Source organism: Lysinibacillus sp. HST-98, assembly GCF_016757845.1.
Classification (GTDB): Bacteria; Bacillota; Bacilli; order Bacillales_A; family Planococcaceae; genus Lysinibacillus; species Lysinibacillus capsici.
The window spans coordinates 57,672-114,272 of the sequence record NZ_JAENHX010000001.1 but is presented as its reverse complement, the minus strand read 5'-3'; the positions used below and the strand labels follow the sequence as shown (position 1 = coordinate 114,272).

The 56,601-nt window shown below is 35.7% G+C and carries 70 protein-coding genes, 3 pseudogenes and 1 other annotated feature (2 of these 74 running past the window's edge); of the genes and pseudogenes, 53 read left to right on the top strand and 20 right to left on the bottom strand.

Annotation, left to right across the window (positions count from 1 at the left end):
- Positions 1-502, bottom strand: the beginning of a protein-coding gene (locus JIN86_RS00615; protein WP_202341010.1) for a serine hydrolase domain-containing protein. The gene continues 506 nt to the left of window position 1, outside the view; the window shows 502 of its 1,008 coding nt (coding positions 1-502); it begins with the start codon at positions 500-502; its stop codon lies off the left edge, out of view.
- A 139-nt stretch (positions 503-641) separates the two neighbouring features.
- On the opposite strand from JIN86_RS00615, the gene JIN86_RS00610 reads away from it, so the two are divergent.
- Positions 642-1,163: an AAA family ATPase gene (locus JIN86_RS00610; RefSeq protein WP_202341009.1), complete on the top strand. Its 522-nt coding sequence runs from the start codon at positions 642-644 to the stop codon at positions 1,161-1,163.
- 31 nt (positions 1,164-1,194) lie between these two features.
- Here JIN86_RS00610 and ku read toward each other — a convergent pair whose 3' ends face one another.
- The gene (ku, locus tag JIN86_RS00605) at positions 1,195-2,016 is read right to left on the bottom strand and encodes a non-homologous end joining protein Ku (RefSeq protein ID WP_004225181.1); all 822 of its coding nucleotides are present in this window, start codon (positions 2,014-2,016) and stop codon (positions 1,195-1,197) included.
- A gap of 106 nt (positions 2,017-2,122) precedes the next feature.
- Between ku and JIN86_RS00600 the strand changes: the two genes are divergently transcribed.
- On the top strand, positions 2,123-3,940 hold the full coding sequence (locus tag JIN86_RS00600; protein ID WP_202341008.1) for a DNA ligase D: 1,818 nt from the start codon (positions 2,123-2,125) through the stop codon (positions 3,938-3,940).
- A gap of 211 nt (positions 3,941-4,151) precedes the next feature.
- Here the strand turns inward: JIN86_RS00600 and JIN86_RS00595 are convergent, their stop codons facing one another.
- Positions 4,152-5,114: an MBL fold metallo-hydrolase gene (locus JIN86_RS00595; RefSeq protein WP_202341007.1), complete on the bottom strand. Its 963-nt coding sequence runs from the start codon at positions 5,112-5,114 to the stop codon at positions 4,152-4,154.
- A gap of 137 nt (positions 5,115-5,251) precedes the next feature.
- Between JIN86_RS00595 and JIN86_RS00590 the strand changes: the two genes are divergently transcribed.
- The 6 genes from JIN86_RS00590 (at position 5,252) to JIN86_RS00565 (ending at position 11,015) form a co-directional block, all read left to right on the top strand.
- Positions 5,252-6,727 carry a methyl-accepting chemotaxis protein gene (locus JIN86_RS00590; protein ID WP_202341006.1) on the top strand — a complete coding sequence of 492 codons (1,476 nt, stop codon included), beginning with the start codon at positions 5,252-5,254 and terminating at the stop codon, positions 6,725-6,727.
- 270 nt (positions 6,728-6,997) lie between these two features.
- Entirely contained in the window at positions 6,998-7,471 is a 474-nt protein-coding gene (locus JIN86_RS00585) for a GNAT family N-acetyltransferase (protein ID WP_004225188.1), read from the top strand.
- Positions 7,472-7,517: 46 nt separating this feature from the next.
- Positions 7,518-8,174, top strand: coding sequence for a hypothetical protein (locus tag JIN86_RS00580; RefSeq protein WP_202341005.1), 657 nt, complete (start codon positions 7,518-7,520; stop codon positions 8,172-8,174).
- 159 nt (positions 8,175-8,333) lie between these two features.
- Positions 8,334-9,089: an SDR family oxidoreductase gene (locus tag JIN86_RS00575; protein ID WP_202341004.1), complete on the top strand. Its 756-nt coding sequence runs from the start codon at positions 8,334-8,336 to the stop codon at positions 9,087-9,089.
- A gap of 343 nt (positions 9,090-9,432) precedes the next feature.
- Positions 9,433-10,308, top strand: a complete 876-nt coding sequence (locus JIN86_RS00570; protein WP_301281713.1) for a cation diffusion facilitator family transporter — start codon at positions 9,433-9,435, stop codon at positions 10,306-10,308.
- A gap of 506 nt (positions 10,309-10,814) precedes the next feature.
- Entirely contained in the window at positions 10,815-11,015 is a 201-nt protein-coding gene (locus JIN86_RS00565; protein WP_004225195.1) for a cold-shock protein, read from the top strand.
- Between the two features lie 225 nt (positions 11,016-11,240).
- On the opposite strand, the gene JIN86_RS00560 is transcribed toward JIN86_RS00565, so the two are convergent.
- The 4 genes from JIN86_RS00560 to JIN86_RS00545 form a co-directional block, all read right to left on the bottom strand.
- Positions 11,241-11,639 (bottom strand): hypothetical protein, encoded by a 399-nt coding sequence (locus tag JIN86_RS00560; RefSeq protein WP_004225196.1) that lies wholly within the window; start codon positions 11,637-11,639, stop codon positions 11,241-11,243.
- A 212-nt stretch (positions 11,640-11,851) separates the two neighbouring features.
- Positions 11,852-11,968, bottom strand: coding sequence for a YjcZ family sporulation protein (locus tag JIN86_RS00555; protein ID WP_004225198.1), 117 nt, complete (start codon positions 11,966-11,968; stop codon positions 11,852-11,854).
- Between the two features lie 314 nt (positions 11,969-12,282).
- On the bottom strand, positions 12,283-12,405 hold the full coding sequence (locus JIN86_RS00550; RefSeq protein ID WP_370568618.1) for a hypothetical protein: 123 nt from the start codon (positions 12,403-12,405) through the stop codon (positions 12,283-12,285).
- Between the two features lie 145 nt (positions 12,406-12,550).
- Positions 12,551-13,060 carry a DUF3231 family protein gene (locus JIN86_RS00545; RefSeq protein ID WP_004225199.1) on the bottom strand — a complete coding sequence of 170 codons (510 nt, stop codon included), beginning with the start codon at positions 13,058-13,060 and terminating at the stop codon, positions 12,551-12,553.
- Positions 13,061-13,330: 270 nt separating this feature from the next.
- On the opposite strand from JIN86_RS00545, the gene JIN86_RS00540 reads away from it, so the two are divergent.
- From JIN86_RS00540 to JIN86_RS00495, 10 genes are all read left to right on the top strand, one after another.
- Positions 13,331-13,468 (top strand): hypothetical protein, encoded by a 138-nt coding sequence (locus tag JIN86_RS00540; protein WP_202341002.1) that lies wholly within the window; start codon positions 13,331-13,333, stop codon positions 13,466-13,468.
- A 102-nt stretch (positions 13,469-13,570) separates the two neighbouring features.
- Positions 13,571-14,416 (top strand): MBL fold metallo-hydrolase, encoded by an 846-nt coding sequence (locus JIN86_RS00535; protein ID WP_036218683.1) that lies wholly within the window; start codon positions 13,571-13,573, stop codon positions 14,414-14,416.
- Positions 14,417-14,758: 342 nt separating this feature from the next.
- The gene (locus JIN86_RS00530) at positions 14,759-15,064 is read left to right on the top strand and encodes a YfzA family protein (RefSeq protein ID WP_202341001.1); all 306 of its coding nucleotides are present in this window, start codon (positions 14,759-14,761) and stop codon (positions 15,062-15,064) included.
- Positions 15,065-15,079: 15 nt separating this feature from the next.
- Positions 15,080-15,451 (top strand): GntR family transcriptional regulator, encoded by a 372-nt coding sequence (locus JIN86_RS00525; RefSeq protein WP_202341000.1) that lies wholly within the window; start codon positions 15,080-15,082, stop codon positions 15,449-15,451.
- A gap of 5 nt (positions 15,452-15,456) precedes the next feature.
- Positions 15,457-16,323, top strand: a complete 867-nt coding sequence (locus JIN86_RS00520; protein WP_004225204.1) for an ABC transporter ATP-binding protein — start codon at positions 15,457-15,459, stop codon at positions 16,321-16,323.
- Positions 16,316-16,921 (top strand): ABC-2 transporter permease, encoded by a 606-nt coding sequence (locus JIN86_RS00515; RefSeq protein WP_202340999.1) that lies wholly within the window; start codon positions 16,316-16,318, stop codon positions 16,919-16,921. Before JIN86_RS00520 ends, JIN86_RS00515 begins: the two co-directional genes overlap by 8 nt.
- 121 nt (positions 16,922-17,042) lie before the next feature.
- On the top strand, positions 17,043-17,180 hold the full coding sequence (locus JIN86_RS23905; protein ID WP_370568617.1) for a hypothetical protein: 138 nt from the start codon (positions 17,043-17,045) through the stop codon (positions 17,178-17,180).
- A gap of 320 nt (positions 17,181-17,500) precedes the next feature.
- Positions 17,501-17,875, top strand: a complete 375-nt coding sequence (locus JIN86_RS00505; protein WP_202340998.1) for a DUF6713 family protein — start codon at positions 17,501-17,503, stop codon at positions 17,873-17,875.
- A 95-nt stretch (positions 17,876-17,970) separates the two neighbouring features.
- Positions 17,971-18,339 carry a hypothetical protein gene (locus JIN86_RS00500; RefSeq protein ID WP_004225208.1) on the top strand — a complete coding sequence of 123 codons (369 nt, stop codon included), beginning with the start codon at positions 17,971-17,973 and terminating at the stop codon, positions 18,337-18,339.
- A gap of 456 nt (positions 18,340-18,795) precedes the next feature.
- Positions 18,796-19,275 (top strand): GNAT family N-acetyltransferase, encoded by a 480-nt coding sequence (locus JIN86_RS00495; protein ID WP_202340997.1) that lies wholly within the window; start codon positions 18,796-18,798, stop codon positions 19,273-19,275.
- Positions 19,276-19,406: 131 nt separating this feature from the next.
- Here JIN86_RS00495 and JIN86_RS00490 read toward each other — a convergent pair whose 3' ends face one another.
- Positions 19,407-20,348 carry a DMT family transporter gene (locus tag JIN86_RS00490; protein ID WP_202340996.1) on the bottom strand — a complete coding sequence of 314 codons (942 nt, stop codon included), beginning with the start codon at positions 20,346-20,348 and terminating at the stop codon, positions 19,407-19,409.
- A gap of 273 nt (positions 20,349-20,621) precedes the next feature.
- On the opposite strand from JIN86_RS00490, the gene JIN86_RS00485 reads away from it, so the two are divergent.
- Entirely contained in the window at positions 20,622-21,182 is a 561-nt protein-coding gene (locus tag JIN86_RS00485; protein WP_202340995.1) for a hypothetical protein, read from the top strand.
- A 307-nt stretch (positions 21,183-21,489) separates the two neighbouring features.
- On the opposite strand, the gene JIN86_RS23390 is transcribed toward JIN86_RS00485, so the two are convergent.
- On the bottom strand, positions 21,490-21,654 hold the full coding sequence (locus JIN86_RS23390; RefSeq protein ID WP_066037314.1) for a DUF2197 domain-containing protein: 165 nt from the start codon (positions 21,652-21,654) through the stop codon (positions 21,490-21,492).
- Between the two features lie 845 nt (positions 21,655-22,499).
- Here JIN86_RS23390 and JIN86_RS00480 point away from each other — a divergent pair.
- Positions 22,500-22,889: a VOC family protein gene (locus JIN86_RS00480; RefSeq protein WP_009370423.1), complete on the top strand. Its 390-nt coding sequence runs from the start codon at positions 22,500-22,502 to the stop codon at positions 22,887-22,889.
- Positions 22,890-23,612: 723 nt separating this feature from the next.
- Complete coding sequence (locus tag JIN86_RS00475; protein WP_004225220.1) at positions 23,613-23,933, top strand: DUF1827 family protein; 321 nt, start codon at positions 23,613-23,615, stop codon at positions 23,931-23,933.
- Between the two features lie 215 nt (positions 23,934-24,148).
- Here the strand turns inward: JIN86_RS00475 and JIN86_RS00470 are convergent, their stop codons facing one another.
- Entirely contained in the window at positions 24,149-24,346 is a 198-nt protein-coding gene (locus tag JIN86_RS00470; protein WP_202340994.1) for a hypothetical protein, read from the bottom strand.
- A 193-nt stretch (positions 24,347-24,539) separates the two neighbouring features.
- On the opposite strand from JIN86_RS00470, the gene JIN86_RS00465 reads away from it, so the two are divergent.
- Positions 24,540-24,788: a hypothetical protein gene (locus JIN86_RS00465; RefSeq protein ID WP_004225224.1), complete on the top strand. Its 249-nt coding sequence runs from the start codon at positions 24,540-24,542 to the stop codon at positions 24,786-24,788.
- Between the two features lie 441 nt (positions 24,789-25,229).
- Positions 25,230-25,523, top strand: a pseudogene (locus tag JIN86_RS00460) (phosphatase PAP2 family protein); the annotation flags it as partial.
- A 244-nt stretch (positions 25,524-25,767) separates the two neighbouring features.
- Here JIN86_RS00460 and JIN86_RS00455 read toward each other — a convergent pair.
- The 3 genes from JIN86_RS00455 to JIN86_RS00445 all read right to left on the bottom strand — a co-directional run bounded on the left by JIN86_RS00455 (position 25,768) and on the right by JIN86_RS00445 (position 27,068).
- Positions 25,768-26,190, bottom strand: coding sequence for a ferritin-like domain-containing protein (locus JIN86_RS00455; protein ID WP_004225231.1), 423 nt, complete (start codon positions 26,188-26,190; stop codon positions 25,768-25,770).
- A gap of 50 nt (positions 26,191-26,240) precedes the next feature.
- Positions 26,241-26,504 (bottom strand): DUF5320 domain-containing protein, encoded by a 264-nt coding sequence (locus JIN86_RS00450; protein ID WP_202340992.1) that lies wholly within the window; start codon positions 26,502-26,504, stop codon positions 26,241-26,243.
- 222 nt (positions 26,505-26,726) lie between these two features.
- Complete coding sequence (locus JIN86_RS00445; RefSeq protein WP_004225235.1) at positions 26,727-27,068, bottom strand: hypothetical protein; 342 nt, start codon at positions 27,066-27,068, stop codon at positions 26,727-26,729.
- A 1,336-nt stretch (positions 27,069-28,404) separates the two neighbouring features.
- Here JIN86_RS00445 and JIN86_RS00440 point away from each other — a divergent pair.
- The 6 genes from JIN86_RS00440 (at position 28,405) to JIN86_RS23370 (ending at position 30,457) form a co-directional block, all read left to right on the top strand.
- Positions 28,405-28,959: a hypothetical protein gene (locus JIN86_RS00440; RefSeq protein WP_202340991.1), complete on the top strand. Its 555-nt coding sequence runs from the start codon at positions 28,405-28,407 to the stop codon at positions 28,957-28,959.
- Between the two features lie 222 nt (positions 28,960-29,181).
- A complete protein-coding gene (locus JIN86_RS00435; protein ID WP_004225240.1) occupies positions 29,182-29,448 on the top strand; it encodes a hypothetical protein in 267 nt (88 codons plus the stop codon).
- Between the two features lie 152 nt (positions 29,449-29,600).
- The gene (locus JIN86_RS00430) at positions 29,601-29,852 is read left to right on the top strand and encodes a phage terminase small subunit-related protein (protein WP_202340990.1); all 252 of its coding nucleotides are present in this window, start codon (positions 29,601-29,603) and stop codon (positions 29,850-29,852) included.
- Positions 29,765-30,136 carry a terminase small subunit gene (locus JIN86_RS23900; protein ID WP_202341397.1) on the top strand — a complete coding sequence of 124 codons (372 nt, stop codon included), beginning with the start codon at positions 29,765-29,767 and terminating at the stop codon, positions 30,134-30,136. Before JIN86_RS00430 ends, JIN86_RS23900 begins: the two co-directional genes overlap by 88 nt.
- Entirely contained in the window at positions 30,105-30,245 is a 141-nt protein-coding gene (locus JIN86_RS23375; protein ID WP_237497085.1) for a hypothetical protein, read from the top strand. Before JIN86_RS23900 ends, JIN86_RS23375 begins: the two co-directional genes overlap by 32 nt.
- A 2-nt stretch (positions 30,246-30,247) precedes the next feature.
- Positions 30,248-30,457, top strand: coding sequence for a terminase large subunit domain-containing protein (locus JIN86_RS23370; RefSeq protein ID WP_370568616.1), 210 nt, complete (start codon positions 30,248-30,250; stop codon positions 30,455-30,457).
- Between the two features lie 42 nt (positions 30,458-30,499).
- On the opposite strand, the gene JIN86_RS00415 is transcribed toward JIN86_RS23370, so the two are convergent.
- Together JIN86_RS00415 and JIN86_RS00410 are read right to left on the bottom strand one after the other, a co-directional pair.
- A complete protein-coding gene (locus tag JIN86_RS00415; protein WP_202340989.1) occupies positions 30,500-31,030 on the bottom strand; it encodes a hypothetical protein in 531 nt (176 codons plus the stop codon).
- Between the two features lie 178 nt (positions 31,031-31,208).
- Positions 31,209-31,469 (bottom strand): hypothetical protein, encoded by a 261-nt coding sequence (locus tag JIN86_RS00410; RefSeq protein WP_202340988.1) that lies wholly within the window; start codon positions 31,467-31,469, stop codon positions 31,209-31,211.
- Positions 31,470-31,615: 146 nt separating this feature from the next.
- On the opposite strand from JIN86_RS00410, the gene JIN86_RS00405 reads away from it, so the two are divergent.
- The 3 genes from JIN86_RS00405 (at position 31,616) to JIN86_RS00395 (ending at position 33,260) form a co-directional block, all read left to right on the top strand.
- Positions 31,616-31,801 (top strand): hypothetical protein, encoded by a 186-nt coding sequence (locus JIN86_RS00405; protein ID WP_004225257.1) that lies wholly within the window; start codon positions 31,616-31,618, stop codon positions 31,799-31,801.
- A 257-nt stretch (positions 31,802-32,058) separates the two neighbouring features.
- Positions 32,059-32,880: a DUF2785 domain-containing protein gene (locus JIN86_RS00400; protein ID WP_202340987.1), complete on the top strand. Its 822-nt coding sequence runs from the start codon at positions 32,059-32,061 to the stop codon at positions 32,878-32,880.
- A gap of 98 nt (positions 32,881-32,978) precedes the next feature.
- Complete coding sequence (locus tag JIN86_RS00395; protein WP_009370430.1) at positions 32,979-33,260, top strand: hypothetical protein; 282 nt, start codon at positions 32,979-32,981, stop codon at positions 33,258-33,260.
- 325 nt (positions 33,261-33,585) lie between these two features.
- Here the strand turns inward: JIN86_RS00395 and JIN86_RS23695 are convergent, their stop codons facing one another.
- Both JIN86_RS23695 and JIN86_RS00390 read right to left on the bottom strand, forming a co-directional pair.
- Positions 33,586-33,708, bottom strand: a complete 123-nt coding sequence (locus JIN86_RS23695; protein ID WP_004230338.1) for a hypothetical protein — start codon at positions 33,706-33,708, stop codon at positions 33,586-33,588.
- Between the two features lie 115 nt (positions 33,709-33,823).
- On the bottom strand, positions 33,824-34,060 hold the full coding sequence (locus JIN86_RS00390) for a hypothetical protein (protein ID WP_009370431.1): 237 nt from the start codon (positions 34,058-34,060) through the stop codon (positions 33,824-33,826).
- A gap of 593 nt (positions 34,061-34,653) precedes the next feature.
- On the opposite strand from JIN86_RS00390, the gene JIN86_RS00385 reads away from it, so the two are divergent.
- From JIN86_RS00385 to JIN86_RS00360, 6 genes and pseudogenes are all read left to right on the top strand, one after another.
- Positions 34,654-35,088 (top strand): helix-turn-helix domain-containing protein, encoded by a 435-nt coding sequence (locus JIN86_RS00385; RefSeq protein ID WP_202340986.1) that lies wholly within the window; start codon positions 34,654-34,656, stop codon positions 35,086-35,088.
- A 228-nt stretch (positions 35,089-35,316) separates the two neighbouring features.
- The gene (locus tag JIN86_RS00380) at positions 35,317-35,838 is read left to right on the top strand and encodes a GNAT family N-acetyltransferase (protein WP_202340985.1); all 522 of its coding nucleotides are present in this window, start codon (positions 35,317-35,319) and stop codon (positions 35,836-35,838) included.
- 239 nt (positions 35,839-36,077) lie between these two features.
- On the top strand, positions 36,078-36,314 hold the full coding sequence (locus tag JIN86_RS00375) for a DUF3953 domain-containing protein (RefSeq protein ID WP_004230330.1): 237 nt from the start codon (positions 36,078-36,080) through the stop codon (positions 36,312-36,314).
- Between the two features lie 58 nt (positions 36,315-36,372).
- Positions 36,373-37,011: a phage terminase small subunit gene (terS, locus tag JIN86_RS00370; RefSeq protein ID WP_370568640.1), complete on the top strand. Its 639-nt coding sequence runs from the start codon at positions 36,373-36,375 to the stop codon at positions 37,009-37,011.
- A pseudogene (locus JIN86_RS00365) lies at positions 37,011-37,799 on the top strand (PBSX family phage terminase large subunit); the annotation flags it as partial. The gene terS (JIN86_RS00370) and the pseudogene JIN86_RS00365, both read left to right, overlap by 1 nt.
- Positions 37,800-38,070: 271 nt before the next feature.
- Positions 38,071-38,775 (top strand): YetF domain-containing protein, encoded by a 705-nt coding sequence (locus tag JIN86_RS00360; RefSeq protein ID WP_202340983.1) that lies wholly within the window; start codon positions 38,071-38,073, stop codon positions 38,773-38,775.
- Positions 38,776-38,975: 200 nt separating this feature from the next.
- On the opposite strand, the gene JIN86_RS00355 is transcribed toward JIN86_RS00360, so the two are convergent.
- Positions 38,976-39,215, bottom strand: coding sequence for a hypothetical protein (locus tag JIN86_RS00355; RefSeq protein ID WP_202340982.1), 240 nt, complete (start codon positions 39,213-39,215; stop codon positions 38,976-38,978).
- Between the two features lie 242 nt (positions 39,216-39,457).
- Between JIN86_RS00355 and JIN86_RS00350 the strand changes: the two genes are divergently transcribed.
- The 7 genes and pseudogenes from JIN86_RS00350 to JIN86_RS00320 all read left to right on the top strand — a co-directional run bounded on the left by JIN86_RS00350 (position 39,458) and on the right by JIN86_RS00320 (position 44,033).
- Entirely contained in the window at positions 39,458-39,784 is a 327-nt protein-coding gene (locus JIN86_RS00350) for a LuxR C-terminal-related transcriptional regulator (protein WP_237497084.1), read from the top strand.
- A gap of 168 nt (positions 39,785-39,952) precedes the next feature.
- Positions 39,953-40,840 carry a hypothetical protein gene (locus tag JIN86_RS00345; RefSeq protein ID WP_202340981.1) on the top strand — a complete coding sequence of 296 codons (888 nt, stop codon included), beginning with the start codon at positions 39,953-39,955 and terminating at the stop codon, positions 40,838-40,840.
- Between the two features lie 336 nt (positions 40,841-41,176).
- Complete coding sequence (locus tag JIN86_RS00340; RefSeq protein WP_202340980.1) at positions 41,177-41,500, top strand: hypothetical protein; 324 nt, start codon at positions 41,177-41,179, stop codon at positions 41,498-41,500.
- 51 nt (positions 41,501-41,551) lie between these two features.
- Complete coding sequence (gene terS, locus JIN86_RS00335) at positions 41,552-42,394, top strand: phage terminase small subunit (protein ID WP_202340979.1); 843 nt, start codon at positions 41,552-41,554, stop codon at positions 42,392-42,394.
- Positions 42,387-42,707: pseudogene (locus JIN86_RS00330) on the top strand (PBSX family phage terminase large subunit); the annotation flags it as partial. The gene terS (JIN86_RS00335) and the pseudogene JIN86_RS00330, both read left to right, overlap by 8 nt.
- Positions 42,708-43,065: 358 nt before the next feature.
- Entirely contained in the window at positions 43,066-43,332 is a 267-nt protein-coding gene (locus tag JIN86_RS00325; RefSeq protein WP_202340978.1) for a stress-induced YchH family protein, read from the top strand.
- Entirely contained in the window at positions 43,332-44,033 is a 702-nt protein-coding gene (locus JIN86_RS00320) for a peptidoglycan recognition protein family protein (RefSeq protein WP_202340977.1), read from the top strand. Before JIN86_RS00325 ends, JIN86_RS00320 begins: the two co-directional genes overlap by 1 nt.
- Positions 44,034-44,090: 57 nt before the next feature.
- On the opposite strand, the gene JIN86_RS00315 is transcribed toward JIN86_RS00320, so the two are convergent.
- Positions 44,091-45,251, bottom strand: coding sequence for a Ger(x)C family spore germination protein (locus JIN86_RS00315; protein ID WP_202340976.1), 1,161 nt, complete (start codon positions 45,249-45,251; stop codon positions 44,091-44,093).
- Between the two features lie 816 nt (positions 45,252-46,067).
- Between JIN86_RS00315 and acnA the strand changes: the two genes are divergently transcribed.
- Both acnA and JIN86_RS00305 read left to right on the top strand, forming a co-directional pair.
- Entirely contained in the window at positions 46,068-48,773 is a 2,706-nt protein-coding gene (acnA, locus tag JIN86_RS00310; protein WP_004227840.1) for an aconitate hydratase AcnA, read from the top strand.
- Positions 48,774-48,988: 215 nt separating this feature from the next.
- Positions 48,989-50,479: an S-layer homology domain-containing protein gene (locus JIN86_RS00305; RefSeq protein WP_009371738.1), complete on the top strand. Its 1,491-nt coding sequence runs from the start codon at positions 48,989-48,991 to the stop codon at positions 50,477-50,479.
- Positions 50,480-50,531: 52 nt separating this feature from the next.
- Here the strand turns inward: JIN86_RS00305 and JIN86_RS00300 are convergent, their stop codons facing one another.
- Positions 50,532-51,116 (bottom strand): DJ-1/PfpI family protein, encoded by a 585-nt coding sequence (locus tag JIN86_RS00300; protein ID WP_202340975.1) that lies wholly within the window; start codon positions 51,114-51,116, stop codon positions 50,532-50,534.
- Between the two features lie 141 nt (positions 51,117-51,257).
- On the opposite strand from JIN86_RS00300, the gene JIN86_RS00295 reads away from it, so the two are divergent.
- From JIN86_RS00295 to ileS, 6 genes are all read left to right on the top strand, one after another.
- Complete coding sequence (locus JIN86_RS00295) at positions 51,258-51,701, top strand: Lrp/AsnC family transcriptional regulator (protein WP_004227844.1); 444 nt, start codon at positions 51,258-51,260, stop codon at positions 51,699-51,701.
- Positions 51,702-51,762: 61 nt separating this feature from the next.
- Positions 51,763-52,281, top strand: a complete 519-nt coding sequence (locus JIN86_RS00290; protein ID WP_009371736.1) for a sigma-70 family RNA polymerase sigma factor — start codon at positions 51,763-51,765, stop codon at positions 52,279-52,281.
- Entirely contained in the window at positions 52,274-53,227 is a 954-nt protein-coding gene (locus JIN86_RS00285; RefSeq protein ID WP_202340974.1) for a DUF3221 domain-containing protein, read from the top strand. The genes JIN86_RS00290 and JIN86_RS00285 overlap by 8 nt, the downstream gene beginning before the upstream one ends.
- A 102-nt stretch (positions 53,228-53,329) precedes the next feature.
- Entirely contained in the window at positions 53,330-53,971 is a 642-nt protein-coding gene (locus tag JIN86_RS00280; protein WP_202340973.1) for a hypothetical protein, read from the top strand.
- 19 nt (positions 53,972-53,990) lie between these two features.
- Entirely contained in the window at positions 53,991-54,833 is an 843-nt protein-coding gene (locus tag JIN86_RS00275) for a DUF2785 domain-containing protein (RefSeq protein WP_202340972.1), read from the top strand.
- 59 nt (positions 54,834-54,892) lie between these two features.
- Positions 54,893-55,131 (top strand) — a binding site (T-box leader).
- Between the two features lie 61 nt (positions 55,132-55,192).
- On the top strand, positions 55,193-56,601 hold the 5' end (the start) of the coding sequence (ileS, locus tag JIN86_RS00270; RefSeq protein ID WP_202340971.1) for an isoleucine--tRNA ligase. It continues 1,684 nt past the right edge of the window; 1,409 of the gene's 3,093 nt are visible here — the first part of the coding sequence; its start codon is at positions 55,193-55,195; its stop codon lies beyond the right edge, outside the window.

Below are 56,601 nucleotides of genomic sequence, written 5' to 3'. Positions count from 1 at the left end.
CAATCAGCAATTGAACAATGCAAAAGCCAGCATCGGAATAGTGAAATTCTTGCTCAGCCTCAAAAGTACTATCGATTGGTATAGAACAATAAGGAGTTGTACCTTTTAATAAGTCGACCATCGAAGGCCTCTGCCATAGTGAATGTAAGGGAGAGAAGCTGCCTTTAGGGTCAATAATCCCGGCCTGATGACTTAACAAATGTCGTAATGTTACTTTTTTTTCCTGAGTGTAGCTATGTTCTGGCATCTTCCAAGATGTGAGCTTTTGATTAATATCCTCATCTAAATCTACGATACCTTGCTCGACCAGCTTCATCACTAAAATGCTTGTAACTAGTTTACTAATTGAACAGGCATTGAAGATGGTTTCGGTATTGATTCTGTTAGTTTTCCCGACTTCTAATAGACCAAAGCACTCTGCTTTCTGAAGCTCACCATCCTTTATATAGGCAATGCTGAGGCCAGCTATTTGTTGTTGCGACATTTGCTCATGTATTGTCATGAATAAAGATCTCCTAGTTTTCCTTCATCATACCATAATTGGGAATGAATGTTCTTGGAAAACTATCGTTATGTAAGCTGAAATCTATTGTATAATAAAGGAATTATTTCTACAAAGGTACATATAATGGAGGGGTTCTGTGACAAAAGCGTTTCCACAAAAAATACATAGCATTGGGTCCGTTGGCAGTGGGAAAACAACATTGGCGAGGAAGTTATCTAAAACCTTGCAGATTCCTTATTATGAGCTTGATAATGTGGCATGGATGCGAAAGGAATCAGGGGATATTTTAAGAACAGATGAAGAAAAAAAGGAGCACTTACAAACCATTCTCCAAACGAACAGTTGGATTATAGAGGGGATCCATCAGGAGGAATGGGTTGTTGATAGCTTCCAGCAAGCTGATTGCATTATCTTTCTCGATACGCCTTATAAAATTCGAGTCTTTCGTATAATAAAAAGATTTATAAAACAAAAAATGGGCTTCGAAAAAGCTCACTATCAACCTACTTTTTCGATCTTTTTTAAAATGTTTCGTTGGAATAAACGCTTTGAAAGGGTAGGAAAGCCTAAATTCTTTAAACAGCAACATGCTGTATTGGCTAAACTTTTAATGATTCAGCGCAAAAAGGATTTAGATTCCTATTTTCGACAATTCTAAAGCGTATCCCGATGTCAGGATACGCTTGTTCTTAAGCATTTTTCTTTGTACGTGTAGTCCGTTTTCTTGTAGCGGGCTTTTTTGTTTTTTCTAAAGAGGCCTGTAGAGCTGTCATTAAATCCGTGACATTTTCAGGAATTGGACGTTGTTTATCGCTTGTAGATATCGTATTTGTAGCTTTCTTTTCTTCAATTAGTTCTAATAAAGCATTGCGGTAATCATCTGTATATTTTTCAGGGTTGAATGTAGTTGTTAGTTGTTCCACTAACATGAGGGCTGTATCGAGCTCCTTTTGTACTACATCCTGTTCGCTTGGAATATTAGGGACATCGCCAATGCTCCTTACCTCATCTGGATAGTGAATTGTTTCCATCACAAGGGCATTTTGATAAACACGCACAATGGCAAGTTGCTCTTTAGAGCGGATAACGATTTTGGCAATGCCAATTTTCCCTGATTGTTCTAATGTTTTTCGTAACAATGAATAGGCTTTGGCTCCCGTCGAATCGGGTGATAAAAAATAGGTGCGTTCAAAATAGATTGGATCGATTTCAGTTAATTGCACAAAATCAATAATTTCCACAGCCTTATCTTCATTTTCCTTACGCAAGTTTTCTAAATCCTCTTGATCCAACACAACAAATTTATTTTTGGCATATTCATAAGCCTTCACGATATCCTCATCTGTTACCTCTTGGTTACAGCCCTCACAAACCTTTTTATAGCTAATCGGCGTATGGCAGTCTTTGTGAAGCTGACGTAATTTGACATCTTTATTTTCAGTAGCAGCATGTAGTTTCACAGGAATATTAACAAGTCCAAAGGAAATACTGCCTTTCCACACTGTATGCATTGTTGTCACCTCGTTTTTCTTACTATGATGTATTTTGAGGTTTTTTATGTATCTTAAAATGAAATCTTCAAACACTGAATATAAAAAGCAAAGTAGGTATAGCGGAATGAAACCAATGCTTTTATCGGAAACAAACGATGTTCCTAGTGGAGATGAATGGCTATTTGAAACAAAATATGATGGTTTTCGCTGCTTATTAGTTTGGGATGAGGAGCCGAAGCTCATTAGCAGAAATGGACGACTTTTAAATCATTTGTTTCCCGAAATTTTAGCTTTTTGTCAGCAAATCTATACATCCATCCAAACCTTTTTACCCCTAACCTTGGATGGGGAGTTAGTTTATTTACGCAATCATTATAAAAGTGATTTTGCCGTTGTTCAGAAGAGGGGAAGAATGCAAAATCAAGACGTGATTCAGGAACATGCTCATTCATGTCCTTTTCACTATCTAGCATTTGATGTTTTAACCCTTAAAGGAGAATCTCTCCAAAACCACTATTTAAAAACGCGTAAGGAGCAATTGGGCAAGCTTGCGACGAAGTTCAAATGGCCAAGCGTAAACTATGAGAATCCAACGCCTATCCAAGTCATACATGGTAGTGAGGAGCATGAGAGCTTATGGCAGTCCATCAAGCTTTACAATGGGGAAGGCATTGTCGCTAAGAAGAAAACAAGTAAATGGCTTGAAAATATACGATCAAATCACTGGTTAAAGATAAAAAATTGGCGTTATGTCACAGTCATTGTCACACAATATGACCATAGCAATAGTTATTTTCATGGTGCAGTTTTTGAGGACAATCAATTACGAGAAGTCGTTACGTTTAAGCATGGTATGACAGAGGAAGAGCATCGAATACTTGTCAAATTCTTTCAGACTAATGGACTGCGTAAAAAGGAGCTATGGGCACTTGAGCCTTCGATTTGTGTTGATATTGCCTGTATTGATTTTGATGGTAGTAAGCTTCGGGAACCTAGATTTCATGCCTTTCGATTAGAGATATCACCTGAGGACTGTCGTTGGTTGCACATGCAACGTCAACTGTATCCTATCCCTGATTCAGTTGCTATCACACATCCAGACAAGCCTGTATGGCCGAATACGGGTATTACAAAGGATCAATACTTGTTCTATTTGCAAAATATTTCGCCCTATTTAATGCCTTTTCTAAAGGATCGCCCTCTAACGCTAATACGCTATCCACATGGTGTTCCAGATGAAGGTTTTTATCAAAAAAGTAAACCAGAAAAAATGCCTAATTTTGTGGCAACAGCTTTGATGGATGATATTGATTATATCGTGTGTAATAACTTGGAAACGTTATTGTGGCTTGGAAATCAGCTGGCATTAGAGTTCCACATTCCATTTCAAACACATCATTCTCCGTACCCGACAGAAATCGTTTTCGACTTAGATCCTCCCTCAGTACAAGATTTTTCATTAGCCGTTTCAGGAGCACTTGATTTAAAGAACATTATTGATTATTTTCAGCTACAATCCTTTGTCAAAACATCAGGTGGAAAAGGTTTACAGCTATATATTCCTTTACCCGCCAATACATTTACTTATGAAGAGGTACGTATATTTACAGAATTTGTTTGTCGCTTTTTATGTGAGCAAAAGCCAAATTTATATACAATTGAGCGTTTAAAGAAGAATCGTCATGAAAAATTATATTTAGATTATGTGCAGCATGCAGAGGGCAAGACCATCATTGCTCCGTATTCTACTCGGGGCAATGAAATGGGTTTAGTAGCCACACCGCTTCTATGGGAGGAGGTCAATGAAAACCTAACACCAACACTTTTTACGATTCCCTTTGTCATGGAGCGCATGAAAAAAATGAGCAATCCCTTTCAATTATTTCGTGAAGTAGGGGAGCAACAAAATTTTCAAGCAGTTCTAGATCAATTAAAGGAATGAGGACAAGGATAAGCCTCTATATGTGAGACAGGTCATGGCACTACTGAATGAGGTGAGCGCTTTGATCAGAAAAGTAAGTGGGTTCACCTGAAAAAAGAGCGCCCTCCGATGTAAAAGGGAAGGTTTTACAAAAAGCTTGCATTGACCAGTACTATAAGCGCTTCTAAAAAAGAGGTGTCCCCAATGTCATGGGGAACACCTCTTATTGCCGTTAAAGTGGAACCTGTGCATTTGCCTTTTCGAGGTAATCCAGTATGCCCATTGCGGACACAATGGTATCGAATGGAATGGTTTGATAGACAGGATGATCGGACGGAATGCCGTTTTCCTGTAGATAGTTGAATAAAAGTTCCTTTAAGCGAGCATCTAAGTAGTGAACTTGTTCTTGGAACTGGCTGGATGCTGCTTGCGCTTTTCTACCTTCTTCTAAAAAGAGCGGTGTCCAATAGCGCACCTGACGATAGGCTTCTGCTGGATTTTTATAAGCCCCATAGTGACCGAAGTATAATTCACTTGCTTGTAGCTTTTCGTACAATTTTAAGGATTGTTCCATTGTTTCAGGGTTGTATTGATTTGGAGAGGTGGACGGAATGATTAAATCGATTGCTTCCTCATCCATTTCGGGATAGCGAACGCCTGTTGTATCTCCTACAAACAAGCCATTTGTTGCGGAATAAAGCATTGAAACATGATGCTTAGCATGCCCCTCAGTATGATAAAACGTTAAATGATGTTGACCTAATTGCAAACGCTGTTCGTGAAGAACTTCAATAATTCTTGCAGCGTCAATGGGCACAATTGGATCAAAAAGGCGGTCAAATTCAGCGCCATAAACCCCTTTAGCACTGAGAATAAGACGACTTGGATCAATCATATGGGCTGCGCCCCGTGGATGAACCACTAATTTAGCATTGGGACAGCTTTGCAAAAATAAACCTGCTCCGCCTGCATGGTCTAAATGAATATGTGTCACGATGACATAGTCTATATCCTCTACGGCAATATTTAATTTCTGTAACCCTTCCATAATATAAGGTACAGATGGGCTGGCTGAAGTTTCGATGAGAGCTATCTTTTCATCGATTAATAGATAGGAGCTTGTTCGCTGCTCTCGACCTAAATCATGTGTATCGATACAGTAGAAATTTGGTGCGATTTGTTGGACGCTAGTCAATTTAATTTCCCCCTTTTATTTCAAAAAAAGCTAATTATTCTTATAAATGCGATATTTAGCTACAAAAAGTAGTTGTTATACTATATAATAATAGAAAATTAAACTGAATGTCTATTCATTTTTTTAGGGGGATAGTAATGGAGCATAAAATTCGTTATGATACACGAAAAGTTCATCGTGTAAATTTGGCTATTATCTCAATTTTGGCCATTCTAATATGTGGACCTATGATTCTATCAAAGGGCATCCATTTTTTATTTATTGGGTTAGCTGTTATTGCCTTGGCGGTATGTAATTATTTTTTACCTATAAAAACGTATGTCAAAGGCTTTATTTTTGGCCTCATTCCATCAAGTGTTGTGTTTACCTTATTTTTGCTTGATAGCTTTTCATTAAATAAACATTATATTTTACTGTGCACAGTGGCTATTATTGCCCTGTATTTTAAAAAAGAATTGATTGTTTTCTTTGGGATTTTAACTAATCTTAGTTTTTTCATTTTATATATGGTCAACTCGTCATCATTGTTAGGACCATTTGATGACACCATTGTCTTTGTGACACTTCTGGCAATCATGAATGGGGTCATTATAGCTTTTTATTTGCTGGCAAAATGGGGGAATGAATTGATTCAACATGCAGAAATCCAGCAAAATGAAGTGCAAGCATCCTTCAATCAACTACAAAATACATTTCAGGAAATCGAAAAGAGCAGTCAGGCATTGGACAAGCATGTCACGCAATTCCAACAAACAATGCAAAGGATCTCTGGCTCTAGTAAGCAAATTTTAGTAGCAACAGAGGATATCTCTGCAAGTATTCAGCAGGAGGCATCCAGTTTACAAATGATTCACGGCACAATGGGTGACTCGGTTCATTTTGTCAATAAAACATTGACAATTTCGAAGGATACGGTCGTTAAATCTACTGAGCTACAACAAGAAGTATTAGCAGGATGGGATAAAATGCAGGAAGCAATGACTCAAATGAACGTCATGAGTCATGCGATGGGCTCAACTGCGGAAACTGTTAACGAGCTACAACACAGCCTACAAACGGTGGATAGTTTATTAAAGGGGATTACCCATATTGCAGAGCAGACTAATCTATTGGCCTTAAATGCGGCAATAGAAGCGGCTAGAGCGGGAGAACACGGAAAAGGATTTGCGATTGTAGCAGATGAAGTGCGTAAGCTAGCAGAAGAAAGCGCTGCTATTACCGTCAGCATTACCAATGTAACAAAAACCTTGTTTGAAAAATCAACAGAGGCCCATAAACGTTCTGATGACGGTGAAAAGGCACTCCAGCATGGAGAACAGCTTTTACAGGATGTCAGTCATTTCTTTAATAGTTTAAAGGATTCTTTTACGGAAACGAATACAGATTTAACAAGAGGGATGCATGAATTAAGCAGTGCCATCTCACAATTCGAGGTAATCCAAAAGCAAATTGAAAAACTGAATCACATGACGGAGCAAAATGCAACTTCTACTGGAGCTATTTTACATTCAGTGGAGGACGAAAACCAGCTTCTAGTAAGCATGACGGATACAACAAATCATATTCAGGCTTTAAGTAACACGTTAAAGTCATTAGTCATGGCAAAGGTATAATAGAACCATTGATATTGAAATAAATGGTAGGGTAAAATAAGAGTAGGATTAACCATCCTAGATGGAGGGTATATAGATAGCATTCATCTACATTGTTTTATCCATATCTGGTTATGGTGATTGTTTTTGAGTTTGTATGAGCCGCAGCACAATAACTTAAATATGCATTTGTAGTGTGTTTGCTGTGGTGATTGTCACCATTTATATAATAGCTGTAGATATATTCAGACTATAAATCTGTTGTATGACTTGAAAAGGAGGAGGGATTCCATGAACATTCGTAGTGTACAGAGTTCAGATTACTATACTTTATCTCCATTGATTAATGAGTGGTGGGGCGGTAGGAATATGTCAGATAAGCTTCCTAAATTATTTTTTGATCACTTTACAAATACGAGCCTGATTATGGAGAAGGATGGCGAAATTATCGGCTTCCTCATTGGCTTTTTATCGCAGTCCAAAACAAATGAAGCGTTTATCCATTTTGTTGGGGTCCATCCTGATTACAGAAAACAGAATATTGCAAAAAGATTATATGATGTATTCTTTCATGTGGTGAAGCAATACCATCGAAATATTGTGAAATGTGTTACGTCGCCTATTAACGAAGTGTCCATCGCCTTCCACAAGAATCTCGGTTTTAGAATGGAAAAGGGTGACAAGGTGATTGATAATATGTCCATTCATAGTAATTATGGTGGTGAAAATCAAGATCGTGTGTTGTTTTATAAAATTCTACCGTAATTTACTTTAGATAATTGGCATATAGTCCCGAATAAGGGGGCTATACATGTTAATTAAAAGGTTATTTACGTTATGGTTTCTACTTTTAAGCATTGTTTGTGGTGCATTTTTCTTTTTTGCAAATGCACCTATTCAATATGCAGAAAAAACCAATGTTTCTATGTCACAACCTAGTAATGATGAATTATTGCGTTATATTCAGCAATATCAATTTTTAATTAGTGAGATTTCTTATACATTGCGCAAAGAATCCTATAGCTTTCTATTAGATTATGGAATTTTACCTAATGGAAAAATAGAGCTCCTTGTGTCATTACCCGACAAGGTCGATCACAAGACAAAGCAACATATAGAAGAAACAATGCTGGACGTTATCACAGCTAATGAATTAAACCCCATCTCTTTTCAAATAACATTAAAGCAACTCTATGAGCCAGCAGAAGCGATCTCAACTCGGCTAAGTTATAATGATGTCATGGCCAATCTGTTTGAGGCAATGTTTGCACAAAATTTTGGCACTTTCAGCATTGACCATAGTATGACGTCTGAGAAAATTCAAGTAAGAATTAATTTAACACAAGAGAAAAATGACAAGGCTAAAAAGAAGGCTCAACAGTTAGCAAAAGATACGATAATGCAGCATCAATTTGATGTAGAAGCCTTTTCTATTGAAGTTCAAAATCAGATTAAAGTTTTAGATTAGAAAATTAACACGAATTTTGTTTGGCTAGGTATGGTGGTCATTTTCAAAGGATGTGCAGTGTAAGGGTTTTGATTTCTAAAAACGAGCAAACCATTATGGTGATGCTCTTTTTTTATTAATAATCTCAATAACCATCAAAAAGCATGGGGGTAAAAAGAAATGAATAAAACAAAACGTAAAATAGCAATCATTACAGGTGCAAGCCACCCTCAAGATATTGGAACAGCTATTTGTAGAAGATTGGCTACGGATGGTGTCAATGTTTTTTTCACACACTGGCATGCTGATCGTAAGTGGATAGGAGAATTCAAGCAGGAGATTTTGAGTAAGGGTGTTTCATGTGAAGAATTGTCAATTGATTTAGCAGATTCCCAAGCTCCAAAAACGATACTCCAAACGGTTTTCGAAAAACTAGGTGTACCTTCTATTTTAGTAAATAATGCTGCCCATTCAGCACAAGATGGTTATTTAGCGTTAGATGCTCAAACATTAGACGAACATTACGCGGTGAATATGAGGTCTACCTTACTACTTTGTGTGGAATTTGCACGTCTTTTTGAAAAAGCTAATTTAAATTCAGGGAGAATCATTAATATGACATCTGGTCAAGATTTAGGTCCTATGAGGGGAGAGTTAGCCTATGTAGCAACGAAAGGGGCAATTTCCGCCTTTACTAGATCATTAGCACAGGAGCTAGCACCACTGGGCATTACCGTCAATGCTGTCAATCCAGGGCCAACAGATTCTACATGGATGAATGATGAGATTAGGGGTTATCTGTTACCAAAATTTCCAATGGGGCGGATTGGGACACCAGTGGATGTGGCCAAGGTGATTAGCTTTCTTGCTAGCGAGGAGGCTACATGGATAACTGGACAAATAATCCACTCAGAGGGCGGGTTTCTACGAGGATAATTGAGATGAAAAGCCTTGCTACAGTTGTGGCAAGGTTTTTTACGTGCTTATAAGTACGTAAAAAGGGTCACTCCCGAAAATGGAAATGACCAAGGTTTGTTAGGTGTGTTCGTTGGAGGAAAAAATCTTAAAGAACAGATACACTACTATTTTATTCGGTTAGTATAATAATTTCTAGGCTTTGAACCAGTATCTGAGTTTCTTCCTAGGGGCTTTATTTTTTCCCCTCATCAACACTTTTATATTCCTCCTACTTATGTATAGAAAGGCAAAAAGGTTGCTGTAGACCCACTCGATGTTGAGTTGTTATGATCATAATGTACGTAAGTGGGAGGTAAGTGAATTGGAAGCAGAAAGATATAATAATCTTAAATTAGGTGAACGTGGTGCCATCATCAGTATTATTGCATATATAATTTTATCCATCATAAAAGTTGGCATTGGTTACTTGAGTGGTTCAGAAGCTTTAAAAGCGGATGGATTGAATAATACGACAGATATTATTGCCTCTATTGCAGTACTTATTGGACTAAAGCTTTCACAAAAACCCGCAGATCATGATCATCGCTATGGTCATTGGAAAAGTGAAACCATTGCATCAATGGTCGCTTCATTTATTATGATGGCCGTTGGTATTCAAGTATTGGTCGGTGGTTTTTCTTCCATTTTTCAGGGTGGAAAAGAGTCGCCGGATATGGTTGCAGCCTATGTAGGGGTAGGATCAGCATTGGTGATGTATTTTGTTTATCGTTACAACAAACAATTGGCTGAAAAAGTCAATAGTAAAGCGGTTATGGCTGCAGCTAAAGATAATTTGTCAGATGCTTGGGTAAGTATTGGAACCGCTGTAGGAATTTTAGGGTCACAACTACATATGCCTTGGTTAGATACAGTAACTGCGATCGTTGTAGGTTTCATCATTTGTAAAACAGCTTGGGAGATTTTTAAGGAAGCTTCTCATGAACTATCGGATGGGTTTGATGAGAAAATTCTTCAAACATACAAAGAGATTATTTTAAAAATAGATGGCGTTAAAGGATTGAAAGAAATTAGAGGAAGAAATTATGGTAATAATGAGGTAATTGATGTCGTTATACTTGTAGATGCAAAGCTAGATATCACGAAAGCACATGATGTTGCTTCGGTTGTTGAAAAAAATATGGTGGAAGAGCAAGGGGTTTATGAAGTGCATGTCCATGTAGAGCCTAAGGAAGCATAAGGCAATTATGTCCTAAAATGTAATAGTCAGCTTCAAAAAATATACGGATTAATAAGGTAAGGAATATTGCTATTGAAATACAAAAACAATTGCCTCTAGCTACTCTAGCTGCGGGTTATCATACTGTTGGGCTAAAGGCTGACGGCACGATGTTAGCTGTGAGCAGGAATAATGAAGGCCAATGTAATGTAGGCGATTGGTGTAACATCCAACTCCTCAATAAATAATTTGTAGCTACTTAATGGCGGTGAAATGACTAATTTTACCCCTTTAAATAGGTGGTATATGCAAGTTTTAGCCTTTCATTGATAAAAAATTTCACTTTACACTGGACTAATACGATTTTTTATCATATACTGTATGTAATAGAATCTTTCTTAAAGAAATAATAAATTCACATATTACAAAGAGTAATCGTGTTTTGTTAGTTACTTTTTGTAATATGTGAATTTTTTTCTTTGGAAGTTGTATGATTTTATTTAATAACATTATTGGAGGTCATTTAAATGACACAAGGTACAGTAAAATGGTTTAACGCAGAAAAAGGTTTTGGTTTCATCGAAGTAGAAGGCGGACAAGACGTATTCGCTCACTTCTCAGCTATCCAAGGTGAAGGTTTCAAATCACTTGAAGAAGGTCAAAAAGTTGAATTCACAGTTGAAGAAGGTCAACGTGGACCACAAGCTGCTAACATCGTTAAACTTTAATTTTTAAATGAAGAAAAACATTCTTAAATAGAGTGTTTTCAGTAGACAAAGTCGATTTTTTCGACTTTGTCTTTATTTTTTTTCTCATTACATTTCACATCAAAATAATTTGTTACTTGCCTATCTCGACGAAAGAAGTGAGGATGTGAGGTTTTACCAAGAAAGGTCTACCATCTAATAAAGGATGTAAAAGCAACAGGAGGGAGTTTGTTCAGTATGACCTGTCTACAAATCAAAACTACCTAAAACCATAAAATCTACAATAACGCCACTTACTGGATTTTCTGATCCTAATACACTAATTCCTAATACTGTCACACCACTAATATTTGTAATATTAGCAGAGACATATTTCCCACTAATATTCTTCTCTCTCATTTGAACTCTCGGTCTTAAGTTTATCGTTGAATTTGTCGAGTATACACTTGCCACTGCATAGTCAATAGTAGATAAGAGAGGATTGCCATTAGCTAATGCATTGTCTGTAAAATATAATGTGGCTATTCCATTTGCATCAGAGGTAGCTTGTCCATAAACAATACGCTTTACTTTTTTTGGATTTGCATCTCCTGCTTTAAACACCTGCATGACTGTTGGGGCAAGTGTAATAAAATCAATGCTCATAGGCATTCTCCTTTGTTATTTTTAGCCCTAATTATGCTTGATATATTCTATGAACTGTTTGTTAGATTAGTACACTGTGTGAGTAACAAACTTGATATGCAAGCTTGCTATATGCTTCTATGCTACAAAGTAAGTAGTAAAAAAGGGTCACCAAGGTGGGAGACGACCCTTTGATCCTAGCATGAATATTTGAGGATATTAGAAGGTAAATATTAATGATATAAGAAAGTAGCGCCAGCAATAATTAAAAGAATAAAGAGGACAACAATTAGAGCGAATGATAAATTATCATGCTTGCCATAGTTTGAACCGTAAACTTCATATCCCATATGAAAGTCCCTCCTTTCGAGAAGCTAGAATATGTAAAGTATAGAAAGCTTCAAGCCAAATAATCTAATTTAAAACGAGATTTAAATAAATGAATGAATATTGAAGGGTCACTCGGCTGAAAGTGACCCTAAGTAACAATTCGGGAGGTACAAGTTAAACTAGATTAGCTTAACACTACTATTAATATGAAAAGTTAACTCATTGTGCATAGTTTATTGCCTTTAAAATAAAAATAAGACTATAACGGTCAACCAACGTCACAGCCTATGAAGTGTGTTAAAGTGCGCGATACAATTATAGTCTATTTATACATTCAAAAAGCTGCAGCGTCGACAAACGCTACAGCTAAAAATATTTTATCTTTCAGGCCAGGACTGTGTTCATTTGGCATCTCTGGCATAACAGGTAATGGGAATCCTTCTGGTGGAGGGGACACATTTAATTCTCCACCATTTCTACTTGGAGTTTGTGCTTAGAAGATTTCCCCTAATCTACCCCTAAAGTGTCTCTAAATTTCTGATTAGAACATATCCCATCTATACGTACGTGTCTATGAGTACTGTACTAAATTAAGGGAATGTTTATTTTTCAGGATAATTAACATGTAATGGTGGTGGTACAAGCCAGCCTTTATTTTTGTTTAAACGTAAAAGTTTTGCACCAAGTTGAGCTTTAGCCATATGGAATTGCCCATACATTAATGCGATGTCTTCACGAGTAGAAGTACCCATTGCCTGACTACATGCAACTAATCCAGCTACTAGGTCAGCAGTAAGGGCAGCACTTATTTCTGGATCATTAAACTTAGCACCTGGAGGAATATCTTCAAGTCTTGCTACAGGTCTCTCAGGTGATGCAGGAGGTAGTGCAATCCCGTTTGTTTTTAGAATTTTTTCTAATTGCTTTACTTCTTCCCTGCATGTTTCGATGATATCTTCAATAATTTTTTTAAGATCTTCATCACCAGCATGATTATAAAATGTTTGATAGCCAGAAATCATGCCATAGTCTGCAATTAAACCCGACCACACACTAAATACCTCACCATAATGCAACGGTTCATCTTTTGGATTTCCACCAAGAATACCCATCTGTACACATCCTTTTCTTATTTTTCGCCGTTAAAGCTATGTTAGTATGGCTGAAAAAACAAGTAAAATTCACTTTTAATAAAATTTTTAATGTAAAAAATAAAAGAAGCCACAGAGAAAGAAATCTCTGCAGCTCTTTAAGTAGTGAGACACTACGCACTTATAGAATGGGTGTTTTTTGGTTATTTATACGTTTGATAGCTTTGAAAAAAGTGAAAAGTATAGATTTTCTTAATAAGGCCACTTTAAAGCATATTGGAGGTGAGTGTTTTGACAAAAGAAAAGCAAAAGAGTGAAGCAGAGCAAGAAGAACTAGCAATGGAATTTAATCCTGAAGAATTAGAAGCAGTAAAAGAGGAACAAGAGCAAAAGAAAGAACAACCCTTCAATAAAAAAGAAAAGAAGTAAGAAGATAAGTATGCCACCCTCTACAGTTGTGGCATTTCCATAAATAAAACTTCATTCTTATGCTTAAACCTCCAATGACTTAATGAAAGAAGATGATTTAAAATGGACAAGAATTTGAATTACGGGGAAGATTATAAATTTATCCCAGCAACTTCTGTTGGAAGCGGTGTAGGTATAGACATATTACCTGATTTATATCAATACACGATTCAAATTGTAAATATTGTACTTTATGGTGAACCCCAGATGAAAGATTTTGTGCTAATAGATGCGGGGATGCCCAAAAGTGCGGATGAGATCATTTCAGTTGTTGAAGAACGTTATGGTTCTAAGTCTCGACCGAAGGCAATCATACTGACTCACGGTCATTTTGATCATGTCGGAGGAATCATAGAATTAATAGAGATGTGGGATGTTCCTGTCTATGCGCATAGATTGGAAATACCCTTTTTATCTGGAACACAAAATTATCCAGAGCCTGATCCAACGGTCAATAACGGCTTGGTTGCTAAAATGTCACCTATTTTTCCAAATGAAGCTATAAATTTAGGTGGTAACCTCAAAGTTTTACCTTCTGATGGTAGTGTTCCATTTATGGCAGGTTTCCAATGGATTCATACGCCAGGCCATTCACCAGGGCATATATCTTTATTCCGTGAAAGGGATAAGGTGCTTATTGCTGGCGATGCATTTGTTACGGTCAAACAAGAATCTCTTTATAAGGTGATTACACAGACAAAAGAAATCAGTGGTCCCCCTCAATATTTTACAACAGATTGGCTGGCTGCTCGAGCATCTATTGAAAAATTAGCCATACTAAAACCTTCCGTTGCCATCACAGGGCACGGATTACCAATGAAGGGCGAAGAACTGACAAGCAATCTAAAAAAACTTGTCGATGATTTTGATCAAATCGCACTACCCAAGCAGGGTAAATATTTAAATTAATTAAGGAAAAAACAAAGAAAAAGCCGGAGCGTCGTCACACGCTACAGCCATTGTCTTGCCAATTTAGTCAGATGATTCATTATATCATAAATTATCAGATTGCAACTGCAGAATGAACATATTTGCATGACAAGACACAATCAATGGCCAAGTAGTTAATAGGAGCCTGTTTTGATAATAGCTATCAAAACAGGCTCCTTCTATGTATTTGAATGCCATAGCTCATTTCACGGTAAAATTTCCTTTAAACCCAAAAAAGTGGTTGAACAAATTTTTTAATTGTGTATATAATGTTTATATAGTATATATACAATATAATGAATTTGGGGGGGAATTGTTTAAGTGATAGGCACTGAAAAAGCGGATGAAAGTAATCGGTTAAAACGATGGATCATCACTATTGGTATATTTTTAATTGTTCAATTGATCTTTATTACGGTCGATGGCACTGCTCTGGAGCCGAACATGAACGATAGTAATAATTTAGTTGCCAGAATGGGAAGATGGATTTTGGATTCGAGGCTTTTCACCGAATGGATAACGCCTTATTCCTTTCCTTTTTTTAATATGTTCATCACAATCCATGTTATTGCTATACTGATTGCAGCACTAGGGAGTATTTTTTCAACGATATTCTCAAAAAAATAAAGAAGAGGGATTGGCATGCAAATAATTATTTCGAACAGTTCAAAGGAGCCAATTTATGAACAAATTACGAATCAAATTAAATCACTTATTTTAGCAGGTGAACTACAGGAGGGCACAGTCATACCATCCATGCGCAACCTCGCAAAGGATTTACAAATTAGTGTAATAACAACAAAACGGGCTTATGAGGAATTGGAGAAGGCGGGCTTTATCTATTCCATTGTTGGCAAAGGATCGTTTGTAGCGGAGCAAAATTTGGAGGTTATACGGGAAAAGAAGCTGAAGGTTATTGAGGAACAGCTAAGTGCGGTCATTGCGAATAGCAGAGAAATAGGCCTGTCTCTTGATGAACTAAAGGAATTATTGAAGATTTTATACGAGGAGTGAAAGGGATGGAAAATGTAGTCGAGTTAAAGAATGTCACAAAGAGGTTCAAAGGCTTTTCCGTAAATCATATAAATTTACAGGTAAAGCGAGGCTTTGTAACGGGTTTCATTGGAGCGAATGGAGCGGGTAAGTCCACAACGATAAAAACGATGATGAATCTATTAAGGCCAGATGCTGGAGAAGTTAAGCTTTTTGGATTGGACTACAAGACGCATGAGAAGGAGATTAAGCAGCGCATTGGGTTTGTATACGATGGCAATATATTTTTTGAAGGGTTGAACTTAAAAGATATAAAACGTATCGTTGCACCTGCTTACAAGCGCTGGGACGATACATTATTTTATCAATACGTAGAACAATTCGAACTACCGCTTAATAAAGCAATCAAAACATTTTCAAAAGGGATGCAAATGAAGGCTTCATTGGCAATAGCCCTCTCACATCATGCAGAGCTAATCATTATGGATGAGCCGACAGCTGGATTAGATCCCATTTTTAGACGGGAGCTGTTAGACCTATTACAGGAATTAATGGTTGATGGCAATCGCACTATTTTCTTTTCTACGCACATTACAACTGATTTAGATCGTATCGCAGATTACATAGCTTTTATACAGAAAGGGGAATTAGTATTTAATCAATCTATTCACGATGTAGCTGAAAACTATGCCCTCGTTAAAGGCGAGTTGAATCTACTTGATAGAGACACTGAAAAAGCATTTGTTCATGTACATCGTGCATCCACAGGATTTGAAGCGTTAACGGATAATATTAAAGCAGCGAAAAATATTTTTGGAGACACAGTTATTATTGAACGTGCCTCTCTGGAAGATATCATGTATTACTTTAAAGGAGGCATCCATCATGCTTAACTTAATTAAACGCGATGTCATACTACAGAAAAGGCAGCTAGTACTTTTTATTCCTTTTATCTTAGTTTTTATTTTGGTGGGGACCCCACCCGTTTTAATTTTTCTGGTCGCCAGTATTTTTATTCCCTTTAACACGTATGCATACGATGAAAAAGTTGAGACGAATATATTATTAAACTCCTTACCATACACACGTACAGAAATTATCGCATCCCGCTATCTTGGAGCGATTGTCTATATGATTTTATCCATAGGTGTTACAAGTCTAGCGCTTCTAGCTTTCAATAAACATTTTACGATATCTGACATTGCCATTGGTAGTGGCTTATTCTTACTATTTGCTGCGCTTACCTTCCCATTATTTCAGATATTTAAACAGGGTTATATTACAATTGTTATACTTATTAGCTTTATCCTCTTAACTTGGATTTCACGACCGATTGCATTGTATATGAATGAACACTTATCAACGATTATTGATTTTGTAGATCATACATCCGTTACAGTTTTATATACAGGGGCGACACTTTTCATTATGCTAATCTATATTATTTCTTGGGGCATTACACATATTATTTACCAACGAAAAGCCTTCTGATTGTGTGCTGTGTAGTTGTCTAGGTTTACTTAAGGAAGGTGACCAATTTTAGAATGGTGCCACTTGAACCTATATATAAGGGATGGATGGAGTCGATAACATAATACGTTTGAGGTGTCGAATGGATATAAAATTTGTAAAGTTTGAAGTCTTATTACCAGAAGAATCGATTGAACATAAACTAGGGGTTTTAACAGTTGGTCATTATGACCATGTTGTTTCTTACACTTACAAAAGGATATTGGAGGCCATTAAATAAAGCTGTACCATTTAACGGAAAAAGAGGAGAAATTCCATTTGGAACTGAATGTAATATGGAATTTAAATGTCTTTATGCAAAAATTAATGAAGTAAAAAAGGTAATAACTGATAATCATCCATATGAAGAACCTATAATAAATATAATTCCTTTATTAAACTAAAAAATGCATGCAATTAAAAAATGTAGATACCACTAATATAAGAAAAAGAATGAAAGCCTTCTTAGTCCTACAAATCGACATATTTAGGCGTGTTTACTTAGTATTTCGTTAGTGATTTTATAGTAACATTTGGTATATAGATTGTAGGAGGTTTTATATGCCTGATTTATTACTCATTCTTTTTTTATTTAACTTTTCTTTATTTCTTTTGCACGAAATGGATGCAATAAGACGCTCTGAGTGGCGATTGTTTATAATACTTAAAGATATGGAAGATGCAAAGGCTTATAAAGTATTCACTTTTATTCACCTGTTTCTTTACGTATTCATCCTTTCCTTACTTTTCAGTCAGTATCAAACCATCATGTTTTGGGTCCTTGATTTATTCTTTATCATTCATGCCATCCTGCATTTATTTTTTGAAAGGCATCCTCGAAATGAATTTAAAAATAGCTTTTCAAGATCCATTATTTATCCAATGGGGGTCCTTTCGGTAATACATTTAGCATTATTAATTAATATTTCGATTTAATTGTATTATAAGCGAAGTTTTCAGCTAGTAATTTGCAGAAAATTATTCCAATTTGTTGGTTTTCTGCTTATTATAAAGATGGAGGTGATTATCAGATGTATAGTAATACGGCAAATATGTTGAAGCAAACGAACAATCTTATCAATGCATTGAAAAAATTGAAACAAAATCTATCTTTTGTGAAATTGTATATTAATAACGATAGAATACTGGCTATCTATTTTTTAAGTAATGCGTATAGTGATTTTAATTTATTTAAAACAATTTATTTATCTGTAACACCTGGTGATCAAACGATTGATAAGTTTTTACAGGAGTATGAAAAATTCTTTATAGAAGTGAATAAATACTTAGAGGTCTTTAATGATGATAGTGTTGTCGAGGATAGACTTCATAAGGAAGTTTTGTTTGCGATTAATGAATTAGAAAGATATTTGTTAAATCTGTTAGATGTGTATAGATAAAAAGTTAGACATTCCTTATTTCTGAGGGGTGTCTTTTATTTTAAAGAAGCTCCAGATAAAGCCTCTCTGGTTATAGGGTTAGCGTTAGAAAATGAGTAAGAAATGGTAAGGGATGGGAGTAAAATATGATTAGAAAAATTGAAATGGGTTTGTTTGTAATTGGAGTAGTCATGGCCTTAATAGGTATGCCTTATTTATTGGGGTATTCAACGAATGCATGTTTAAAATATCCTCTCTATCTAGGGTTAATATTAATGGTTGCCACTATCCCTGTAACCATATCCAAGAGTAAGTATAAGTAACAACAATGCCTTGATACTCAAATTAATGTTGAGCCTAGGCATTTATTAGGTGATTTATTTATCTAACGTACGTGTTTTTCGAAATTTCAAATAAATGAATGACCACCAGCTAATAAAGTGGTAAAGTATAGAAAAGCGAATGGAGAATTACGTAATGGAAAAATTGAAGAAGGTTGAATTAAAGCATTTTTCAAGTGAATATATGCAAGAACTGAACGATTTTGTACTTACTGAAGAGCAACAACAATTTTCTGCACTGCCGAGCAATTTTGAGGAAATTAACGAAGGACAGCATCGCATTGTAATTCTAAGTGAAAATACACCTGTTGGTTTCTTTCTCCTAAATTCTAATGAACGAGTTAAAAAATATTCTACGAATAGAAATGCGATGCTCTTATCTGCATTATCAATTAATCATATGGAACAAGGGAAGGGCTACGCAAAAGAAGGAATGACATTACTAGTTGAGTTTGTTAAAGCAGAATTTCCTAATTGCGATGAAATTGTTTTAGTTGTAGACAAAGATAATATACCAGCACAGAAACTATATGTAAAAGTAGGGTTTGAAGATACGAATGAAAGGCTAATAGGACGCATCGGCGAAGAAATCATCATGAGGCAATTAATAAAATAAAGATGGACCACAATCGTTACCAGAGTTTATGCTACATTTCGTAGATGAACTCTGGTTTTATGTTTTGGGGGAAATGTCGCATCCATTCTTGAAAAAGAGTTTCATCGTTCAAGGTTAACAAAGGAAATTATTTAAAATAGCCTAATTAAAAATACACCAGCTATCATCACCATTAAACCAATTATTTGTAATGGTTGAATACGATTCTTTATCGAGTTAAACAAACCGAATTGCTCTACCAGTAGGCTACCAGTGATTTGACCGAATAAAGCAAGGACTACAGTTTGGCCATTACCAATTTGATTGACAAGAAACACATTGATGAGAACATAAGATCCTCCTAAGATCCCACCAGTCCATATCCACCAAGGAGCAGATTGTTTAAAAGGCTCTTTAATATTTGTGTAAGAACGATCCTTTAACCCAACAATCATAATCAAGGTAATAGTACCAACAAAGAATGAAACAAGGGCTGCATGAGAAGAAGAGTGAAGAACTTTACCTAATTGCCCATTAACAGCAATTTGGATAGCTAGTAACATTCCTGCTAGTATGCCTACTATTCGCCAAATCCATTGATTCAACATCCTCTCCTTATTTATTTGAGGTGAATATTGGTCATTTTTCTTGCTTCGTATAGCTGTTGCTACAAAGACACCGATTAAGACTAACGATATACCAAAGATTCGATTCCATCCAAAGGAATATTGGGTGGAGTTAAACCATCCATTATGATCGATGAACATACTCATGAGAGTCATTCCAAAGATCGGTAGGATGGCCGTTTGCACACTTCCCAATTTAGGAAACAGAAGAATGTTAGTAGTTATCGCAATAGCGCCACCAATTCCCCCCAACCATATATAGATAGGTTGGGTCAACAATAAATCTAATGGAATCCCCAGTGATGAACCACTACTTACTAATGTAATAGTTAAGAAGATGACACCAATAGCGAAGGAAATCATTGAAGCTAAAAAAGGAGAAATCACAAACTTTCTTAATTGAGCATTAATGGCTGTTTGCACAGCAAAAATAGCTCCAATACTTATAGCTAAAAGTACTGCAAACATAAAAATTCATCACAACCTTTGTTGAAGAAATGTAAAACAACGCATGATTGATTATATCAAAGTACGTGTTGAATTTTATAAAGTTAAGCATTGAACGCTTAGTAGGAAATAGATTTTATTAATGATGTCGAACGTCACCAGTTTAAGCACATTAAAATTGACGAAGAAATGATGTTTCATGTATAGAAGCGGTTAAGAAATAGAGCTTTATGTTAATAAAGTATAGTGTAATCTCTTCAAATTCTGTATATTGGAGTATGAGGAGGAGATTTAATGGCAAGAAAATGGATACTACCATTATTTTTAATACTAGGTGTTTTGATCTCTGGTTGTAGTGAGGGCCAGGAAAAAGGTAGCAAAGATGGTGGGGATGTAGAAGTAACTATTCCAGCTATATTTTTTGAGGGTCAGGACATTGATTCTGTTATTTCAAAGGCAAAAAGCAGTGGGATGAAGGAAGTCAGTAAGAACGATGATGGTTCTTTAACTTATAAAATGTCTGAAACAGAACATAAAGAAATGATGAAAGGTTTAAAAGAAGGCATTCTAGCAAGTGTAGATGAGCTTAAAGCAAGTGAGGAGTTCAAATCTATTAAAGATGTAACCTATGACAAATCTTTTTCAGAATTCACTTTATCTGTAAACAAAGAAGAATTTGATAATAGTCTTGACACAATGGCCTCATTCGGACTAGCTTTAACAGGTATGTACTATCAATTATTTAATGGTGTGGATGAAAAGGATTATAAAGTCAAAGTAATTTTTAAAGATGAATCAAATGGAGATGTAATTAACACGATAGTTTATCCAGATGATTTAAACAAGAAAAATTGATCGGAAGAGCACCTAACATGGGTGTTCTTTTTAGATGCTATGAGTGCCATGAGATGGGAAGAAGTACTTGCTCCTAATTCTTGATGGATCTCATGGCTTTTTATTTTCGCCAAAGAGGCAAAGGATTAAGGATCGTATACGTAGTAGCAGCAAATCTATAAGACTAGAGCAAAATTCTATGAAGTAACATGATAAATCCGGCCACTTTACCTAGGTTCTCAATTGATTTTTAGCCTGGGCTTTATACTTATTCAACTTTGTCATTCCTTTTATTCTTCTCAAACCTCTAGTAGGTCGCCTGAAAGAGCTATCTAAAGAAATTTTTAATGGCATCCATACGGATTTTACTATAACATTCTTCACAACGAAAAATCTTATCGGTTCTTTCCTTTAACTGTCTGAATCTTAGTGACCCCTCATATACTCTGAATTTATTTCTACAACTAGAACAAATTACCTCATAGTAATGCATACCAATACCTATCCTCCTTAAGTCTGACATATTACTTTTTAGTTGATTTATCGAATATTGTAATCAGTTCTCTCGTATATTCCTCAACATTTAACTGGGGATTTCTCATTAATTCAATAGTGAAACCGTCAATGGAATTTCTTATCGCTAACGCCATTACTCTTGAAGCCAATTTGGTGAATTCTCGGAAAACACCCGCGTGCATTCCTAGAGTAAGTATGTTTTCTATGGGAAGAAAAATAGCCTCATCATGGTCCGCCGCAAATCGAAGTTTGCCCTCAGCAGTTCTTTAATTAGAAACAATTTCAATGACAGCGAAAACATGTTGCCGATTTTCATCTATGAATCTAAGATTTGATTCAATATAAACGCTAAGCATATCTAAAGGAGATTTTTGATTTTCTATTAGAGGAGCAGTATAAGCTTGACATGCCATATAGTAATCATAAATTATAAAAGTTATATTCCAAGAAAAGTATGAGCAGATGATACAAAGAGAACATCAGATTAAACAAATTAAACAAGTTTTATTAAATACAGATAATAAAATAAATCAAATTTTAGAGAAAAATAAAGAAGATTGTTGGTTTTAATGAGGTGTTTAGAAAATAAAGGATTAGAATATACCAATAATTAAAGCTGTTTGACGTTCTAATTGAACGTTTGAAACGAACGTCTGAAGATGAGAAACAATATTTTAAGCTGCTTCTATTTAGTTATTTCTAAAAGTGTTGTTCCTTCAACTTATCTGGGTTAGTGCAAGAAGGAATAGTAGAATATCACGTTGAAATAGAAAAAATATAGAGTTCCACAAGTAGAAATAAATTATTAAGGAGGATGTATTTGTGACTAGCCATGACTACAAATCACCAATAAAAAACAGAATTGGAGGTGTATTTGTTCCAGTTCGTAACCTAGAGAAAGCAAAAGAATGGTACAGAAAAATACTTGGTTTGGAAGGGGGAGAAGAATATTTTGGACATTTATTCGTGGTACCCATGAAAGGTACAGCTGGATTAATTTTAGATTCCATGCCAAAGTGGAGAAAAGAAGATGGTGATATTTCTACTTACCAAGTTCCGTCAATTCAGCTTTTAACCGATGATATTGAAGCTTCTTATCAATTTATGAAAGAAAATAATGTTGAACTTGTTACAGAGATTCAGGACAATTTTTATTTTGTGTTCAAAGATTTAGATGGCAATTTACTAATGATTTGTAAAGAAGCTTCTTAAAAAAATGTGAACATTGCCCTTGGGACTTTACTAAATAAATCAAACCTTATTGAGTTGATCTACAGTCTGCTAAAACTACTGGAGGTATTAATAAAACAGCAAGATTACTGGAAAGAAAGTGGTGCTTCAATAGCGACTGAATATGCATTGTACAAACGGAGGTACAAAAGTGCGCGTACTGCAGTTAAATACATTTAGATACGCTTTGTTAGACAGGTATAGAAACCCCTTGATATCAAAGGGGTGGGGAGGTTCGGTGTAAACCGCACCTCAATTTGTACCCCACTTTTAATAGTTTTAGAGAGATTTATTAAAATGAAAGAATTGACGCATTACTTGCAACGGACCAGTCCGTGAAATTGCAGATTTATAGAAGATAGTCTATAACAATGAAAGCAAAACAATAAAATTATCCGAGATTTTATGATATTTTGTTCAGAAGTTGTACAGGTAGAAGTGTTAATCTACAAAAGCAATACTCCGACGACAAAAAAGTCCAGGTACTCAATTAATGTTGAGCCCGGATTTTTTTGTATTTAATATTTTATCATGAAAAAATTAACGAGTTATATATAAATCTTAGCTTTATAGTATTTAGAAGAAAGAATTTAATCACTATCAAATAACAAAGTTTTTTTATTTTCATAAATTTTTCCTTGCTAAAGAGCAAACGCTTGTTCTATTATAAGTACAAACGAATGTTCTGAAAAAGGAGAGGTCAAAATGGCGAAAATATATAATTTTCCAACTAAAACATTTCGAGATATAACAAAAGAAAGAGTCGATGTTGTAACTATTGCTTCTGGTTTTATGGGTGGTGTTGTAAAGGTATACGAATGTGAAGGGACAGTCATTATTCATAGTGAAAATAAGAAATCTAGCCATGCTAGTATTTCAAATGATCTTGGTCAGGTTAAAGAATGGGAGATTAGATATGCAATAGAACATATTTTAAAAAGAGGCATTACAGAAGTGAATATAAAAGTTAGTAATACAGGGGTTGTTCATATTCGTAATAAAAAAATTAATTCACTTTCTCAGTAAAGTCAGGTCACTTATAAAATAATAGGAGTACTAGTTATATCGTTAATAGTCTTTTTTAAACGTAGTTGGCAACTATCACTTCGACTGTTAGAGGCTTTTTAAATTGTTCCTGCTAACTCTGATAGCAAATAATTATCAAATTGCTTGGAATGATCATGTACAAGAAATAACAGGTCAATTGGAGTTAAATATCTAAGAGATATTGTTCTGTAAAGTTATTTAACTTTTAGAGGTTTTACAAAGAATGAAATGAACATAACAGAAACCCCTATCACAATGAGTAGTATTGCAATAGATTTATTTGAAATAAATGAATTGTATTCTAGGGCACCTGTTAATCTCGCTGATCCGATTGAAAGTGATACGATGCCTAAAACAAATATGATATGTCCAATTCTAGAATGTGTTTTCATTTTATAACAACTCCTGATATTTAGGTAATGACTTACGAAATAATAACATGATTAGGTAATATTTGAAAATATGGTTTGTTTTGATTATTGCACAATTTGAGTATTTGATGTTGATGGAGGAAGTACAAAAGTGCGAAAGTCAATATAGGCTGTCAGTAAATTGATATGAATTGATAATAAAGGAGTATGTTTTATGAAACCATTTATGTTACGTCATAAGCTGGGTTGGCTACCTAGCAAATTAGAGTATCGCAGAACCTATACCATAGGTTTTAAAGTTGAAACATACGATAGTTATACTTTCAAGCTAACAAAGAATAGTAAGTATGTAAGATTAGTAAATAACAATAAAGAAATGGTTGTTAGGAAAAGAGAATTAAAGAGATATTTCAAGGATGGTTGTTTACAGTTTCTAACTACACAATATGAGGAAGGTGCTTGAAAGATAGTAAACTATTAACCTTTTTCTTTTTTTGGTTTAACAAAGTAAGAAATGAACATCACAAAAACGCCCATAGGTATGTATAGTAGTGCAACAGATTGATTTGGAATAACTGAATCATATTCAAGGAAACCAGATAATCTTCCCACTCCAGTTATCATCAAAGTAATACCGAAAATAAATATGATATATCTATTTGTAGAATGTATTTTCAACGCATAACAACCCCCGAGGCTTCCTAATAATTTATATAAGGATAACATAAAGTGGTAAATATTGCATTATCCAGATTGATTCAATTATACATTATGAATATGCAAAAAAAAACACGTTCAATTGTACGTGTAGAAACGAGCAATTGAGACAACTAATCATAAAGAGTTTTTTAAATCAAAGTGATAGGGAAATTTAGGGTTATTACATTTTAATCACCAACCATTTGCTGTCCTTTCGAATACAAATCAGTTGATAGAAAAAGCAATAAATAATTCATTTCCAAATGATCACACCATATTATTTTTTTCATTCTGTATGTTTCTTTGGTTATTTAAAAAAGGAAAATGGATTCTATGGATTTTGCTTGCTATATTAGTCGGAATTTCACTTATTTGGATAGGAGTTCATTATCCTTTAGATGTAATTGTAGGTGCTCTTATTGGAATTATTTCTGCTTTTACACTTTCGAAATTAACACTAATGGAGAGGAACTACAGGCTATTAGAAAAGTTAGATTAAGAACCACGCTAGAAGCGGCTAATTTTAACGATAAGCAAGGTGCAAAAAATAGAAGAAATGGTGCAGAATGTGCCTGAAATAGTGGATGAATCTGTCAAAGAACAAAAATATGAACAGCTGAGTTTGTTTTGAAATTAACATATACAAGTTTAGTTTTTTATAGCTATGTAGTTAATTGAAAGTATTATTCATAAGTACAGATAATAAATAAAAAAACCGACGTTTAGTCGGTAATGCTTCTTTATCAATATTGGTTAATAAAGAATAAAAACCAAACTGCATGATTCTGTTCATCTGAAGCATTTGAACTAAATTGATTACTAATATAAGGAATATTATATTCTCTAGCAACACGGTGATAAAATTCAACTGCTTCTTGTTCATCTTTAAATGCAGTTAGGATACCACTCTTAAAATTCTGTGGTAATGTTTCGTTTATCTGTGGAGATGGTTGTTGACCAGTTAGGTAAGTATAGGTATAAACAAAACCTTGGTAATGTCTCATTTCATCTTTTCGTATTTCTAGTATACGATTTTTAACTTCTTTATTTGGAGCTAGTTGAGCCAAATGTTCATAAAATCGAATAGCATTAAATTCTCCGTTTATGGCTTTAACTAGATCGAGAATTAATTTATTGTTTGAAGTTGGTTGTACAAAGTATTGCAAAGGTTTACCCTCCTTTTGTTTATTTTTTAATGTCACTTTTTAAAGTAGTTTTATCGCATCGATTTTTTTACTTGTTTTAATTCACTTATTAAATAGTCTATCTGCTTTTGAAGATCCTCTACTTCCTTAGATTGGTCACTATTTTGGACTTGAGGATCTTGGTTACTTGATTTTTCTAAAGCATTTAATGCTAAACCTGCTGCAACAGCAGATAGACCGTCGCCCAAAGTTGCGATCGAAGCACCAATATAAGCAAGTCTTGCTATCTGAATTTCTGTTGTTTCCAAAGGTTGTTGCTGATTATTTTTATTCATTTTAATTAATATCCCCTTTTCTTTCGTAGTGATGAATTACCTCATACGTATTCTATGTATTGCAGTATAGAAAGGTGATGATAAAAATTTACTGTAGGGTTTAACTCAACAAAATGATGCTCCAATCATAAAGAAATTGGAAGAGGAATTGATAAAATACGAAAAGCCTTATAACTGAGTATAAGGCTTCCGAGATTTCAACAGTGAAATCTGTTTATAAAATTAAAGAATCGGTGTTAATTCTGAGTTCACAAATCGTTGGGCATCGATGATTACACCTGAAGCTGTTCGACCGTAAACGCTGTATAATCCGCCTGTTTGATTAGGAACAATCTCAACTTCATATTGAGCGGATCCACCTACACTTGGCGTTACAAAAGTAGAAGCGTTAGCATTAGCAGCAAAAGGAGTTGTTGATAATAATTGTCTCGTGCCGTTTAGTCTGAAAACCCTTACTACTCCTGTTAATAAACCTCCAGTGAGATTAAGAACTTTGATGCGAACGCTAGAGGCATTAGCTGGTAGATTTCCTGTATTTTCAATTGGACCAGTAGTTAAAGGCATGTAATTTTCACCTCCTTTTAACGAAAGACTAATAATCTGCAGATTACATTTACATAATATGCATTACGCTTCTACATTAAATAGACTTATTAATCAAGTTACTTTAAAAATAAAAGCAAAGTGTGAATTGTTTAGTAGAAAGTGTAATATAAATGAATCTGTAAACAAAGGTGAATTCATATACAAAGACATAATACCGTAGTAGTAACACCTAATATTGTTTATGCAATATTAGAAACTGAACATTTTAAAGATTAAACGAAAATAGAACGATTATACATTTTTAGAAGATTTATTTGGTAAAATTATGTATCGTTTAGAACCCAAATTTTGAGGTGTCAAATGGATTTAAAATTAATGGAGCAGTATAGTTAAAGAACGATATGGGTTTTTGTGGTAAAATATTAGACGGTGGGTGCAACTTAATCTTTACAGGAAAGTGGGATGGGCTATCGTTTAGTTAGGAGGTAGAGGCTTTGCGTTATTGGATGTTTTGAGGTACTTGTCTTTTTTGATTTTGTTAGTAGCAGTAATTTTATTTTGGTCGGCTGGATTACCGAAGATTAAAAGTAAAAAATTATCATTTGTTATGATTAGTCTGGGATTCAATGTAATCTCAATCCCAATGTCCTTTTGGGTAGGTGGAATGGGAACAGATTCTCCGACCAGTACTATGAATGATTTTTGGATAGGGTTTCTCATAGCCCAGGCAACACCACTTTTAGTACTAATAATTGCAATCTTAAAATGGCTTATAATTGACATAAGAAAAATAAAGAAGCGTGTGAACAGTAATAATTAATTAAGTTTAAAAATACAAGTTGGTGAAGAAATCTACTTCAACTCTCGGGTGTTTTGGCAAACCAGAAGCAACAATCTTTGAGAAAGCAGCCTTAAACTAAGATGCCCGATGTAGTAAAATTTATGAAATGTTACAAATGTTCCAAACGTATCATTTTAAATAATATCCGGTGTAAAATGGAGGGTATGATATAAAGAAGTGGTTTTTATGTGAACTTTCGCCCACTTTCCATTTTATTCAATTAATTAACAATAAAGTTGGCGGTAATGCACTATTTTGAACCATAATCTGTGTATATGCCATAGGCTTTTACCTATGAGAAATGTCTTGAGAGGAATAGGATGTAGAAGTGGCTTGAGTAACCACTAGAATTATTCAAACACATTTTTTTATCCCTTTGTTAAAAGACCACAATTATTAGTGGTCTTTTGTATTATTATAAAAAACTAACTAAATGAATTGTACATAGTATAATTGTCTATTTCCTTTATCCCTAATTGAATAGTGTAGTAAAAACAAGGAGGGATTTTAAAAATGGGATGTAGAAATTGTAATAAAGCTTGGAATCACCACCATGCAAACAATATGTGCGGTTGTGAGAAAAATCAGTGTTTCTTTAGATTCAAAGTACCATGTATACCAGAAATGAATGGAGTAACTCCACCACCACCAGTTAATAACGCAAGAGTGTGTGAAATTTATTTAGCAACAGATGAATCTATAGGAAATGGTCAATATTTAGGATTAGGAACTGCGTCCGCGCTATTCCCACGAAATACGGTTGTTATACCAGAAAACGCAATTATAACTGGATTAGTTTTAAATGTACGTGATAATACACTAACAGCTGCAGATACAGTAACGGCTGAAGTAGTTATTAGTAGAAGCTGTGGTTTTACTGACCCGATTTCAACAGGTGTTATTGCTTCAGTAACAGGGCCAAATACTGCTGCAAACCCCAATTGTTGTGGTTCAACAACAGCTAACTATGCTATAAATAAATGTGATTTATTATCTGTCAGAATTGTAACAGGGGATGGGGCTCTTCCGTTTGGAGCAGCAGTGACAGTTATGTATGTACTTCCTTAATTAATTTACAAAGCCATAACCAATAGGTGTGGCTTTTTTATTATGCAATTAACTATGAAAATGGTAATTTGTTAAATAAGTTAAACACCTTTATAATGGTGTTAATTAAATAGGATTTAAGAGGTGTTTTTATTCCATTTCCTAAGATGTTAATTAATATCTCATGTATTAAAAATATACATGGTAAAGATGACTTTATAGAGAGAAAGGAAGAGTCGTTAAATGATTAAAGACACAACCAATCAGGATGATATATTGGATACTGAAAAGATTTTAGAAAAATATATGGAGAATTTAGAATTAATTCAACAGTCATTAAAACAGCTTGAACTAGACACTTCTAGATTGCAAAGTCAGGGATTTGTTGAAATAGAAAAGTTGGCTATTGAGTTAAGTATGTTGCAGAAACTTTCAACAAGTATAGAATTTAAAGCTAAGCTTATTACATGTAATAAATGTGATTCCATAGAGTCATTACCCGATGAATAAAATACAAAAGTTTATTTATACTTTATGTGTAATAGAGTTTTTTTGATAAATAAATATAGCTTTTAGATCACGTTCATTCGAGCGTGGTTTTTTATTTTCATTGAATTAAGCGACTAGCATAATGGGGTGATTACAAAACAAACAAATGAGATATGGCTAGAGCAAGGGATCCAAGACGTGACCAAGCGTATAATATTTACAAAGCACATAACGGTGATATAAAGCTAAAGGATATAGCTGAGCAACTAGGTGTATCTGAGGGAACTATACGTGGGTGGAAAAACAAAGATAGCTGGTATGATCGTCTTGAAGCGGAATCGAATGGAACGTTCCAATCAAAACAGCCGAAAAATACGGAACGTTCCGTAAAAAAGAAAACAAAAAAACGCAACAGAGCAAAGTAATCCCAGAAGCGGAATCGCAAGTAACTGTACAGTTTGATATTGTCCCAAGTGACGGTCTCAACGATAAACAGTTGCTTTTTTGTATGTATAACGTTAAATACTTCAATGCTACAAAATCTTATCAAAAAGCATATCAATGCGACTATATAACAGCTAATCGAAATGCTCATCGTTTGATGGTAATTGAAGGTATAAAAGAAGAAATCATGCGGCTAAAACAGCAACTAGTTGACAGTGTTGAGGAAATTTTAAATGATGAAACCGGCAAGCCGCTTCTACCGTGATTATGTTGAATATGTACCTCTTGGCCATTATGAGCACTTTCTTCATACTGAATTAATTTGTGATGTGCTCCAACGTGTGGTTGATGGTGAACAGTTATCTATATTATAGAGATGCCTCCACGACATGGTAAAAGTATGACGGTAACAGAATCGTTTCCGTCTTTTTATTTGGGTGAAAATCCTGATAAGCGGGTAATAGCTGCTGCATATTCAGATGGATTAGCAACCAAGTTTGGGCGTCTAAATCGTAATAAGTTTAATGAGTTTTCACATGATCTATTTAATGTGCAATTGTCCGAGTCCAATGCAGTTTTGGTCTAAATAATTTTGCTAGAGTAGTAAAGTAATTTATGGATAACCATATTAATATTTCCTTTTTGTAATTAATCCGAATTCATATATAGCTTCTAACTTACCATTATAAAATTCTAAACTTACCCTAGAATTTTCTTCTACACCGTTTTCTCCCTTATAATTAAGTTTATCTCCATCTTCGTGCAAGGCCCCGTATCCTACGATTTCTTTTACGGTTTCTTCACTCATACCTACTTTGAGCTTTCGAAACTTTTCGGGCGTAATGGTTGAGATTTGTTTTATTGGCTTTTCTTCGTCTGAAAAAAACAATTCTATGGATTGTCCAATTACCAATAATCCTATTATACTAATCAAAATTAGTGCGATTTTTTTCGGCCATTTTGATGGAGTCACTTCTTTATAATAGTAGGTTCTATTTTCTGACTCTCTTACTGTTTCCGAATGATTAAATTCTATATGAGTTTCTATTGTATAATCTTCTGATACTGCACCACAATATTCACATACGTATATTTCAGTGTTTTCTTTGTGAAATTTTTTATATGAGTTTGTAGCTAAACAGTTAGGGCAATTTTTCATAAATACCCCTCCTCACCTTTTTATGTATTATTTATCATTTTAGGAAACTTCGTTATACGTGTACATAAAAAAGCACAGGTACTTAAATATTTGTGCCTGGGCTTTTTTCATTCTTTTAACAGAAAGACTGAGATAGCATAAATACCCTTGTTCATATAACAAACTTTTATTTTATAATTTAATAAAGTTTAGATATCGTATCAATAATAAAATAAAGGATCATAAGTCCTATCCCAATTGCTAGAGCCTTACCTGAAGATTTTTCTTTTTGCACATCATTTTGGACTTCGTTTCGTACTCTCTCCGACACTTCTCTCGTTTTTCTCTTTGTAATATCTTCAAAAATCGTATTACAATATTCACATTTCACCAATACTAAACCATCTCTATATACTTTCTTAAAAGGATTACTGGCTAAACAATTAGGACAATTATTCATTTATATTCACCTCAATATATCTAACTACTATTTACCATTTTAGGTAATTAGATATGTTTTGTACATAGAAATAAAAGTCGGTCATCGATTTTATGGAAGGGAATTAACCTAAAATGTAGGAATATCTATAAAAAGGGGTGAAGATTATGAGCTATGAAGTAATAGTGCCAGTAAAATTTTTATTCAAACGCAAGCCTGACAATGTACCAATTATAGGTTTATCAAGCTTACATTTAACACACGAAGAACATAAAGCACTAACAGACGATGTTGCTTTCAACTTTTTAAGGGCAAAGGGTTACAACGTAATCAGAATGGTCCGCAGAGAATGAAAATATCATACCCGTTGTTCCAAAGTAGAATGAAACAAAAAGAGCCAAAAAGTAGTTAATGAATAATGAAGCTGTTTAAATATGGAAATTTCATTATCTGTTCGCTTATAATTAAATAAGTGAACAGATGTTTTTTTAAAAAGGAGAAAAAATTAGTATTCAATATAGGAAGGGAAGAAGGGTACGGAAAAAGCCGTATAGTTAGTAGAAACCCTTGAAAAAGTTAGTTCAGATAATTCCTAGTAGGAGCGTGTAAAATGAATTTAAAAGAAAAGTTGATATTAATAAAAGAAAATGGGTACCAAGCACCTCCCGATAGATTTCAGTTGATACTAGAAATGATAAATAACATCGGTTCTTTGGATGCCCAACTACGTGATGAGCTAATTTATACAACCTTATCACACTGGATTCCTGATAATACTCTAACAGCAAACGAACTAGAACAACTTCTTCCGGTTGTTTTGGATAAAAACCATTTGCTTTTTAAGCTTGGTGAAACAAATACAGACTCTGTCTTTACTCGATCTTTCTCCATGCTAGTCATACCGCTCCTCTTCACAAGGCATAGAGAATCACCATTTCTCTCAAGTGAGCAAATTCATCACATAAAAGAGAAAGTATTTTACAGTGTACAAGAAGAGCGAGATTACCGTGGGTATGACGAAGAAAAAGGCTGGGCTCATGCCATAGCCCATGCAGCGGATGCTTTAGATGATTTGGCACAATGTTCCGAACTGGATAAAAATGACCTCTTAACTATCCTCGATTTGGTTTACGAAAAGATGACCATAACAGATCGAATTTACTCCGATGGGGAAGATGAGAGAATGGTAAAATCCATAATTAGTGTTTTAAATAGAAAAATACTTAGTCAGGCTCATGTAGAGCAATGGATTCAAAGTTTCGGTGATGTGGAGAAAAATTCAGAATTTCTCCCTGCCTTTAAGCAAAAAAATAATATAAAGAACTTTTTGAAAAGTTTATACTTTCGTGTTAAATTTTACAAAGTGGATGCCACTCTCTGCTCGACTATCGAGCATACATTATATAAAGTAGAAAAAGTTTACTATTCTTAATTAAAAAAATGAGGGGAAAGCACCCCAAGTTGAAGAGATTATAGCCAGTTAGGCTTATAAAGAAAGTCACTCATTAGAAAAACAGTGAGTGACTTTTTTTGCATTATTTTCAAGTGAGTACATATTCTCTATCACCGTTGCCTAAGTTAAGTGCTGCAGGCATGGAATTCGGAAAAAAATTAGAGGGTGATGAACTGTACTTTGGTGATTTTATGGATGGTCGATATGAATGGGAGCTGAAAACAATGAAAGTTTTACTTGAGCCAGTGCCAGCTAAAGGGCAATTGAGCTTGTGGAATTGGGATGATGGAGCAAGTGAAAGATATTGTTCAGTAAAAAAGGCCAATTGGCTTATATTCCAATCAGCTTCTGTTTCTTAGCTTTTTTTCCGTTTCAATACCTACACTGAAAACAGCGAAAATCATACCAATAAAAAATATGATCTGAAAGAATCTGTCTGCTGTCCAATGCCCCAAAAAGTTCATGAAAACAAAGATGATAGCTAAAATTGTTGAAACAACTTGCACAATAAAACGTAAATTTCCAGGTATTTGTATACCTCCAATTTATGTAAATTATATCTCGCTTTAAGATTAACATAAGTTGGGTGTTAAAACCATTTTTTATTACCGAACATTTTGAGGATCGTGTCAGAAAGATATTGTTCAGTAAAAGATGGGATTCCCATCTATAAGATAGTAGTGTTTAATTCGATTTGCTTTTTTCAAGTTCTTCGATACGTTTCTCTAATTTCTTAATCTTCATGTCATTAAGTAAAGCAATGATTAAAGCAATCATTGCAAAGGTAGAAGCAACGAATAAACTCATTCCGGAACCCCCTAATATTTGTTAATTATATTATACAATAGGTTGTTCAATGGAACAAATTACATTGTTAATATGAATTACTGAACATTTTGAGTATTAAATAAAAATAGAGCGATTAAAGCATCGCTCTAAAAAACTCATAAAATCCCATGTTCATTGGGATAGCCCAAATAAAGAATCCAAGAAGGGCAATTGGGCCAAGCAAAAAGTTGTAAATCTTCTTTGGCAAAATATTGCCCAATAGGATTTTATAAATTACAGCACATCCTATCATTACAACTGGTAGTAAGATCATTGGTGGTATTAATAACCACAGACTTCTGATGCTTGATATATCTGTAAATATGTCCATAGCATTACCTCGTTATGTATTTTTTGTAAATTGTAACACAAAAAAGCTACAGTGTCGTAACTGGTAAAGCAAACTAAAAAGGATGTAAGGAAATACGAAAAAAGGAAATAGACATAATCGTCTATTTCCTTTTTCATAGCTTTTAATTTTGCTTTATGTTTGGCTTTTGGAATCGAGTGATACTGCTCGTATCGGCACATTCTACATGAGCAATGAATTTTTCCTTTGCTTAATGTACCACGTACAGGCATGAACTCACTTTCTCGTAACATTACATCTTTTAAAATTGACCATTTCTTTCGAATGATTCGCTCTCTCTGATGGCGAATATAGGTTTTAGAACGATTTTTCAACAATATCAGCTCCCTTGAGAAACCCAAGCTTGCAGGGAGGTCAAGGGAAGAAACAGCACTCCCTACAAGCTTGGTTTGTAGCTGATATATTGAATTAATTGGTTCATATCATCATTCCTTTTTTTGAAAAAGCCGCAGCGTCATCCCACGCTACAGCTCGAATTGCTTTATGCCCATTGATGGCTTGTTCGTTAAGTTATTATACCATACCTACCAGTGTGGGAATAGTAGGGCAAAACTATGTTAACAGGGCGAATTAAAGTTGCAAAAGAGGATTTAGTTCAGTGGAATGAGAATTATCGGTGGATGGTTGAAACGATTGAGGAAGCAAGGCAGCCTGTAGCGAAAGCTAATAACAATAGCTACATTGTGGCTAAGACGGCTATGTATGGCATCGATGCAACATTACCAAAGGCTAGTGGTGGGACAAGTGATCCAGTGTATACTGAAGTGCAACGCCGTGTTTATTCACTAAATTATCGAATTAAGGAATATGAGCAAAAGATTGCAGAGTTGAAAAAACGTATTTCGTTAGTACATGGAGATAGAGAAATTGAGGTACTTTATAGATTGCTTGATGGCGTTAGCATGCGATCGATTGGTAAGCACATGAAATTATCCAGTACGACTATCTTTAGAGTGAGAAATTATATTTTGAAACAAATGATGAAGTAGCCTATGGGCTACTTCTTTTTCTAAAAGAATTGTTTCTTTAACTAACGAAGAAGGTTAGTGCTGTGTAACGATATCTTTCATATATTCAACAATCGGGCAAGATTGTTTAGTAACATAAAGAGATTGTAAAGAAATGTTCTTAAGTTATTGGGTCAAGCTTTAAGAAAAAGGATTATTAGTATTAGAACGGAATATATATTTTAATTACTTTTTTAAGAGGTGTATTTAATGAACATAAGAAAAGCTATGTTGACTGATGCAAAGGGTATTGCAAAAGTACACGTTGATAGTTGGAGATCTACTTATAAAAACATCATACCTGAAGGATTTTTAGAGAAATTATCATATGAACAACGAACTGATTTATGGGATAGCAATATTTCAAAAGAGGGGAATTATGTATTTGTTGCAGAAAATAATGAGGGTGAAATTGTAGGATTTGCTGATTGCGGAAAAAGAGAAAGTAATAATGTCCCTAATTCTGGGGATTTAACATCTATTTATCTCCTTGAAGAATATCATAGAAAGGGAGTTGGAAAACAACTATTGAAACAACTCTTTCTTCAATTTAAAGAACTCGGACTCAATAAAGTTTTTGTGGAGGTATTAGAAGACAATAGAACTCGTTATTTTTATGAGTATTATGGTGCAAATTTAATTAAATCCGAACAGCTAACAATTGCAGGTAAGGAATTGAATCTTCTCACATACGAATGGAATAACCTTAATAGGGTATTATCTAAACTCTGATGCTAAATTGAAGGTGCTTTAATAAAATTGTAAATATAATGTTTGGAACAAATGTAGCAAAAGGAACAAATGAAAAACATGTATCATGTTTTGTGAAAGAAAAAATATGATGTAAACTCGGAGGTAGGCCGGCCTATATTTTTTAAGGGAATCTTAATTAATATTAAAGGCTAAATATTTACAATCATTTCCATGACTTCTCTTTTTGTTATATGATATTTAAAGAGGAGTGGAATATTATGCTTAACATTTTACAAATTGTTTTTGCTATCATAACTGTCTCTCTTTCAGCTTACCTACTTATAACACGGGATTACGATCTGACTTTTTTAATGGTATTCTTCTCAGGTTTATTCATGTTAACTAAAGGAATTGAAGCATTTCAGAGCGAGAGAAAAGTTTATGGTTGGTTATTAATCGGGCTATTTTTATTTGCGGTTTATTTATCAATGTATCAATTCACAGCTTTACTATGACCAACATTAAGGAGTGGTTTATATGTGAACTTCGTCCAAAACTAAGAAGGTTGCAACTATTTCTATTAAGGATGCAACTGTAGAAAGTCAGTTAGGAGCCCCAAAAGGCAATACTTACGCTGTTGGAAATAAAGGTAATCCTAATCCACCAAACCAATTTACAAAACGGAACACTGCTGCTGTTACACATGTTTTCTTTCAAAAGTTCCTACCAGAGGAAACACTCGAAATCATGGAGGCAATGAACGAACGTTCTCCTGCTGATTTAATTTGGGATCAAATACAAATACAGTATGCTGCAATCATAAGGGCTCACAGGATTATGCACGTCGAATCGAAAGACGAAATAATTAAGGAGCTCAAAAAGGCAAAGTACGAATACTATCCCCGTTCTAAAGAGGATGGTGGAGGCGTAGAAAAGGCTGTAACAGAGGAAGAATATGAATTCCAATTCGCATGGGAACGACAGGCGCAACTACTCACTGCTCAATCGAGAGCAATTGGGGAGTTGCGTTCTTCTATTCGTCAATTTGTTGAGATGGCTGACCAGGATGATGAGCGTCGTTTGAAACTTAAGCAGATGCAGTTAGGTATCGATAAAACAAAACTAGAAATCGAAAAGATTCAATCTGAAGATACAACAACCCAAGAAAGCGAAATTGCAAAGATGCTGCGTAAAATGGCAGGTGATGGATAATGGCAGAACTCACACCCAAACAGAAAGAGGTTATGGACTGCTTTATTCATGAAAAGCCTAAAATATTGGTTGCTAGTGGTGCGAAGAGGGCGGGTAAGACATTTGTTCTTATACTGCTTTTTTTAATGCACATTGCCAAGTTCGAAAACCAATGGCTCTCTTTTATTATTGGTGGATCCACACAAGCAAGTATTCGACGTAACGTGCTTGATGATATGGAGGCTATCTTAGGCAAAGAATTAAAGTTGGATAAAACTAATGCTGTTCGTGTATTCGGTAATAAGGTTTATTGCTTTGATGGAACCAATGCGGATGAATGGAAAAAGGCACGTGGTTTTACTGCAGCAGGTGGATTTTTAAACGAAGGTACCGCATTACATGACATGTTTGTCAAAGAGGTTATCTCACGGTGTTCATATCCAGGGGCTCAAATCCTCTTAGATACTAACCCAGAAAATCCAGCACATCCAGTTAAGACAGACATTATCGATAAAGATGGACAGTTACTTTAAAGTGGAAGATTAAATATCAAGGTATTTCATTTCACTTTGTTTGATAACATCTTTCTGGATCCGGAATACGTGGAGTCAATTATTGCTTCTACACCATCTGGAATGTTTACAGATCGAGATATTCACGGTTTATGGGTGTCTGTAGAAGGGATCATATACAAGGACTTTAATAAGGACCGAAACTATATTGCTAGTGAAGAGTTCGAAAAACTCAACATCGTTAAATATTTTGCTGCTGTTGACTGGGGCTATGAGCACTTTGGGGCAATCCGGGTATCATCGCCCAGAATTGCAATTGAGGCCCCAATATAGGCAAGTCTTGCTATCTGAATTTCTGTAGTCACAGAAGGTTGTTGTGAATTATTTTTATTCATTTTAATTAATATCCTCTTTACTTTAAGAGTGATGAATTACCTCAAATGTATTCTATGTATTGCAGTGTAGAAAGGTGCCTATAGTTGTACTGAACAAATTCTCATAAATAAGCATTAGAAGGAGTTTCTTGTACATGCTATTATTCAACAATGGTTTAAAGGAGCAAGGTTGAATGGATCACTTTTTCACACTTAATTTTTGGGAAATGACTCTTAGAACATTATTTTCTTTTTTTGTACTTCTTATTCTGGCAAGACTTCTTGGAAAAAAACAACTTGGTCAACTAACTTTTTTCCACTATATAACAGGCATTTCAATTGGTTCTATCGCGTCTCAAATAGCCGCGGTAGCTGAAACACCTTTTTTGGATGGATTAATATCGTTAATTTGGTGGGCTTTTTTAACATTTTTAATAACCATCATCTCTTTAAAATCTAAAAAAGCACGAGTATTATTTGATGATAAACCGACTATTGTCATTAAAAATGGCCTAATTCTAGAATCTTCTTTAAAGAAAAATCGGTTGCATATGGACGAGCTAACAATGATGTTAAGGGAGAAAGCAATTTTTTCAGTACAGGATATACAATTTGCAATACTTGAGACAGATGGTAAGCTTAGCGTTTTACAAAAAACCTCAGTACAAGTAGCTACTAAGCAAGATGTCCATGCAAACATTGCACCTCCGACATATTTGCCAACAGAAGTTATTTCAGATGGTCAGCTTATTTACGAAAATTTAGTTGAACTTGAATTAACTGAAGACTGGCTTATGAAGAAGTTGAGAAAGCAAAAGGTTCAAAACGTAAAAGACGTTTATTTTGCCCAAGTTCAAACAGATGGATCATTGTACATTAGTTTGAAAGTTAACAAGTGACAAGGGGAAACAGATTATACAGCAAAGAAAATTTATAAATCACAGGCATTATTAATATTCATGCTTGCTAGTGAAATGAGAAGTAAAACAGTCAGTGAAGTAGTAAAGCAATCTGAGTTATTTGAAATTTGTCTTGTATTGGTTGATAGAAGCTTAATTTATTTATTGCACATTATAAGGATAAGACGAATAAAGAGCGATTAAAAAATCGCTCTAAAAAATTCACGAAATCCCATATCCATGGGCACAGCCCAAATATAAAAACCAACAAGAACCACACAAACTAAAAGAGGTTTATAAATTATTTTTGGGAGTAGTTTTTCAAAAAATGACGAGAAAACAACGATACAACCAATTACAACAACCATTAACATTAATACTGGCAACATGATAGATAGCACGCTTAATCCACCAAATGCAAAAGCTTTTAAGAACTCCATTCAATTACCTCATTATGTATTTTATGTAAATTGTAACATAAAAAAAGCCGCGGCGTTTGCACACGCTACAGCTTGAATTGGTTTATGCCCTTTGATGGTGTTCACAACTCTAGTATATCACACCGTAGGAGGGCAAACCTAATGGGCAAATCAAAGTAACGAAAGAGAATTTAATTCAGTGGATTGAGAAATATCGCTGGATGGTTGAAACCGTTGAGGAAGCATGACAGCCAGTAGCGAAGATGGATAACAACAGCTACATCGGAGCTAAAACAGCTATGTATGGCATTGAAGCGACATTACCGAAGGCTAGTGGAGGTACAAGCGATCCAGTATTCACAGAGGTACAACGCCGTGTATATTCGCTAAACTATCGAATTAAGGAATACGAGCAAAAGATAGCAGAAGTGCAAAAGCGTATGCCTTACGTGATTGGTGACAGGGAGGTTGAGGTCCTTCATAGAATGCTAGATGGGGATAGCATGCGTGCAATTGGCAAGCATATGGGGTTATCTAGCACAACAATTTTTAGAGTAAGAAATAATATTTTGAGTCAGATGTTGAAGTAGCCGAAAGGCTGCTTCTTTTTAAAACATTTATTCAACAATCGGGCCATATTGTGGAGTAACTTCAATCTTTAGTTGAGTTTGTGAAAATATGTACTTAAGCTAACGGAGTAGCTTATTTAACGGAAAATGTTATAATATTATCAAAATTTAGGAAATGGAGTTTGGGAAATGAAGCGTATTAAACGATTGATTCAAGTTATCTTAGCAAGTACATCAATCCTAATTCTTAGTGGATGTTTCTCTAAAGATGATCTGAATCAACCAATACAAGAATATTTAGAAACAAACTATGGAATACAAGGTGAGTTTTCTGTTATTCAGGCAAGTAATAACTGGTTTGCAAGTATTGACCATCAAACATATATAGAAATGAAAGAGCCATATCGTGCTTATCCGTACCTAATGATTGATAGAGATACATTGAAGGTTATAGGAAAGGGCAGTCATGACGATATTTACCTTTCACAATTCAAGGGTGCATATATTGAGCAACATCCAAAGGTAGTTCAAGTAGTTGAACAGCTAATAACAAAATATGGTTTAGTGAAATACCCTAATGAATATGAACCAGTAAGAAATGGACCTGTTTCAATATTTCCCTACGACAATATTGAGATAGGTGTAGGTAATTATCAAGAGCTACTTGACGATTTTAAAATGACACAAAAGATAGATACTATTAAACTTTTACCTACATTGGTACCAAGCGACCCAAGAAATAATATTGGTGATGACAGGTATGGAAGGTATGCATCGAAAATAGGTGTGGTAAATTTCCAATTTGAATTTGACATAAATGAAAATAAACACACTATTCCAAACGCCAAAGAATTAATTGATGACTTCAAAAAAAGTGAAGTATTAGAAAAGGGAATATACAGCATCTATATGCTCGTAGATGACTCAAAACATTTTGTGGGATGGGAACATAATAGTGTAGTTTTGTTTGAAGTTGAGGAAAATGGGGAATATACAATAATTGCCACTCCTGAATATGGTGATTTTTGGGACACTTACTTTTATGGTGATTACGCAGCTAAAAAAAATATAGAATAGAATTTTAGGTTGAATTACTTAATTGGGATTGACTAAAAATACACATGGTGCTACCCCTATTAGTAATATTTTGTAATTAGGATTAGTGCTTGTTTTCATTAAAGGGGAAGATTAATTAGTTTATCATAACGGAATTGCTAAAGCAGATAATAGAATGTGGGAAATAGTGAATGAAATAAAACACTCTTAACGAGTGTTTTTTATTTTGATTTTGCCCTGAAAAGTGAGTATCGAGCAGAGTTTTCCTCCCCTTTGACTGCTGGGTAACGGTACTTGCTTTTGAGATCTAAATTACAACTTGATTGGAACGAATTAACGTATGAAGATTTAGAAATAATGGAAGATACGATTTTAAAAGAAATTAACAAGTATAATACAATTATATCTTTCTCAGGCTCAATTTTAAGTGTTATTATGACTCTTGCAGTTGGGTTTATTGGTGCTTTCGTAGGAATCACTGTTGCATCTGATACAACTAGCGAGTTCAAAGAAAACTCTTTATTTTATATTGGTATATTTGTTGTATTGCAACTTATAATAGTAGGCGCTGTTTTTTATGTAGGTTCAAAAATACATAAGAAGAACAATAGATTACTAACTATAATTACTATTCTAAAATATTTGAGAGAACAAGAAAATAGAAATATAAATATTGGTTAAAAGCTTCCACTTCTAAGTGGTGGCTTTTTTGGGAGGTGGTGTTTATGAGATATGGCTAATTGGGATGAAATTAAATTAGAGTGGGAAACCACGAAGATTACACTTGCTGATCTTGCTGAAAAGCATGGACTAAAGCTTGGTACATTAAAGAGTCGTAAAAGCCGTGAGAAATGGTTGAGGGATGTAACTGAAAAGGATGCAACCAAAACTAAGAAGATTGCAACTATTTCTAGTAAGGATGCAACCGAAGAAAAGCAGTTAGGAGCCCCAAAAGGTAATACCTACGCTGTTGGAAATAAAGGTAATCCTAATCCACCAAACCAATTTACAAAACGGAACACTGCTGCTGTTACTCATGGTTTCTTTCAAAAGTTCCTGCCAGAAGAAACACTTGAAATCATGAAAGCTATGAACGAGCGTTCTCCTGCTGATTTAATTTGGGATCAAATACAAATACAGTATGCAGCTATTATTCGGGCTCAACGTATTATGCACGTTGAATCAAAAGACGAAATCATAAAGGAGCTCAAAAAGGCAAAGTACGAATACTATCCCCGTTCTAAAGAGGATGGTGGAGGCGTAGAAAAGGCTGTAACAGAGGAGGAATATGAATTCCAATTTGCATGGGAACGACAGGCGCAACTACTAATTGCTCAATCGAGAGCAATCGGGGAGTTGCGTTCTTCTATTCGTCAATTTGTTGAGATGGAGGATTATGATGATGAACGTAGGCTGCAATTTGAGCATATGCAGCTAAATATGGAGAAAACCAAAACGGAAATTCAATTTACCAAAATCGCTATTCGCAAAGAAAATGGTGATAACAACGATGAGTTCGAGGATGATGGTTTCTTAGAGGCGTTGAAGGGAACGGAAGTGGTTTGGGATGAGTAAATGGAAGAAACCTGCTCTATTCAAATTCAAGCCGTTCAGCAAGAAGCAACTCAAAGTACTCAAATGGTGGCAATCTGATTCCCCTCATAAAGATAAAGATGGTCTTATTTGTGATGGTTCTGTTCGTGCTGGGAAAACAATCGGTTTGTTCCGGCGAAACGTTTTCAAACCTTTGAAGCGGATGTTGCAGTCCCGTGGCTATAAAGTAAAAGAATATCGTTCAGAAAATATGTTCACCGTCACTCGAAATGGCAAGGTGAACTATTTTTATATTTTCGGCGGAAGAGATGAGGCATCACAAGATCTTATGGAAGAACAGCTACGCATGGCACAAGTGAACATCATACAGCAGATTGAGGTGTTTTATTCTCGTTATGCTATTGATAATAAGATTTCCTATGCAGAGGCTAAGAAGTATTTAACGGCCAAAGAGTTAAAAGATTTTCGTAATGTTACATTGCAGCAATACAAAGCTCTTTCCGTGTCAGGGAATCCAGAATACGATCGTATATTAGAGGCAATTGGCTATCGTGCCCGTCACTTAGAACGTTCTAATGAATCACAAGAAAGGACAGCAAATGCATTAGAAGGAATTCATTCAAGTCTTTCGACATTAGAGGGTCGAGTTGACCGTATTGAAAAACATACATATAACAAGGAGAGTGCGTAAAATGGATTTAACAAATATTTTTATGATTGCAATCGGAATGGTTGCAATTGTCTTAGCGGTTGCAGAGGTACTTAAAAAGACTTTTAATCTAAATACCCAATACATGCCAATCACATCTGTAGTGATTGGTATTTTTATTGGTTTGGTGTTATGGCCTTTAGCCAGCTACCCACTCTATGTAATGGTGATTTCTGGATTTTTTGCAGGATTAACAGCATCAGGAACATTTGATTTACTAAAAGCAGCTAAAAAAGAAGGTGAGCAGTAATGTCTTATTTAATTGAAAAACGTTTAATTTCTGGATTACCGAATGTACGTTTAGATAGCGCTAAATATGTAATTGCTCATGAATCAGGCAATCCCGAAAACTGTGGACCGAACGCATTAGAAAATGAAATTGCATATATGAACCGAAATAAAGCAAAGGCATTCACTTCCCACTGGGTAGGTGGTGGAGGACGTATCGTGCAAATTGCGCCAGTTAATCGTGTTCAGTATGGTTGTGGTCCAAAAGGGAATCCACTTAGCTACGCACAGGTTGAGTTGGCTCGAACAAATGACAAAGAACAATTTAAAAAAGATTATGCAGCTTATATTTGGCTTTTGAGAGAACTTGCAAAAGAGGCAGGTATACCAGTTGTATTGGATGGGGCAGGTAACGGTATCAAGTCCCATCGATGGATTACTGACAATCTAAAAGGCACAACTCATAGAGATCCTTATGATTATTTAGCGAGTATGGGAATCTCCGAGGCACAATTCAAGCTAGACATTTTAAATGGCTTGGAGGAAGTAAAAAGGGCTCAAATTACAGAAGCTAAAGTTATGTTTAATGATACAAAAACTATTCCAGCTGTGATTATAGATGGTAGGACGCATGTTCAAGTACGTAATATTGCGGATTTGTTAAATTTAAAGCTTGTCTATAACAATGAAAGTAAAATAACAAAATTATACGAAGTAAAATGATAATATCAGCTCTCTTGTAATTCAAAGGCCCATTACCAATTAAGGTAACGGGCTTTTTTATTCTTCAATTGTCTCATCAAAAGTTTTTCTTCCTGGATTTATTTTATTAACATGAACATTTATTTTACTTATTGAATCTTCCGTTAAAGGTATTTTTCCATTATGCTCGATTTTTTTCCACACCTTTACATTACTTCTGTATAGATATTCTGATAAACGATATACATCAGCATCTAATTTTAGACCTTCTTGATAAGTTTCTTTAACTTCTTTTTCTATTTGTTGAGCGATATTTTTTCTCACTTCATCCGTAGTAATCTTTCCTTTGAATCCATTGAGTGTTCCTTGTATTTTGATATCAATTTCAAATTCAACTTGATCGTTTTTATTAACAATGGGCTTAACTTCGAGATTTAAATTATCTATATCAACAGTTAGATAATCCCTTTCACCACCTTCTAATTTAAAGGTAACTTCTCCCCGACTTGTCTCTTCATTCATCCATTGATTGCCTCTTGCTGAGGAATCTTTAATGAAACCTTTAATCCCATTTTTTGAGAGAATGCCTATACCGGAAAAGGTGGTTTCATCCATTTTTCCCTCATCATTTTCCCAACCTTTCATTATCTTTACATAAGGTATACCAATCTCATGGCTCGGTTCATTTAAACCAATAATTAATTCCCTCAAATTTATAGGTTGAACAAATGTTAATTGTTCAGTAGTACTAATTGGATTACTTAATTTCGAAGCTGTCATAGAATTTCGCAAAATTGGTGTTACAAGCATTAAGTCATTAATAGGGTCCGTTGTGCAATAAACCCAAATATGATATCTTGTTTCTCGAAAACGAATAAAAGTATCAATAACAGGAATGCTTCGTTCATTTTCCATGGCACGTTCTGAGAAGATTAGGTATCTCATATGTCCCCAAAAGATCTCTTGATCAGATGAACGGTACAATTTATAAATCGCTTCTTCAATTGTTTTACCTTCAGCATACCCGACTTCAGCAGGTTCAACATCACCACCAGATTGCTGTGATCTAGCTACATCAGCAAAATTGATAATTTGTAAGTAGACTTTATATTTATCATCTTCAAAATCAACTCCTAGGGCATTGATATAGTACATCCTTTGCGATTCAGTTCCATCCCAACAGCCTGCCAGGAGCAGAGTAGAGGATAAAATAAGAAATAATAATTTATTCATTGTCATTTTTTCGCCTACTTTTATTAATAAAGTGTACCTTTAGTATTCGCCTACCGTTTTGGTTCTAAACTATAAAAAAAACACTTCTGTACTAGGGAGGCAAATAACAGTATTGTTGATAAAACAGGATTGAGGACTTTTGGTTGATTTGGTCTGACAACCAAGAATATTAACGAGAGAAATTACCGACGATAAAGTGTTTCTTTAGGCCAGCCTTGGTAAATTATCAGGTTTATAAATATTATCCTCTGAAGAATCTACACCTCCTACTAATTATTAGAGAATTAAAAAGTGTCAAATAAAAAAATTCTCCATAATGTATTTACTCTCTTGGTAGTTATTTGTAATAATAAAAATGTATTAATATAGTAGAATGTTGTTTGTATTTAAAAAAATAAAAATGCCACAGATTGTGGCAAAGAAATACTATTAACTTTAAAGGAATTTATATATCGTTCTTTCCTTATAAAATAGTACCTGTCCAAACCTTCTTTATCTACATTTTTACGAACTGGGGCACCATTTTAAAAAAGTTACAGGTGCCCCAGCAAGTGCCCCAAAAAGTACCCCAGTTAAATACATTTAGATACACTTCGTTAGACAGGTATAGAAACCTTCATTAATACAAAACCTTGATATTATGCACATCAAAAAATTAAAAACATCAGGATAGAAACCAAGGTCATAAGTTATGCTTATCAAAAAAGATAATATTAATGTAATTTACTTATGAATATAAATGCGCTATCATGGGTATTGGAGAAAAGATGCTACACATTTTTAAAGCCTTTTCAAAAAGATATATATTAGGGGGATCCGCAAATGGCACAAGGTAATTTACACAACAGCCGTGCATCATTCGAAGTGAATGGTAAAACTTACAATTACTATGACTTAGCTGCGATTGAAAAAGCTGGCGTTGCAAAAGTTTCAAACCTTCCTTACTCAATCAAAGTATTATTAGAATCTGTTTTACGTCAATATGATGCGTATGTAATTAAAGAAGAACACGTAAACGAATTAGCAAAATGGGGTAACGGTGCTGACCCAGAGGCAGAAGTACCATTCAAACCTTCTCGTGTTGTATTACAAGACTTTACTGGTGTACCAGTAGTTGTTGACCTTGCATCTCTTCGTTCTGCAATGAAAGAAATGGGCGGCGACCCAAGCAAAATCAACCCTGCTATTCCAGTTGACCTTGTAATTGACCACTCAGTACAAGTTGACAAATATGGTAATGCATCTGCATTACAAGCGAACATGGACCTAGAATTTGAACGTAACGCTGAGCGTTATAACTTCTTAAAATGGGCTCAAACTGCTTACAATAACTTCCGTGCTGTACCACCAGCAACAGGTATCGTTCACCAAGTAAACTTAGAGTACTTAGCTCCAGTTGTACACGTAAACGAAAATGCTGATGGCACATTTGAAACATTCCCAGATTCAGTAGTAGGTACTGACTCTCATACAACAATGATTAACGGTATCGGCGTTCTTGGATGGGGCGTAGGTGGTATCGAAGCTGAAGCAGGTATGCTTGGTCAGCCTTCATACTTCCCAATTCCAGAAGTTATCGGTGTTAAATTAGTTGGCGATCTTCCAAACGGAACAACTGCTACTGACTTAGCATTAAAAGTAACACAAGTATTACGTCAACGTGGCGTAGTTGGTAAATTCGTTGAGTTCTTCGGACCTGGCGTATCTAAATTACCACTAGCTGACCGTGCGACAATCTCTAACATGGCTCCTGAATATGGTGCTACATGTGGTTACTTCGCAATCGACGAAGAATCATTAAACTACATGCGTTTAACTGGTCGTGACGAAGAGCACATTGCGGTTGTAGAAGCTTACTTAAAAGCGAACCACATGTTCTTCGATCCAACATTAGAGCCAGTTTACACAGATGTTTTAGAAGTAAACTTAGCTGAAATCGAACCAAACCTTTCTGGTCCAAAACGTCCACAAGACTTAATTCCACTATCTCAAATGCGTTCTCGTTACAAAGAAGCAGTAGTGGCACCACAAGGTACACAAGGTTTCGGTTTAACAGAAGATGAATTCGCAAAAACTTCTGTAGCGAAATTCGCTGAAGGCGATGTAGAAATCCCAACAGGTGCTGTTGCGATTGCTGCGATCACTTCTTGTACAAACACTTCTAACCCATACGTATTAATCGCTGCTGGCTTAGTGGCGAAAAAAGCTGTAGAAAAAGGTCTAACAGTACCGAAATGGGTAAAAACTTCTTTAGCACCAGGTTCTAAAGTTGTAACTGGTTACCTTGAAGATTCAGGTTTACAATCATACCTTGACCAAATCGGTTTCAACACTGTAGGTTACGGTTGTACAACATGTATCGGTAACTCAGGTCCATTATTACCTGAAATCGAAGAAGCAATTAAAGCAAATGACTTATTCGTAACTTCCGTTCTTTCTGGTAACCGTAACTTTGAAGGTCGTGTACACCCACTTGTAAAAGCTAACTACTTAGCTTCTCCACCACTTGTTGTTGCTTATGCACTTGCTGGTACAGTGGATATCGATCTACAAAAAGATTCATTTGGTAAAGACAAAGATGGTAACGAAGTATTCTTCGCTGATATCTGGCCATCAACTGAAGAAGTTAATGCAGTATTAGGTACTGTTGTTAACCGTGAGTTATTCCAAAAAGAATACGAAACTGTATTCACAGCGAACGAAAAATGGAATGCAATTGAAACATCAACTGAGTCTCTTTACACATTTGATGACAAATCAACTTACATCCAAAACCCACCATTCTTCCAAGGTCTTGCAAAAGAGCCAGAAGCTATTAAAGGCTTAGACGGCTTACGCATTATGGCGAAGTTCGGTGACTCAATCACAACTGACCATATTTCTCCAGCTGGTGCAATCGGTAAAGAAACACCTGCAGGTAAATATTTAATTGAAAACGGTGTTGCAATCCGTGACTTCAACTCTTACGGTTCTCGTCGTGGTAACCACGAAGTAATGATGCGTGGTACATTTGCAAACATCCGTATCCGTAACCAAGTTGCTCCTGGTACAGAGGGTGGATTCACTACTTACTGGCCAACAGGCGAAGTAGAGTACATCTATGACGCATGTATGAAATACCAAGAACAAGGTACTGGCTTAGTCGTACTTGCTGGGAACGACTACGGTATGGGTTCTTCTCGTGACTGGGCTGCGAAAGGTACATTCCTACTTGGCGTGAAAACTGTTATCGCACAATCTTACGAGCGTATCCACCGTTCTAACCTAGTAATGATGGGTGTTCTTCCACTTCAATTTATGCCAGGTGAATCTGCTGATACATTAGGCTTAACTGGTAAAGAAGAAATCTCTGTTAACATTACTGACAACGTAAAACCACGTGAAATCTTAACAGTAACTGCTAAATCTGAAGACGGCACAGTTAAAACTTTCCAAGCTTTAGCTCGTTTCGACTCAGAAGTAGAGGTAGACTACTACCGTCATGGTGGTATCCTACAAATGGTTCTACGCGCAAAAGCTGCTGAGTAATCATCACCATAAAAACCGATCTCTTAGGAGGTCGGTTTTTTATTTATTAAGAGAGTGTTGGATAGAAGTGGCCAAAATATGTATAAATAGCACCAAATGACGGATTTAATGGATAATTATAATTTAATTTCCAATGAACCTAGCATTTTTCCAATTCTTTCGGTAAAATTAATAGGTAAGGATAAAATTTTTACATAAACGGGGGACGATTGATTATGACAAAGAAAAAACATAAGTTTTATACAGCGGCAACAGCTGCAATGGCGGTTACTGCTGTTGCGGTAGTACCTGTTTCGGCGGCTAGTCCATTTTCAGATGTGAGCGAAGATTATGCACATTTTAATAGTATTTCCACATTGCATGCAGCAGACATCATTAATGGCTTTCCAGATGGTACATTTAAGCCCTCAAAGGATGTAACACGTGGACAGGCAGCGAAGATGATAGCAAGTGCATTTCATCTAACTACAACGGATACGGCTGTCGAGAATCCGAATTTTAAGGATGTCGACTCATCTAGCCCATACTATAAAGCGATTGTTACATTAGTTAATCTTGGCGTTGTACAAGGCTATGAGGATGATACATTCCGTCCAGATGACACAATTACTCGTGGTCAAATGGCGGTAATGGTAGCAGAGGCTGCAGGTTTAACAGCAGAAGGTAAAAGTCCATTCACAGATGTACAGCAAGATAGTCCATTTGCAGATGCAGTAACAGCCCTGTATGAGGCAGGCATTGCGAAGGGTGTTACTGCCACAGAATTTGGTGTAGATAAAAATGTTACACGTGGTCAGTTAGCAACATTTATTGTGAACGCATTAGGCTTAGCTGAGGATACACAGCCTACAACGGAAGTAAAAGAGGAAGAGCCTAAAGAGGAGCAAGTAACAGAAGAACAGCCTACTACAACACAGGATAGTGCTTTGTTAGAGGAAGTATTTACGAAAACATTAGCCAAGCAAAAAGAGCTAAAAAGCATGAAGGCTACCATGACGATCTCTCAGACAGTAGAGGCAAACGATGGTAAGGAAACCATGAAAATGGATTCTAAAGGCAACATGAAGATGGAAATTGTTACAGAGCCAATGCAATTCTTTGCTGATGGTTCAATGGCTTTAACAGATCCAACAAGCGGTGAAGCGATTAATTTGCCGATTAAAATGTATATGACGGCTAAAGATGGTATGTATATGTATGAGGCAGAACAAAAGGCCTGGGTAAAGTTCCCGAAACAATTATTTGAAGATGTACTGAGCCAAACAGGAATGCAGCCAGATGCCACTGAACAATTGGAGATGCTACAAGCATTTGCCGAAGATTTCACGTTAGTAGAATCAGCAAACCGTTATGAGTTAACATTAAAAGGCTCTGGCGATAAATTCACAGAGCTAGTGAAGCAGCAGCTTGGCGCAATGGATTTAGGAATGGAAGCCGATCTAGAGGCACAATTAGGCAATATTTCCTTTGATGGTCTCACATATAAATTATTAATTAATAAAGAAACATTCGATGTAGAAGAAATTGCTATGGATATGACATTAAAGATGCAAGTAGAAGGCAATTCGATCAAGACAAGACAGCAAACAACGATCAAATATCATGATTTCAATGCGGTAACGACAATTACGATTCCAAAAGATGTGCTAGACAATGCAAAGGAAATGGATTTAAGTGCATCAGAAACAGCACCAGTAAGTAAATAATACAAAAAGTAGGTTTATGCCAAGTATATTGGTATAAGCCTACTTTTTTTTGCTAGTGGAAGCCCATTAATTCTTTTACTTTCGCTGTGTTTGACGCAGATGTTAGAGTTTCTAGTAAGCGAAAGGCAACATCAAAGGCTGTTCCTGGATTAGAGGAGGTGATGATATGATCAGTTTGCACAATGCGCTCGTTGACAATTGCTGCGCCATAGCCTTTTAGCTGTGCTAAACGTTTACTTGTTGGATGATTATAGGTTGTTGCTTGACGGTGCTGAAGAATTCCACTGTGGCCTAAAATAAGAGAAGCTACACAGATTGTTGCAATCGGTTTTTTCTGTTCATCAAAGTGACGAACGACTGCCTGAAATTCCTCGCTAAACGCATCCTCATAAAAACCGGCTTCCTCAAAGCCTCCAGGAATCGCTAATGCATCAAAGTCCTCTAATACAATTTCATGGAGCAATTTTTCAGGAGTTACTTTAAAATTCCAGGTGCATTGCAGCTGTTCATGCAAGCCGACCGTAACCACTTCTGTTGTTCCATCACCTTCCCACTTATTCCAGCCGAGCACATCAGTAAAGACGCTTGCCTCCACCGCTTCAAAGCCATTTGCTAATAGTAACAATATTTTTTTCATAAATATTTTGCCTCCTTTATTGCTTTTATTGTAAACAAAAGGGAGAAAAGATTACATACGTTGTATAATGGATTTTAGGTAAAAAACTTTATTTGAAAAGGTATTATGCCATAAATAATTTATTTAGAAAGGTGATGGACCGTGGATCATATTGATACACAAATTTTACAGCAGTTACAGCAAAATGCCAAAATCTCGATGAAGGAATTAGCCACTACCGTTCATTTATCCTCTCCTGCCGTTATTGAAAGAGTCAAAAAGCTAGAGGAGCAGGGTGTGATTGAAGGCTATCATGCAAAGGTAAATCTGAAAAAGATGGAGCGTACGATTGAAGCCATTATTTTATTTAAGTCCATCGATTGTAAAAGTCTTTCTTCATTTTGTAATGCTCATCCTGATGTTTTGGCATGCTATCGGGTGGCTGGGGAAATTAGCTATATTGTTAAATTAGCGACCTATTCAGTAGAAACATTAGAACAATTTATTGATGCGGCTATGCCCTATGGTACACCTTCTACTAATATCGTGTTATCTTCAACGGAAAAACAGGTGATTACACCATTTGCTGACAATGATTTGGAGTAAATGACAAAAAAAGCAAACCTCGAAGCCGTGAGCACCGTTTATAGGGTAGAGAGGAGGAAGAATGTTGCTAATTCATGAACTGGAAAGAATAATGGAACAGCATACAGAGAGGCTTATTCGTCTTGCCTTTTACTATGTTAGAGATTTACAAAGTGCTGAAGATATCGTACAGGATGTCTTTATTAAATTCTACGATAATCAGCAAAACTATGAGGAACGTGGGGAGCTAAAGGCGTATTTATCGAAATTAGTTAGTAATCGAAGTAAAGATTATTTACGCAGCTGGACCTATCGGAAAATTCAAGTGCAACAGAGGATTTTTCCGCAGCAAACCGTTATGAGAAGAGATATGCTTGTACAGCAAGATGAACGTACTTTGATTGAAAATGCGATTCTAGCTCTCCCTTTCAAACAGCGAGAGGTCATTATACATTTTTATTTTGAAGAAATGCCTGTGGTAGACATTGCAGAGCTGTTAACGATTCCTGAAAGCACCGTCAAAACAAGGCTACGTCGTGGGCGAGAGTTATTGAAGCTACAATTACAGCATGTTGAATGGGAGGTGCTCCTGCATGAGTAAAATGGATGCTCGCGTAGTAAGGGATTTATCAGAAAGTAAAAAGCGTGTGATGACAAATGTGGTTCAGCATTTACAGCAACGCCATGAAAAAAAATCTGCAAAACGCTGGCCATATGGTGTTTTGGCTATGATTTTAAGTGTCTGCATAGGGCTGTTTATATATCAACAATATAATGTACAACAACAGCAAGCTTCTACTATTCCACCCGTATTAGATGAGCGGATTTTAGAGCTATATTTACAACTTGATTCTTTTATGAACGGAAAGGCAAGCTTTGATAATTTTTTATATTTTGAATCGACCTTTGCTTATGCGCAATCGAAAAAATTAGAACCTACACAAGAGCAAGTAGATAAGGCACTCGAACAGTTCATGCAAGAGTGGAGCTATGAGGATGATACTCGGCCAACTTATGATAAGCTTCTGCAAATGTTGCAAGTCACAAACGAAGGGTTTATAGAGAACTATGGCAAGCCAATTGCCTATAAAATGGCTACATTTGATTTATTATGGGAGGTAAGCCAAGCCGATTATAAGGATGTAAGTAATCCCATTCGTACATGGCTTGTCGAGCAAGCAGCCATGAAATATTTAGAACAACATTATCATAAAGACATTGCCTCCTTAAGAGAAAAATATAAAATCCCAGAAAAGGACAGCCAAATGAAGCTCATCAGAAGTGGAACGGTCTTAGCAATCAAGGAACATGAATTTTTAGTTGTCTCAGGCGTCTTGGCTAGCGAGGTTGGGCAAAAATCTGTAGAAGAATTAGTGCAAAAACATAGTAATGGTACATGGTTCCCTCTAGTGGATGTTCCGCAAACACTTTCAGTTGGTGATCGAGTAGAAGTACAGTATAGACAGTCGATTGGGAACGATGACACTCAGCCATTCATTGATTATAAGGATATCGTAGAGATGAAAATAGTAAAGGAATTTCCCTAACAAGAAGCTAGACATTCAATGATTTTAGAATGTCTAGCCTTTTCTTTAAAGTTGGATTCATATACAATAGTTGTAATATTTTTCTAAAATAGAGGTGTTGATTTGGTATTTGCTATATTAGATAATGCGACAGCGTTTTTCCTAAGCTTACCTCTTCTACTGATTTATTTAAAAAGTATGTCACAGGAAGAATCCTTTTGGCGTTGGTCAATGCCCTTATGGCTGTTGAATTACTTTTGCATTCGATATTTTGTCTCGGATGGAGAAATTTTTTGGGTTGTCCTCTTTTGGCAGCTACTATTTTTATGGCCAATTAGTCTAGCAATCTATATCTATTTATACAACAAGGAAAAGAAGTGGGCATTTTATATAGGCTTAAAGAAAAAGCATGTTGTGATTGTGGCAACATTGATGCTGCTATTTGGGAGCTCACTCGTTTATTCACTTTATCAGGCAAATCAGCAGGTGATTGCGTTCCATCAGCAAGTAATGCAGGAGCTTGAGGATAGTTCAGATCGACAGCTTTATTTGATGCACAATACAATGAAGCCTACGACGCTTCTTGAAGTAGCGGATGATATAGCTGATGTGCGAAAGGGGCAGGCGAATGCATTTACCTTTCCTTGGCGTAGTAAGGTGATTGTACACCAAGATAATTGGCAAAAGGAATTTACATATGTCCGTTTTAATGAGAACTGGAAGTTAGATGGGATATACCGAGAGAGTGAGTATCAAAATAAATAAGCAAAGGGGAGTCAAAGAGTTGATACAAGATGTACTGAAGGAAGAAGAATTAAAGGATCGATTAAAGGCATTGAAAAAGGGGCAAGCAATAATGGAGCTAGAAAATCAAGAGCAGCTTGTGCATTCCATGTTAGCACATATAGGTTCTATTGATAGTGAGCTACGAGATACTTATATTTATGGCAGCTTTTATGAATGGATTTTAGAAAAAAACTTGCTAGACCATCGTTGCTTAACGGAGCTATGGGATTATAGCCTAAACCATTTATTAGTTAAGGGAATTGGAGAAAAGGAATCGGATTGGGTCTTTACTCGCTCCTTTACATCATTATTAGTAGCGCTTATTTTAGCAAGAGATCTACAGGATAATTTTTTGCCCAAGGCTAGCATAGAGGACTGTCAAACAAAGTTACTAAACTATGTATCATCTGAAAAGGATGTAAGAGGCTATGTGACTGGCAAGGGATGGGCACATAGCGTGGCGCATGTTTCAGATGCTATCGATGAACTGGTGAAAAATCCAAAATCATTGAAAACAGCCTATGCCGATATGTTACACGCATTATGGTCCATCTATTTACAACCCAATTACGTCTTTATCCATGATGAGGATGAACGACTATTGGTGCCAATAGTCGCGATGTTGGAGCAAGGGCTGGAACAAAATGAAGTCATCCATATAGTGCAGCAAATGCCATTAACCTTAGCCTCAATGAAGGAACAGCTGAGTGAAGAACAATACAGAATAGTGCTATTCAATAGTAAAACATTGCTGAAGAGCTTTTTGATTCAAACCATTCATCAGCCACAATATGCTGATCTCCATCAAAGTATTGCCACTTGTCTCAACGAAATTTTTTAAGATTGTCCACCGTTGACAGACAATTGGTAATTTGCTAAGATGAAGGACAATAAAAGCATACAAATTCGTTGATGAGAAAGAGTAGTGTTTCACTTTGTTCTACAGAGAGCCGACATTTGGTGGAAGTCGGTGTGCAGGTGTTACATGAAAATCCTCTCTGAGAAGATTAGCTGAATGGAGTAAGCTAATCCGGGTGTCTACCGTTAAAAAGAACACGTATGATTGTACGTTGCTGAGTGCTATTGGCCATCGTGTCAATAGAATTAGGGTGGTATTCGCGGTTAACCCCGTCCCTTTTCCTTGGGACGGGGTTTTTTGTATGCCTTTTATACAAATTTGCTTGTATAGGAGGAACTAATATGCAGAAAGAACAAAAGAAAGAAACAACGGTTGAACGAGAAACAAGGATTCGTACATTATGGGCGCAAGAAGGGACCTTTGCCAAATCCGTAAGTAATCGTGCTGAACAGCAGCCCTTTGTATTTTATGAGGGACCCCCAACAGCGAATGGTTTACCACATGTTGGCCATGCATTTGGTAGAACCATAAAAGATGTGGTGGCACGTTACAAAACAATGCAGGGCTATTTAGTTGAACGAAAAGCAGGTTGGGATACACATGGGTTGCCTGTGGAATTAGGGGTAGAAAAGGCATTAGGAATCTCAGGAAAGCAGGAGATTGAGAACTATGGGGTGGAGCAATTTATTCAAGCATGTAAGAAGAGCGTTTTTACCTATGAGCAAAAATGGCGTACTTTTACAGAGCAGCTTGGCTACTGGCTTGACATGGATGATCCTTACCTAACATTAAGTAATGACTATATTGAATCTGTGTGGCATATTTTAAGCCATGTTCACAAGGAAAAACTGTTATACAAAGGACATCGCGTTTCACCTTATTGCCCTAGCTGTCAAACTTCCTTAAGCTCTCATGAGGTGGCACAGGGCTATAAGGATGTTAAGGATTTATCCGTTACTGCAATGTTTAAGCTAGAGGATCGAGACGAATATATCTTAGGCTGGACAACGACGCCTTGGACATTACCAGCCAATGTAGCCTTGGCTATGAATCCTGCTCTTCGCTATGTCCGTGTAAGGCATGCAAACAGCATCTATATACTAGCCAAATCGTTGGTATCAAAGGTTTTTTCAGAGCCTGTAGAAATATTAAGTGAGCATGACGGACAGGAGTTTGCAGGTGTTTCCTATCGATCACCATTTTCCTATGTAACCGTCGATAAAGGGCATATCATTGTCATGGCAGATTATGTGACAGAGCATAGTGGAACAGGAATTGTACACATAGCACCTGCTTATGGAGAGGACGATTATAAAACGGTGCAGCAACATGGCTTGTCCTTTGTCAATGTAGTTGATCTTAAAGGCTGTTATACAGAAGCGGTACCTGAGCTTGTTGGACGATTTGTGAAGGACTGTGATGTCGATATCATTAAAATGCTTGCAGCAAAAGAGCTTTTATTTGCTAAAGAAAAATATGAGCATAGCTATCCGCATTGCTGGCGCTGTGATTCACCATTATTGTACTATGCAACAGATAGCTGGTTTATCAAAATGTCGGCATTAAAAGAGCAGCTTTTACAAAATAATCAGCAGGTGACATGGTACCCTAGCCATATTAAGGAGGGACGATTTGGCAACTTCCTAGAAAACTTAGTGGATTGGAATATTAGTCGTAATCGTTATTGGGGAACACCACTCAATGTGTGGATTTGTCAGGATTGCAATCATGAGGAGGCACCTAACAGTGT

Coding starts and splice junctions, on each gene's coding strand:
- JIN86_RS00285 (WP_202340974.1), top strand. CDS start 52,274: ATGAGTAAAATGGATGCTCGCGTAGTAAGGGATTTATCAGAAAGTAAA.
- JIN86_RS00505 (WP_202340998.1), top strand. CDS start 17,501: ATGCCTGATTTATTACTCATTCTTTTTTTATTTAACTTTTCTTTATTT.
- JIN86_RS00475 (WP_004225220.1), top strand. CDS start 23,613: ATGGCGAAAATATATAATTTTCCAACTAAAACATTTCGAGATATAACA.
- JIN86_RS00315 (WP_202340976.1), bottom strand. CDS start 45,251: ATGACAATGAATAAATTATTATTTCTTATTTTATCCTCTACTCTGCTC.
- acnA (WP_004227840.1), top strand. CDS start 46,068: ATGGCACAAGGTAATTTACACAACAGCCGTGCATCATTCGAAGTGAAT.
- JIN86_RS00515 (WP_202340999.1), top strand. CDS start 16,316: ATGCTTAACTTAATTAAACGCGATGTCATACTACAGAAAAGGCAGCTA.
- JIN86_RS00450 (WP_202340992.1), bottom strand. CDS start 26,504: ATGAATAAAAATAATCAGCAACAACCTTTGGAAACAACAGAAATTCAG.
- JIN86_RS00600 (WP_202341008.1), top strand. CDS start 2,123: ATGAAACCAATGCTTTTATCGGAAACAAACGATGTTCCTAGTGGAGAT.
- JIN86_RS00375 (WP_004230330.1), top strand. CDS start 36,078: ATGCTTAACATTTTACAAATTGTTTTTGCTATCATAACTGTCTCTCTT.
- JIN86_RS00535 (WP_036218683.1), top strand. CDS start 13,571: ATGGACAAGAATTTGAATTACGGGGAAGATTATAAATTTATCCCAGCA.
- JIN86_RS23370 (WP_370568616.1), top strand. CDS start 30,248: ATGCCTCCACGACATGGTAAAAGTATGACGGTAACAGAATCGTTTCCG.
- JIN86_RS00290 (WP_009371736.1), top strand. CDS start 51,763: ATGTTGCTAATTCATGAACTGGAAAGAATAATGGAACAGCATACAGAG.
- JIN86_RS23695 (WP_004230338.1), bottom strand. CDS start 33,708: ATGAGTTTATTCGTTGCTTCTACCTTTGCAATGATTGCTTTAATCATT.
- JIN86_RS00565 (WP_004225195.1), top strand. CDS start 10,815: ATGACACAAGGTACAGTAAAATGGTTTAACGCAGAAAAAGGTTTTGGT.
- JIN86_RS00485 (WP_202340995.1), top strand. CDS start 20,622: ATGGCAAGAAAATGGATACTACCATTATTTTTAATACTAGGTGTTTTG.
- JIN86_RS00340 (WP_202340980.1), top strand. CDS start 41,177: ATGGAAGATACGATTTTAAAAGAAATTAACAAGTATAATACAATTATA.
- JIN86_RS00415 (WP_202340989.1), bottom strand. CDS start 31,030: ATGAAAAATTGCCCTAACTGTTTAGCTACAAACTCATATAAAAAATTT.
- JIN86_RS00430 (WP_202340990.1), top strand. CDS start 29,601: ATGGCTAGAGCAAGGGATCCAAGACGTGACCAAGCGTATAATATTTAC.
- JIN86_RS00385 (WP_202340986.1), top strand. CDS start 34,654: ATGTTAACAGGGCGAATTAAAGTTGCAAAAGAGGATTTAGTTCAGTGG.
- JIN86_RS00435 (WP_004225240.1), top strand. CDS start 29,182: ATGATTAAAGACACAACCAATCAGGATGATATATTGGATACTGAAAAG.
- JIN86_RS00520 (WP_004225204.1), top strand. CDS start 15,457: ATGGAAAATGTAGTCGAGTTAAAGAATGTCACAAAGAGGTTCAAAGGC.
- JIN86_RS00355 (WP_202340982.1), bottom strand. CDS start 39,215: ATGGAGTTCTTAAAAGCTTTTGCATTTGGTGGATTAAGCGTGCTATCT.
- JIN86_RS00575 (WP_202341004.1), top strand. CDS start 8,334: ATGAATAAAACAAAACGTAAAATAGCAATCATTACAGGTGCAAGCCAC.
- JIN86_RS00555 (WP_004225198.1), bottom strand. CDS start 11,968: ATGGGATATGAAGTTTACGGTTCAAACTATGGCAAGCATGATAATTTA.
- JIN86_RS00585 (WP_004225188.1), top strand. CDS start 6,998: ATGAACATTCGTAGTGTACAGAGTTCAGATTACTATACTTTATCTCCA.
- JIN86_RS00400 (WP_202340987.1), top strand. CDS start 32,059: ATGAATTTAAAAGAAAAGTTGATATTAATAAAAGAAAATGGGTACCAA.
- JIN86_RS00300 (WP_202340975.1), bottom strand. CDS start 51,116: ATGAAAAAAATATTGTTACTATTAGCAAATGGCTTTGAAGCGGTGGAG.
- JIN86_RS00410 (WP_202340988.1), bottom strand. CDS start 31,469: ATGAATAATTGTCCTAATTGTTTAGCCAGTAATCCTTTTAAGAAAGTA.
- JIN86_RS23390 (WP_066037314.1), bottom strand. CDS start 21,654: ATGCATTACTATGAGGTAATTTGTTCTAGTTGTAGAAATAAATTCAGA.
- JIN86_RS00445 (WP_004225235.1), bottom strand. CDS start 27,068: ATGCCTTTAACTACTGGTCCAATTGAAAATACAGGAAATCTACCAGCT.
- JIN86_RS00525 (WP_202341000.1), top strand. CDS start 15,080: ATGCAAATAATTATTTCGAACAGTTCAAAGGAGCCAATTTATGAACAA.
- JIN86_RS00545 (WP_004225199.1), bottom strand. CDS start 13,060: ATGGGTATTCTTGGTGGAAATCCAAAAGATGAACCGTTGCATTATGGT.
- JIN86_RS00490 (WP_202340996.1), bottom strand. CDS start 20,348: ATGTTTGCAGTACTTTTAGCTATAAGTATTGGAGCTATTTTTGCTGTG.
- JIN86_RS00405 (WP_004225257.1), top strand. CDS start 31,616: ATGAGCTATGAAGTAATAGTGCCAGTAAAATTTTTATTCAAACGCAAG.
- ku (WP_004225181.1), bottom strand. CDS start 2,016: ATGCATACAGTGTGGAAAGGCAGTATTTCCTTTGGACTTGTTAATATT.
- JIN86_RS00590 (WP_202341006.1), top strand. CDS start 5,252: ATGGAGCATAAAATTCGTTATGATACACGAAAAGTTCATCGTGTAAAT.
- JIN86_RS00380 (WP_202340985.1), top strand. CDS start 35,317: ATGAACATAAGAAAAGCTATGTTGACTGATGCAAAGGGTATTGCAAAA.
- JIN86_RS00325 (WP_202340978.1), top strand. CDS start 43,066: ATGGATTTAACAAATATTTTTATGATTGCAATCGGAATGGTTGCAATT.
- JIN86_RS23375 (WP_237497085.1), top strand. CDS start 30,105: ATGATGAAACCGGCAAGCCGCTTCTACCGTGATTATGTTGAATATGTA.
- JIN86_RS00360 (WP_202340983.1), top strand. CDS start 38,071: ATGGATCACTTTTTCACACTTAATTTTTGGGAAATGACTCTTAGAACA.
- JIN86_RS00495 (WP_202340997.1), top strand. CDS start 18,796: ATGGAAAAATTGAAGAAGGTTGAATTAAAGCATTTTTCAAGTGAATAT.
- JIN86_RS00440 (WP_202340991.1), top strand. CDS start 28,405: ATGGGATGTAGAAATTGTAATAAAGCTTGGAATCACCACCATGCAAAC.
- JIN86_RS00390 (WP_009370431.1), bottom strand. CDS start 34,060: ATGGACATATTTACAGATATATCAAGCATCAGAAGTCTGTGGTTATTA.
- JIN86_RS00305 (WP_009371738.1), top strand. CDS start 48,989: ATGACAAAGAAAAAACATAAGTTTTATACAGCGGCAACAGCTGCAATG.
- JIN86_RS00465 (WP_004225224.1), top strand. CDS start 24,540: ATGAAACCATTTATGTTACGTCATAAGCTGGGTTGGCTACCTAGCAAA.
- JIN86_RS23905 (WP_370568617.1), top strand. CDS start 17,043: ATGGATATAAAATTTGTAAAGTTTGAAGTCTTATTACCAGAAGAATCG.
- JIN86_RS00350 (WP_237497084.1), top strand. CDS start 39,458: ATGGATAACAACAGCTACATCGGAGCTAAAACAGCTATGTATGGCATT.
- JIN86_RS00580 (WP_202341005.1), top strand. CDS start 7,518: ATGTTAATTAAAAGGTTATTTACGTTATGGTTTCTACTTTTAAGCATT.
- JIN86_RS00320 (WP_202340977.1), top strand. CDS start 43,332: ATGTCTTATTTAATTGAAAAACGTTTAATTTCTGGATTACCGAATGTA.
- JIN86_RS00345 (WP_202340981.1), top strand. CDS start 39,953: ATGAAGCGTATTAAACGATTGATTCAAGTTATCTTAGCAAGTACATCA.
- JIN86_RS00470 (WP_202340994.1), bottom strand. CDS start 24,346: ATGAAAACACATTCTAGAATTGGACATATCATATTTGTTTTAGGCATC.
- JIN86_RS00560 (WP_004225196.1), bottom strand. CDS start 11,639: ATGAGCATTGATTTTATTACACTTGCCCCAACAGTCATGCAGGTGTTT.
- terS (WP_202340979.1), top strand. CDS start 41,552: ATGGCTAATTGGGATGAAATTAAATTAGAGTGGGAAACCACGAAGATT.
- JIN86_RS00500 (WP_004225208.1), top strand. CDS start 17,971: ATGTATAGTAATACGGCAAATATGTTGAAGCAAACGAACAATCTTATC.